Origin of the sequence: Thalassospira sp. (genome assembly GCF_048059015.1) — a bacterium.
GTDB lineage: Bacteria > Pseudomonadota > Alphaproteobacteria > Rhodospirillales > Thalassospiraceae > Thalassospira.
Map to the genome: position 1 here is coordinate 1 of NZ_JBLLNT010000007.1, position 57,671 is coordinate 57,671.

A 57,671-nucleotide genomic window follows, 5' to 3' on the forward strand; every position below is an offset into this window, starting at 1 on the left:
GGCAGAACCTTGTTCCAGCTGAGCGGTTCGCGATTTCGGCGCGATGAATGCCCGCTCTTTGCCTGGGCCTGCTCCTGTTTAAGCAGCATTGCCTTACGCTTGGCTTCAAGGTCATCCCGCGCGGCCCAATTGGCTGTATTTTCCGGAAGATCAATGCGTGACTGGCGGGCTTCTGTTTCCTTCAGATCATCCACACGGCCCTTAATATCATTGGCCGGTGCCGCATCACCATTATCGCGCATGCCGTCAAGCAGGGTCCGCCCGCCATTCAGGCTTTCGACATATTCTTCATAAGCAGTCTTTTCCTTGGCGATCGCGGCTGCCTGTGCTTCGGCGTGAACCTGCGGATATTGCGCGGCACCGGCATTTGCCGTGCCCTGCGTAACCGCATTGGCAGCCTGCCCTTGCCCGCCGGTCAACATATAGGAAAAGCCGCTTGCCTTGTTCTGCACATGGACATGACGGTTGGGCTTGCCTGTTGTGCCGCCTTCTTCGCGTTCCTTCTTGGCATCAGCAAGGTTGGAGCTGCTAAGCAACGGCGCAGGTTTTGGACCAATCATGACGGGGCTTCGGATATCGCGGCCTGCATCCGGATCGATGACGCGATCTTCTTCGTCGTCATCATCAGATATTTTCGGCTTGGGCATCAAGAATTGCGGGACATCAAAACCATTGCGCAACAGACGCGCGCGCGCTTCTGCGCGATACCGTTCAAGGTCACGCTCCATCACCTCTTTGCTGTCAAACCGTTTCAACGGCGTCTGACGCACAGGTTTTGTGATCGTAGCGGATTTCAGCACCTGCTTTGTCGTCATAAAACGACTGGGCGCACGCCCTGGTTTCCGTGATTGATTGTCACTCATTCGCAACCACTTGCCGAATACTGAAACAACTCAGTTTCGAGCACATGATAATTCGGCACATCTCTTAGGGTTTTCTAAAGCACCCTTTACGTGCAATTCTACTACGACGTTCTGTAGAAGAAAATCAAAAATGACGATTTTTCAGTCAATTGGGAGGAATAACATGACAATTCCAGCATCCACCACCGATCTGGTCACGCGTCAGGATCATGATGGCTACGTTACACTGACCATGGCAAATCCAAGCCGCAATAACGCGCTTTCAGCCGCAATGATGACTTCCCTTCAAAATGCCTTTGATCAGGTCGCTTCTGAAAAGGACGTTCGATGCGTCATCTTGGCGGCCGAAGGTCCGGTTTTCTGTGCAGGTCATGACCTTAAGGAAATGAACGGCATTTCCAACTGTGACCAGCATGCCAGCCTGTTTGCCCAATGTAGCAAATTGATGATGCGCATTGTATCCCTGCCCCAGCCGGTTATCGCACGTGTTCGCGGCATGGCAACGGCCGCCGGTTGCCAGTTGGTTGCCTCATGCGATTTGGCGGTTGCTGCGTCGACATCAAAATTTGCCACACCAGGTGTGAATATCGGCCTGTTTTGCTCCACCCCGATGGTAGCACTTAGCCGCAATATCGCGCGCAAACATGCGATGCGGATGCTTCTAACCGGTGACCCGATTAATGCGGAAGCCGCCTTTGCCATGGGGCTGGTATCGGACGTGGTTGGCGATGATGAACTTGAAAGCCACACCGATGCATTGGCCGCAGGAATTGCTGCGCGTTCGGGCATGACGGTGCAAATGGGCAAACAGGCATTTTATCGTCAGATCGAAATGCCGCTGGCGGATGCCTATGGATTTGCATCAGACGTCATGACGGCAAATATGCAAAAACATGACGCTCAGGAAGGCATTGGTGCCTTTGTCGAGAAACGGCATCCGACATGGCGTCATGAGTAATCATCAAACAGTTGCAATCAGATTTGATGTCTGCGTTTGATCGTTTGATATGATGATCTATTGCTGTTGGAGGATGTTCCATGTCGTTTGAAATCTGGCTTGCCTTTGCTTTTGCCTGTGCGGTTGTTCTGGCCATTCCAGGCCCGACCATCATGCTTGTCGTAAGCTATGCACTGGGCAAGGGACGTCAAACCGCGTGGGCCACGGTTCCGGGCGTTGCCTTGGGCGATCTGACAGCCATGACGATCTCGCTTGCCGGCGCAGGTGCGCTTTTAGCCGCCTCGGCCGAGGCTTTTACGGTGCTTAAGCTGTGTGGTGCCGGATATTTGATTTATCTGGGCATCAAGATGTGGCGTGAAAAACCCGAAGCCCTGACAGACAATCCGGATGCAAAGCGCAATCGCCCGTCACGCATGTTCTTGCAGGCTTATGTCGTAACCGCCCTTAATCCCAAAGGCATTGTGTTCTTCATCGCCTTTGTCCCGCAGTTCGTGACCGCCGGAAGCCCCGTGCTGCCGCAGTTCATCATCATGACCACGACCTTTGTGGTGCTGGCTGCGATCAATGTCGCCATCTGGGCGGTTATGGCCGGTGCGCTGCGTGAACGATTCCGTGACCCTGCCGCGATGAAGCGCCTGACCCGCGTTGGTGGCGGGGTTATGATCGGGGCCGGATTGCTGACCGCGTTGACCCGGCGTGCCAGTGCGGCGGCCTAAGTCCGTAAACTTGGCCGAACCATTGATCCCAGATTGGCAAGTGCTACGCGCGCAACACCATCACGGCCGAACGGATAAATGACAATCATCGCAAGTCCGGCAAGGAATACATTCCACGCCGGACGCAGCGGCCACATCCATTCAAGATTGGCTACTGCCACGCGATCTGCCGGAATGCCAGTTGCCAGCGCATACCATGCATATTCAATACCGGCTGTCGCAAGACCAGCAATCAACGCCACAACAAACAATGTCAGCACAGAACGCAACGCCCATCCGCGCCAATGCGCAAAGCGGTAAAGCATCAAGGCCACATAAAGCCCCGCCATCAAGGTTGCTTCGCTGACATCAATCTTGGACTGCAAAAAGAAATGCACAACACCCAGAACAGCAATCGGGTGAACAAGCTTGTGAAGCTTCGTCCATTTCGCACCAAGCTTACGCATAGCAGCCTTGGTCGAAGTTGCAGCGAGAACTGCAAGCCCCACAACCGCAACAAAGCCGATGGTCAGATAGATGCGCAGCACGATCTCGCTTGCGATCCGACCCAGATCAAGGTTCTGGCTGATCGCATAAAGCACCACATGAATCACAACATAGGAAAAGGCCGCAAGACCGACTTGTCGGCGAATTTGAACAAGCTTTGAAAAACGTGTGATACGGCGCAAAGGTGTCAGGAACAATGACACCAGCAAAATGCGGATGGTCCATTCGCCGCTTTCAAGAATGGCCTCCTTGACCGGGATCGTCGCCCCACCCTGTTCAATCACGGGCCATAGAAGCACGATGCCCGGAATGAGCAACGCGACAAAGACCGTCAATTTGAAAAGGGAAAAGCGACCGGATGGATCAAGCCAAGGATACATTCAAAACAAGCCTGTCAAACTTACATCGATCACCTAGTCAAACCGCATTCATATGCAAAGGTCACTTAAACTCGGCATCAACTTTCCGCGAGTGGTGCCGACCAGCTGCCTCTTGCAGCAAGCGTGCGAACATATAACTATCATATTCAGTACGCGCCCCATAAACGGATGGACCAGATGCCACAATTTGAAAATCCAAGCGACGAACAGCTTAAGCAGCTTTTTGAAACCACCAAGACTATCGCCCTTGTCGGTGCCAGCCCCAAGCCGGAACGCCCGTCAAACGGTGTGCTGAAGTTTCTGCTTAATCAGGGATACAAGGTCATCCCGGTTAATCCCGGTCAGGCTGGTAGCGAAATCCACGGACAAACCGTTGTCGCACAGCTTTCTGATATTTCCGAGCCAGTGGATATGGTCGACATTTTCCGCAATAGCGAGGATGCAGCTGGTGTGGTCGATGAGGCGATCAAGATCGGCGCAAAAACCGTCTGGATGCAGCTTGGCGTCATTAACCCAGATGCAGCAGCCAAGGCCATCGAACATGGCATGACAGCCGTTATGAACCGATGCCCGGCGATTGAAATCCCGCGCTTGACCGGTGTTTCAGCAGAACACTGATCGCGACCAATATCGCAACAAAAGGCACCGGTTATCGGTGCCTTTTTTTGACTATCTCAGAAACCTTAGCCGCGACCACATTGTGCGATCAGATCGGGCACCAGCCCCTGATTGCCCATAAAGACCGGCTGGACGGCACTGGTAACGCTGTAGGTGGTGGTTTGTTCATCGACCAGCGCGTCATAAAGACCCGACGTTTCCAGAACCAGCGACATCACACCATCGGTTTTAATGCGAAGGGCAGCAAAGCCGTTTGCATATTCTGTGCGGGCACATTCTTTGCCAAGGATTGCGTCGAAACGTTCAACCAGCGCGTAGCGCGGGTTTTCGGTCAGATGATCACGTTTGACCACACCACCAACCGTAATGCCGGTTTTGGGGATATATTTGCCAAAGCGCGCTTGGGATTGAACGATGTAACCGTCCGGGAAATATACAGCGACATCTTCGGAAAGAAGAATGCGATCACCGATCACCTGGCCGGAACGCAGAAGCGCCTTGATCCGTTTGCCCGGAATATCGCCAGAGAATGCATTGAACCGCAGGTATTTTCCGTCACCGCGCTGATCAGCGAAGTATTTTTCAAACGGAACGACCGGTGTGATATCCGCCGAGTGCGCAATCGGTATCATTGATGCAGTTGCAACAGCCAGTGCGATTGGAAGTGCAAGTGCAACGCTCCCCGAGCGCCGCGAAAAGACCGACTTGATGGCCTTTAGCATGTGTCCCCGCCTCTCTCTAAAAAGCATCGGAATATTTTGCAGAGATTATTCGCATTGTTGCGAATTTCAACACCAATTACTGCGAAAAACACCGACACAGACAAAAGCACATAAAAAAACAACGAGGTGGCATCATGCCACCTCGTTGCCGAAGATTTGGTAAATGTCGAAGCTTAGTCGACAGAAATCGTCACACGACGGTTACGCGGCTCGCGAACACCATCCGGAGTCGGGATGAGAAGTTCGCCTTCACCAACGGCGTCGGTGTCAATCATGTCACCCTTGAGACCACGGCCGGTCAGCTCGCCAAGGGCGGCAGCAGCACGACGCTCAGAGAGTTTCAGGTTGTAAGCGGCCGAACCCGATGCATCGGCGTGACCGACGATCGAAACGGTACCCATGCTGGTCGCCCACTGTTCAGCAGCAGCGTCAAGAACGCGCTCGGAAACCGGGGTGATCGCAACGCTGTCAAAATCGAAGAAGATGGTGAACAGACGTGCTTCTTTTGCTGCAACCGGCTCTGCCATCGGTGCCGGTTCAACGGCACGAAGTTCTGCCATTGCAGCTTCGAAATCTTTCCAGCACTGGCTGATCAGCTCGGTCTGCCAGCCTTCTTCGCTTTCCTCAACCCAGCAATCGAAGCGGGCCTGAGCAATCGCAGCGGTGTCCGGCTTTTCTTCACGCTTGCCACCGTCCAGAAGGGCGATCAGCTCGTCACGAACTGCACGCTTCTGTGCGATTTCTTCAGCCGAGAAACGCCAGTTTGCCGGATCTTCCGGAAGAATGTTTTCGTCAGCAGCGACTTTGCCTGCTTTCTTCGCGAAGAAGTCAGCGTCAAAGTAATCGTACCACTCGTCAGCTTCGCGCTGTGCATAGGCAATGTATTCTGCCTTAAGCGCTTTGCCAAAAGCAGTGGTCGGCTCTGCGCCAGAAATCGCAGAAGAAACCGAGCTGCTATAGGTAAACGGGTTACCACCATAAGGAACGGCAGTACCGGTGTTATCAACAGTGCTACATGCACTCAGCAGAGCAATCCCACCGAGAGCAGCAACAATAGACGGACGAATCTGCATGTCTTACCCCTGTCATTAAGGTTGTTATTCAGGCAATACTTTAACACCAAAGATGTTGGAATTATGACTTAAAACGGCCGAAAATTCGATTTGTTCCATACACCTACAAAGAATTGGTGAAAGTATCGCACTTTTCAAGTCTCTCCAAACCTGTAATGCTAATTCTTTCACATCGTCGCATGACGATCAAATAACACATCCATGACACGGAGCGGACGAGGTGGACATGATGGAAACCGATGTATCGACCATCGCACAGATGCTAAAGGAATTTGCCCTGGGCTTTGGCCTGGATCTGCTGGGCGCAATTCTTATTCTTATTGTCGGCTACTGGATCGCAGGCCGGGCGGCCGCACTGGTACGCCATTCTCTTAAGAATGCCAAATTCGTTGATGCGACCCTGAAACCGCTGGCTGCAAGCATTGTTCGCTATGCCATTCTGGTTTTCGTCATTATCGCGGTTCTCTCGAACTTCGGCGTTGAAACCACAAGCATTATTGCTGTTCTCGGTGCTGCCGGTCTTGCAATTGGCCTCGCTTTGCAGGGTACGCTGTCTAACATCGCGGCTGGCGTCATGATCCTGATCCTGCGCCCGCTTAAAATTGACGAGTTTGTCGAAGCGGGATCGATTTCCGGTACGGTCGTTGAAATCACCTTGTTCACCACCCTGCTTAAAACCCCGGATGGTGTCTTCATCTCTGCCCCGAACTCGCAGATCTGGAACAGCGCCATCAAAAACTATTCACGCAACCCGACCCGTCGTCTCGACATTAAGGTCGGCATTTCTTACAGCGATGATGTTGATGCGGCACTCGACTTCCTGAAAAATCTGGTCGAATCCGATCCGCGCGTTCTGAAAGACCCGGCACCGATGAGTTTTGTGGCCACTCTGGGTGAAAGCTCGGTTGATCTGACCGCACGTGGCTGGGTCGCAACCAGCGAATTCTGGCCGACCTTCTGGGAACTGAGCCGTCGCTCGAAAACCGAGCTTGAAGCTGCTGGCTTCTCGATCCCGTTCCCGCAGCGCGACCTTCACATTATCGAAAGCCCGGAAACCGCAACTGCGGCAAAACCTGCTGCCAAACCCGCGGCAAAGAAACCGGCAACCCGTTCGCGCGCAACCACAGCCAAAACCGCAACCAAGACCACGGCTGCGAAAAAGGCAACGGCTGCAAAAAGCTGATCGTCTCCATCAATCACCTTCGAAAAGAGGCCCAACCGGGCCTCTTTTTTTGTATCTAACACCAAGTGATATCTATCGAAATGTGCCACTTGACAGACGTAGTAGTCCGCTGTTACCCGCGATATCCCGCCAAGGCATATAGTTCCCTGCCCTTGCCAATTTGCGGCAAGCCATAACAAGCGGGAGGACGAAAGTGTCTGCAAAGAAAATTCTCATGATCACCGGCGACTATGCCGAAGACTACGAAACCATGGTTCCGTTCCAGACCCTTTTAGCAGTTGGTCACAAAGTCGATGCTGTTTGCCCCGATAAGAAGGCTGGCGATACGGTTGCAACCGCCATTCATGACTTCGAAGGCGATCAGACCTATAGCGAAAAGCGCGGGCATAACTTTGCACTGAATGCGGATTTCGCGTCGGCGCGCGCCGAAGATTATGACGCCCTTCTGATCCCCGGAGGCCGTGCACCGGAATATCTGCGCCTGAACGAGGATGTCATTCGACTTGTCCGCGACTTCAATGATGCGGGCAAGCCGATTGCAGCGGTATGTCATGGAGCACAACTGCTGGCTGCTGCCAATGTCATTTCCGAACGCAAGGTTTCGGCCTATCCAGCCTGTGCGCCTGAAGTCAAACTGGCCGGCGGCACCTATGCCGATATCGCGATTGATGATGCGTGCACGGACGGCAATCTGATTACTGCACCAGCATGGCCCGCACACCCGAAATGGATGGCAGCGTTCCTTGCTGCCCTTGGTACTGAAATCAATTTGTAATCGAATATCGCCCAATCACTGATTGCGGTTGGGCGATATTTCCCTGACCATGGAGCCATCCAATAAAAAAGCCATTGGACAATTTGAACCGATGGCATTCACAGGAAAGGCCGTTCAAATGTGTCAAATCTATTCCGGGACCGAGCCCGAACTTTACCAGTGTGTCAGCCGTTCAGTTCGCATCAATGGTGTTGTTACCAGCCTGCGGCTCGAACTGCGCTTCTGGCAAATCCTTGATGAAATCGCTTCCGGCGAAGGGTTCAGCACGCCGCAATTTCTGGGCAAAATTCACGATGAAGTTGTCGCCACGCGCGGTGACATTCCCAATTTCGCATCATTGCTGCGTGTGATTTGTACGGTGTATCTGGAAAAGCAGGCCGGACTTCATGTCCCGGCAAAGGCAACTGCAACCGAGCCCCGGTTTGTCAGCTAGGCCACTGCAGCAAAGTGCGATCTAGTTCAGCCAGGAAGAAAGCTCGCGCGAGCTAAAGCCACCGCTACTCATAATCGGCGGGTTTGCATTGCGCTTTAAGGTCGGCTCAGCTGGTTTGATGATACTGTTGCGGCGATGCATGCCTGCTGCCGCACCGAAATCAAGCTGAGAACGTCCAAGAATATCGGTCGTCGATGGCTGCGACGGCTTTGCATTGATCGCAGGCGCAGGCGCTTGCTGTTTTTGCTTGGTTTCGTAAATCCAGCGCAACTCTTGCTTCAACGTCTGATATTCCGGGGTATCAGGGGCAGAGTTAACTTCGTTAACAATCTGAAGTTTCACCATCTGCGGGAAGCGATCAAGTCGCTCAAGCAGCATGAATTTCACACTTGGGCGCACCGCATCTGAGCGCATCAGCTTCATGACCAAGCGGCGATAAATATCGATCCGAAGGTTCCCGTTCGAAGCAAGCTCGATAAACTCTTCTACAAATTCACGCGCCGCCATCTTGCCATCCAAAAGTGCCCGCAGGTTTTCGGCCATTGCACGGCGATAGGCCTCACGAATTTCGACAACGTGATTGGATGCTCGTGTACGGACAAGATGGAAGGCTTCCGGGCTAAAGGCATTCTTGCTTAGAAGCTTTGCGCAATCGGCAACCAGCTCGTGCTTGGTGGCATCAGACACCACTTCAAACACGCCAGTAATCAGTTCCTTGCACTTGGCATGCGGACCCATGCGAATGGCTGCTGCCAATGCCATCGGGCTTTCCGGGTCCTTGGTCGCAATCACTGCAAGTGCCAGCGGATCATCATATTGCATCAAGGCAAGATCGTTACTCAGCAGATGCTCAGGCATCAACAGACGTTGCTGCTTGGCGGCACCGGTAACTGTCAGCGGCTCGCCGCTCAGATAGCTTTCCTTGATGTTCAGGGCGTATTTCAACCCGTCATATGAGATGCCAAGATTGCTGCGCATGGCTCCTCAGTCCTCTTTACGACGACCTTTGGGTCGCTTGTCAGAGACCAAACCTTCAAGCCCGCCACTATTGCGGCCAGCGCGCGGACGCATATTCGGATTACGAACCGGCGGATTTACGCCTTCTTTTTCGACACGCGGGCGCGATGCAGCCGGCTTAATGTCGTTAAAGAAATCGATGTACCAATCCATATCAGTGGTTGCCATGGCATAGCGACCGCCCGCAGCAGGGCTTTCAAGCCCGGATTCCGGAATACCATTGCTGATCTGCAAAACAACGGCCGACGGTGCCGTCATTCCGGCACGCCATGCAAGGGCCGTAATCGCACGCGCACTACCAGAATCCAAAATCTTGGACACAGCATTGATCGGGATCTGCGCGTAATGGGCAAGCGCCTGAACGACCAGGGCATCATCATTACGCGAAAGCGCATCAAGCACATATTGATCAATTGTCATCTTGGCATTGGATGCCTCGACCACGTCATGATCAGCCAGAACATCATCGGTCACATCAACGCCCATTCCCGCCTCATGGGCCGGATACGGCATGCGATTTTCAAACCGGGCCTTTTCGATCCGCTGACGAACCGATTGGCGCAATGCGCGGGCAACTTCCGTACGCATACGGCCCTGCTCGACCAAGGTATCGAACAAGGATGCCATGATGAAATGGGCGACACGGCGTTGCGCCTGACGTGAAATTCTCGCCTGACCACCAAGGATATCGTTGGACGGCGTCTTGGGTTTTTCAACCTTACGCTCGCCAATATGCGGGGTTATGGCAACGACGTTGCGCGGCGCATCGTCGCTGGAAAGAAAACGGTTCAGAAGGCCTACTTTTTCTTTTTCGGCCTGCTGTTCGATCAAACGAGCCTTGGCAGCGGCTTCCTGTTCTTCACGCAGACGTTCAGCAGCGGTTTGAACAAACTCGCCGCGCCCGCGCATGATATCAAGGAAGTCGGAATCGCTTAAAAGTTCGATATATTCGCCAATCGATACGCGACCGATGGCCTGAATATCCTGACGCAGGCGATTGGCAGCCTGACGGGTCATATAAGGTGTGTGGCCAAGTTCCTGCTCGATCAGCGAGATCACCTGCGGGCGATAACAATCGCCCATATTGGCAATCGCGGTTACGAACTCATCGACCATATCAAGACGTTCAGACGGGCTGATTTCCGTCATGTGACGACGCAGGCGACGCGCAACATCCATGCGGACGTCGCTGTCAAAATCAGGTGCGTCATCATCATCGTCAAGTTCGGACATTTCCGTCGACAGGCGCGCTGCATGTTCAAGTGCGGCGGCGTCGCTTAATTCATCTGCTGGATGCTTGCGGGGAATCGGGCGGCCACGCGTATTGGCGCCATCAGCACCAAATGCGTCAGGTGCGACTGTACGGACAGTGTCAGCAAGATCACGAAGCTTGGCCGTGGCTTTATCATCAAGCCCCCCATCGCCCGTGTTTTTCTGCCGATTGAACATCCAACTCAGCATTATCGCAGCTATTCCCCTGGTCCCGTGCCTGGCGGCATATCGGCATCAAACAGCGTCGACACCTTAATTTTTATGTTTTGTCAGAACAGTTTAACCAGAACTGACAGTGATACACAACCAGACAGGCAATCTAAATTTGATACCCCAACATCATCGGCACATATCGCGAGATACAGCCTTGATCACAGATAGACTATCGGTCCAAAGACTCAAAAAAACATTAACAATACAGAGCGCTATACATACCGCTCATATGCACGTTCCCTGCACAGGTGCATTCATGGCAAATCGACAATAAAAAACGGGCGACCAACTGGCCGCCCGCTTCACATTCATCACCTGATATCGCATCAGGCTATGATTAGCTTACCCATGCGATGCGCAAGATGTTGGTCGCCCCCGGAGTTCCGAACGGAACGCCAGCAGTGATCACAAGCGAGTCACCAGGCTTCGCGAATTCTTCGCGCTGTGCAACTTCACAGGCAATGCCAACCATTTCGGCAAAGTTGGTTGCGTCCCGGGTGAAGACCGGATGTACTCCCCAGCAAAGTGCCAGACGGCGTGCCGTCTGGATACGCGGGGTCAGACCGAGGATCTGAACTTCCGGACGTTCACGTGCAGCACGGAATGCCGTCGAACCAGACGTGGTGTAGTTAACAACCGCTTTGGAGCCGATCGTGGTAGCCACCTGACGGGCAGCAGCACTGATCGCGTCCGGTGCGTTATGTTCCGGATCCGGGCGGTTTGCATCGCGCATACGATAGTAAAGTTCGTCCTGCTCAACACGCACCAGAATACGGTCCATGATCGAAACGGTTTCAAGCGGGTATTTACCAACCGCACTTTCGGCCGACAGCATCACCGCATCCGCACCATCATAGATCGCGGTCGCGACGTCAGATGCCTCTGCACGGGTCGGTGCCGGGTTGGACACCATCGAGTCAAGCATCTGGGTTGCAACGATCACCGGCTTGCCAGCTTCACGACAGGCTTTGATGATGCGCTTCTGCAAGATTGGAACATCTTCCGGCGGGCATTCAACGCCAAGGTCACCACGGGCAACCATGACCATATCCGAGAGTTCAACGATCTCGTCGAGATGTTCAATCGCCTGCGGCTTTTCAAGCTTGGAAACAATCGCCGCACGGCCCTGAATGATCTTGCGGGCTTCGGCGACGTCTTCCGGACGCTGAACAAATGACAGCGCGACAAAGTCGACACCCATTTCCAGACCATATACCAGATCGGCACGATCTTTTTCGGTCAGCGGTGACAGCGGCAACATCACATCCGGAAGGTTGACACCCTTGCGGTTTGACAGCGGACCACCGGTGATAACAGTACATTCAGCCGATTTGTCATCGCATTTTTCAACGCGCATGCGCAGCTTGCCATCATCGAGCAGAAGGTTCGCGCCCGGTTTCAGCGCGGCATAAACTTCAGGATGCGGCAGCGAAACACGTTTGTTGTCGCCCGGTTTTTTGTCCATGTCGAAGGTGAAGGCGTCACCAGCATTCAGTTCGACCTTCTCGTCGGCAAAGGTGCCTACGCGGATTTTTGGACCCTGAAGGTCCATCAGAATACCAATCGGACGGCCGATTTTGGCTTCGACAGCACGGATGGCTTCGAAGCGGGCCAGATGTTCTGAGTGTTCCCCATGCGAGAAGTTCAGGCGGAACACATCCACACCTGACTGCACGATTTTCTCGAGGATTTCTGGCTTTGAACTCGCCGGCCCCAGGGTCGCGATGATTTTCGCCTTACGTTGACGGCGCATCGGCTACTACCTCTTGTTATTTGGTTTACACATGAGCCTTCCCGCTTCTGCCTGCATCTGCGGCGAGACGATAAGGCGTCCTGATCTTTTCTGGGGGTATCCCCTTAATAATCAATCAGCCCCTATTTGAACAGGGGCTTTTCATTAAATGCCTTTACAAAAATGTGATTTTTCACTGGACAATTACAAGAAGCACCCTCTTTAAAGGAGACATGTCGGGTTTGATGACGCCATGACGCGATCAGGGCACCCGACTAAACCTTTGGCGCAAGCAGGACCAATCACATGAGCAAATGGCACCATCGTTTTCTGGGACTAGCAGCACATATTGCCGATTGGTCGAAGGATCGCAGCACGCAGGTCGGCGCAGTCGTGATTGGCCCGAAAAAAGAAATTCGCGCTGTTGGCTATAACGGCTTCCCGCGCGGTGTGGATGACGAAGTCGAAAGCCGTCATCAGCGTCCGGAAAAATACGCCTATACCGAACATGCCGAACGCAACGCCATTTATAACGCCAGCTATACCGGCACATCGCTTGATGGATGCGCACTTTATGTAACACATTTCCCGTGCTGCGATTGCGCGCGCGCCATCATCCAGGCTGGTATCGCCGAAGTCTATGTTGATAAGACCAAACTAACCGCAGACTTCCTTGAACGTTGGGAACAGGATATGAAGATATCCACCGAGATGTTTGAAGAGTCCGGTGTCGCCGTTCAGGTCATTGATGACGATGGCACCACCAAGCCTATGGATTAATTTCGCCTACCCTCTTTGACTAACGGTCCAACACCCCATATGGGTGAACTTGAACCGGGCACGAGCAACAATAAAAACAAGACTGAAACATCGATTGTTCATTACCATCAACTGGCTACCAGTCAGTATTTGTCAGATTTTCACCCCAAACTAAGTGCGGTTTGGTATTGCTGGAAAACGGACAAAGGTATAAGGGTTTATACGACGGCAATAGAGATGACTTGCCACTGTAATCCCCTGAACAGCGACGCATTCCGTAACGATGCTCAGGAAACGAGGCCGGATGAACGCGAAAATCGACTTTAGTAAAATCAGCTTTCTGATCGTTGACGGGGACAAGATTTCAGCTCAAGTGGTGTACGACACTCTGTCTTATCTGGGCGCGTCCCATATCCAGCGCGTAAAAACACCAAACGATGCCTTTGACGTTTTGCGCTCTGAAAAGATCGATATCGTTGTCTGTGAATGGCGCTTGCGCGGCATGGATGGTCTTGAGTTCCTTGATGTCATGCGCAACTCGACCAATTCGCCGAACCGGTTTATTCCTGTTATTATGCTGACCGCGCACTCCGAACACCGCTATGTGACGACGGCGCGCGACCTTGGTATTACAGAATTTCTTGCCAAACCATTCAATGCCAAGGCACTTTATAGTCGATTGGTATCGGTCATTGCGCGACCGCGTGTTTTTGTAAACACCGGAACCTATTTTGGCCCTGACCGTCGTCGCAGACAGGTCCAGTTCGATGGCCCTGATCGAAGGAGCCTTGACGAATGACCCACTATGACTGGGGAAGCGGAGCGATCGTGAAGCCTGAAGAACCACGAAAAAAGAAGAATGTGCAGATTATCCCGGCGCAGACTGATCTTAAGCGCCGTGCCGTAAACTTCGTCAAAGGGTTTGACATCAACCTGTCGCCGGAACAACTCGAAGAACTCGAGCAGGTCGTCCAGCGCAGCTCAGAAACCTTTGTCCGTGACATCGGCAAGGATCTGATGGATTGCCGCCGCATGATCATTGCATCGCTTAGCGACAAATCCAATCGCCCGGAAGCTGTGATTACCGCAACTGACCTTGCCTATTCGGTCAAGGCACTTGGCGGTACGTTCCAGTATCCGCTGATGACCCAGATTGCCAAATCAATGGAAAGCTTCGTTGCGGATCGTAAAACCGCGAATGAAAAGCAGCTGCTTGTGATGCAGCTTCATATTGATTCGCTCTATGTTATCCTAGCAAGTCGCGTAACCGGGTTCGGCTCCACCGTCGAACAAGCAACCGTTGCTGCACTTACAAAGCTTGCCGAGCGATACGAAAAGCCGCGCGAATAGCATTGAACACAAACGCAAGGTTCCTGACCTTGCGTTTTTTGTTTCTGGCCTGCCCTGATCACATTCACATAACCCCAACGACATGAAAACAGCACCGCATTCCACCCATGGAAGTAATGCGTCATAAAATTGGAATTTGGGTGGAAAATTCGCTTGCGCCCCCAAAGTTCGACTGCTAAAAACCGCGCCACACACCATGCGGGTGTAGCTCAGTTGGTTAGAGCGCCGGCCTGTCACGCCGGAGGCCGCGGGTTCAAGTCCCGTCACTCGCGCCATTCCCTCCCTATGGGAATGAAACAAAAAAGCACCTCGGTTCGCCGATGGTGCTTTTTTGTTTTTAACGTCTTCCATACCCAATCAATCATCCAAATCACGTGGCCGGATCGCAATCGAGAAGGCTGTCATAATGATCGATGGAAGACGATCTAAAACCCCATTGAATCGTCCGCTTACAAGTGCAAAAAACGCAGGCAATTCAGCCCACCAAGGCACTCATATAACCATCTGTTTTCACTTGCATTTTTCAAAACCCAACGTCAACAAAAGCACCCCCTTCCTTTTTTTGCAAAAAAGCCCTTGCCAGACCGAACCACCCCTTATATAAACCGCGCCACACACCATGCGGGTGTAGCTCAGTTGGTTAGAGCGCCGGCCTGTCACGCCGGAGGCCGCGGGTTCAAGTCCCGTCACTCGCGCCATTCTCTCCCTAAGAGAATGAAACAAAAAAGCACCACGGTTCGCCGATGGTGCTTTTTTGTTTTTCACGCCTGTTTCGGCGCCAAATCCCCGCCAATTTAAGGCACCATTCGGGCACTGGCTTTTTCTTTGAAAAAACTGTCAAAAAGCCCTTGCCAGACCGGACCACCCCTTATATAAACCGCGCCACACACCATGCGGGTGTAGCTCAGTTGGTTAGAGCGCCGGCCTGTCACGCCGGAGGCCGCGGGTTCAAGTCCCGTCACTCGCGCCATTCTCTCCCTAAGAGAATGAAACAAAAAAGCACCACGGTTCGCCGATGGTGCTTTTTTGTTTTTCACGCCTTATTCTGGCGCGAGGCCCGCACCAGCCTCTTTCAAAACACAATTCCGAACTACTGACATCGCGTGGGCTGTTCGCCTATAGCCCTGCTCAACCCCCTGTAACTGAAATCAGATAAATTCTGACGTTTGAGTATTTTTGCGGCAATCCTGACCGTCTGGTCATTGATTAATCGTATAAAATATGCTCAGCTTCATCCGCATTAAGCGAACTACTTGCAGGCCGCCCCACTTTTTTGGGCCTGAGGGCAGTAAGCGACAATCAGGATAGCTGAACTGTTTTTGCGGCTTCTCTGAATGGTTGTTGTTTATCGCCTATTGGTCCTCGCCTTGGCCTGCAGTCCCACAACAACAAAACGGGAGGCGCATCATGCGCAAGTTAATTGCAGGGCTGGTCATGGGGACCGCGCTCGCTACCATGCCATTGGCAGCACAGGCCGAAACGCCGAAAAACGCGCTTGTCATGGCATTCGCCATTGATGACATCATCACACTCGACCCCGCCCAGATTTTCGAATTCTCGGGCGCGGAATATGCCGGCAACACCTATGATCGCCTGATTGGCTTTGACAATGACGACGTGTCAAAGATTTACGGCGTGATTGCGGAAAGCTGGGATGTTTCCGAAGACGGCAAGACCTTTACCTTCAAAATCCGTGACGGCATCGAATTCGCATCGGGCAACGATCTTACCGCTGAAGATGCGGCCTTCTCGCTGCAGCGCGTGATCCTTCTTGATCAGTCACCGGCTTTCATCCTTGGCCAGTTCGGCCTCACCCCAGACAATGTCAAAGAAAAGATCCGTGCCGTTGACGAGTCCACGCTGGTCATGGAACTCGACAAACCATACGCGCCAAGCTTCGTGCTGTATTGCCTGACCGCCGGCGTTGGCTCGGTCGTGGATAAGGAAGAAGTGCTGGCTCATGAGGTCGATGGCGACCTTGGTCATGAGTGGCTTAAAACCAACTATGCCGGTTCTGGCCCGTTCAAACTGAACAAATGGACTGCAGGTGAAAGCCTGAGCCTGACGGCAAATGACGATTACTGGGATGGCGCGCCGGAAATGAAGCGCGTAATCATTCGTAACGTCAAGGAAGCAGCAGCGCAGCAGCTTCTTCTCCAGAAAGGCGATATCGACATCGCGCGTAACCTTGAAGCCGATCAGCTGGCATCAATCAAGGGCGACGAAAACATCAAGATTATGTCCAAAGGCAAAGGCGCACTTTGGTATCTTGGTCTGTCGCAGAAAAACGAATACCTGTCTAATCCAAAGGTTCGTGAAGCGCTGAAATACCTTGTGGATTACACCGGCATTTCCGAGACCATCCTTGCCGGTCGTTCGCAGATCCATCAGGGCTTCCTTCCAGAAGGCTTCCTTGGCGCCTATAACGAGAATCCATATGGCTTGGATGTTGAAAAGGCCAAAGCCCTTCTGGCCGAAGCCGGTCTTGCCGATGGCTTTAGTGTCACCATGGATACACGTAACACCACCGCCATCATGGCGATGGCACAGTCTATCCAGGCAACCTGGGCACAGGCTGGCATCAATCTGGAAATCATTCCGGGAGATGGCAAACAGACCCTGACCAAGTACCGTGCGCGTCAGCACGATATCTATATCGGTCGCTGGGGCCCGGATTATCAGGATCCGCACACCAACGCATCCACCTTTGCCTGGAACCCGGACAACTCCGACGATGCAATTGCCAAGCCGCTGGCATGGCGTAACTCGTGGGATGCCGGTGCACTGACGGCTGAAACCGATGCCGCAACGCTTGAGCGTGATGATGCCAAACGTGCAGCGATGTATGTCGACCTTCAAAAGAAGGTTCTGGCAGATGGTCCGTTCGTTGTGATGTTCCAGGAAACTGAAATCGCGTCCATGCGCGGTAACGTGAACAACTTCGTCCTCGGTCCGTCGTTCGATAACAACTACTATCGCTTTGTAACCAAGGACTAAGGAGACAACGGTCGTAATGTCCGCTGTTACACGCAAAAATCGGGACGGGCGCAAACGCGCCCGTCTTGCTTCGGGCAAGGCTGGCAGTTTCCTGCGTCTTGTTTTCTCACTCGCCATCACATTTTTCGGGTTGCTGCTTGTCACCTTCCTGATAGGTCGCGTCTTGCCGATTGATCCGGTTCTGGCTGCTGTTGGCGACCGTGCCCCACAAGAAGTCTATGACCGCGTTCGCGAGGAAATGGGCCTCAACCTGCCACTTTGGCATCAGTTCTTTATCTATATTTCCAATGTGCTTCAGGGCAATTTTGGTCAGTCGGTTCTAACAGCCAACCCGGTGATTGAGGACATCAAACGTGTCTTCCCGGCAACGCTGGAACTGGCAACCATTGCAACAATCATTGGCGTCGTCCTTGGCGTCCCTGCTGGCGTTTTCGCGGCCATCCACAAAGGAAAGTGGCCTGATCACGCAGTGCGCGTGATTGGCTTAGCTGGCTACTCCATGCCGATCTTCTGGCTGGGATTGATGGGGCTTCTGGTCTTTTACATGAAGCTTGATTGGGTTGCAGGCCCCGGGCGACTGGATGCGTTCTATGTCGATTTTATCGAACCCACCACGGGCCTGATGTTGATCGACACCCTGATCGAAGGTGACATGGATCTGTTCTGGAATGCGGTGTCGCACATCATTCTGCCCGCATCGATCCTTGCCTATTTCTCGCTGGCTTACATTGCCCGCATGACGCGGTCCTTCATGCTCGAACAGCTTAGTCAGGAATATATTCTGACCGCGCGCGTCAAAGGCATTTCCGAACATCGCATCATCTGGCGTCATGCGCTGGGCAATGTCATGGTCCCGTTGGTCACCGTAATTGCACTGTCTTACGCCAACCTGCTCGAAGGATCGGTTCTGACCGAGATCATTTTCGCATGGCCGGGACTTGGTCTTTACATCACCAACTCGTTGCTCAATGCCGACATGAACGCGGTTTTGGGCGGAACTGTTGTTGTTGGCGCAGTCTTTATTAGCGTGAATATGCTTTCAGACGTGCTTTACCGCCTGCTCGACCCCAGAGCGCGGAGATAATCATGAATACACAAACAAACATCTCCAAGCCGGGTCTGAAAAACTGGCTGACATCCGATACGCCGCAATCACGTTTTCAGGCACAATGCGGGCGCGCTTGGCTGGGCTGGATCAAGTTCACTGAAAACAAGCTTGCAATGGTTGGTCTTTCAATCGTCATTGGCCTGATCCTGGTGACGATCTTTGCTCCACTTCTTGCGCCACATGATCCGCTTGCAGCAGACCTTAGCAAACGCATCCTGCCCCCAGGTGCAGAACACTGGTTTGGTACGGACCAATTGGGGCGCGATATCCTGTCGCGCCTGATTTACGGTGCGCAATACACGCTCCTGATTGTCGGTCTTGTGGCGATTACGGCCGCCCCTGTCGGGCTTTTGGTCGGAACAGCTGCGGGGTTCTTTGGTGGATGGGTTGATGCGACACTGATGCGCATCACCGATATCTTCCTGGCCTTCCCCAAGCTCATTTTGGCACTGGCCTTTGTCGCGGCCCTTGGCCCGGGTATTGAAAACGCCATTCTGGCAATCGCCATTACCGCATGGCCCCCCTATGCCCGTATTGCGCGCGCAGAAACGATCACAGTGCGCAAATCCGACTTCATCGAGGCCGCCCGTTTGCAGGGCACATCAAACATGGGCCTGATCGTGGGTCACATCATGCCGATGTGCATGAGCTCGCTTGTTGTGCGCGTGACCCTTGATATGGCAGGCATGATCCTGATTGCTGCTGGCCTTGGCTTCCTTGGTCTGGGGGCACAGCCACCGATGCCGGAATGGGGTGCGATGGTTTCTGATGGCCGTCAGTTCCTTTTGGAACAATGGTGGGTCGCCACAGTGCCGGGCATTGCAATCTTCATCGTCAGTCTTGGCTTCAACCTTCTCGGTGATGGCCTGCGAGACGTTCTTGATCCGCGCGGAGGAGATTGATCATGAGCATCGATAATCTTCTAAGCGTAAAGAACCTGCGCGTCACCTTTAACACCCTGAAGGGGGATGTGAATGCTGTGCGTGGTGTTTCGTTTAAACTTGGACGTGAACGCCTTGGCATTGTGGGTGAATCAGGTTCCGGCAAATCACAAACCGGGCGCGCCATTCTTGGCCTGACGGCAGCAAACGGCAAAATCGCCGCCGATGAATTGCTGTTTCATGATGTCGATCTCGCAAACCTGACGCCAAAGCAATGGCGCAAGGTGCGTGGTGCGCGCATTTCCATGATCATGCAGGACCCGAAATATTCGCTAAACCCTGTCATGACCATCGGCGATCAGATCATTGAAGCATACCGCGAACATCACAAGGTCAGCTCCAAAGAAGCCCGCCACCGCGCGATTGATATGCTTGAGGCAGTTAAAATTCGCGACCCTGAACGCGTTTTCAATTCCTATCCGCACGAAGTTTCAGGCGGCATGGGCCAACGCGTGATGATCGCCATGATGCTGATCCCTGAACCGGAACTGATCATTGCAGATGAACCGACATCGGCCCTTGATGTCACGGTCCAGCTTCAGGTCATGGCTATTCTCGATGATCTTGTGCGGGATCGTGGCATGGCGCTGATTTTTATCAGCCATGACTTACATCTGGTTTCGAGCTTCTGCGACCGGGTTCTTGTGATGTATCAAGGCCTTGTCGTCGAAGAGCTTAAGGCATCTGCCCTGCACGAAGCCAAACACCCCTACACCAAGGGCCTTTTGAACTGCTTGCCAAAAATGGATGGCGATCACAGTGATCTGCCAATCCTTGAACGTGAAGCAAGCTGGGCGGAGGCACAATGAAATGATTGAGATTTCAAAACTCAATGCATGGTTTGACGATCATCACGTCTTGAAAGACTTCGATATCACCGTTCCGAAAAACGGCTCGTTCGGTCTGGTGGGCGAGTCCGGGTCTGGCAAGTCCACCGTTCTTCGCACCATTACCGGGTTGGTTGATGACTGGGAAGGCAAAATTGTCGTCAATGACAAGGAACTTGGCGCCAAACGCGACAAGGCGTTTTACCGCCTTGCCCAGATGGTATTTCAGGACCCGTTCGGATCACTGCATCCACGTCACACCATCGACCGCATTCTGACCGAGCCGGTCAATATCCATGGCCTTGGCAATTCTGATGCCCGCGTGGTTGAGGCCCTTAAGCAGGTTGGTCTGGATAACTCGTTCCGGTTCCGCTACCCGCATCAGCTTTCGGGTGGACAGCGCCAACGTGTTGCCATTGCCCGTGCCCTGATTTTGGAACCGAAGATCTTGCTGCTTGATGAACCGACATCTGCCCTTGATGTCTCGATCCAGGCAGAAGTTCTCAACCTTTTGGGTCGGTTGCGCCGTGAACTTGGCCTGACCTATATCATGGTCAGTCACGACCTCGCGGTTGTGGCTCATATGTGTGACGATATTGCCATCATGAACCATGGCCGCATTGTTGAACGGGCCACCGCAAGCCAGCTTGCAGAAGGCACGCTTGAGCATCCATACTCCCAACAGCTTTATAAGGCTGCTGCGGGGTATGACCGGGCAGTCGTTGACAGCTTTGTCGATTGGGACTGACCAACGCCCCACGAAAACAGGATAGGTTTGAATGACGATTGCCACCAACCCGACGCGCCCGCCCCTTTATCGCCCAAGCTTCACCTGGGATGCGCATGCCTGTCTGCCGCTTGATGAAAAAACACCGGCTAACCTTCTGGACGAGTATGTGAAGGGCAATGTCGATTATGTCTGTGTCAATGTCGGCATGGACATGAACAGCATCGCGCATATCATGCGCGTCATCGCCGCGTTCCGCGCCAAGATCGCCGCCCACCCCGACAAATACATGCAGATCGAAAGCTTTGATGATCTGGCAATCGCCAAGCAAAAAGGACTGCTTGGCGTTGGCTTTGATCTTGAAGGGTCGGTGATGCTCCAAGACATGCCGGAAATGGTCCCGGTCTTTGCCAAGCTTGGCGTGAAGCAAATCCACTTTGCCTATAACCGCAACAATTCAGTCTCGGGCGGGTGTCATGATGTTGATATCCCGCTGACCGATCTGGGTGTTGAAATGGTCAAGGCGGTCAATGCCAGCGGCATGATCATGGATTGCTCCCATACGGGTCGGCAAAGTTCGCTTGATATCATGCGGGTATCTTCAAAACCTATCGTGTTTAGTCACGCCAATCCGAAGGTTCTTGGCGGTCATGAACGCTGCGTTGATGATGAACAGATCAAGGCCTGTGCCGATACCGACGGTGTGATCGGCATTTGCGGCTTCCAGCGTTTCATCAAGTCACCCAACGCACCGGAAGTGCCCGATATGGTGCGCCATATCAAATATGCGGTCGATCTGGTCGGTGTTGATCATGTCGGCATCGGCTTGGATACCATGCCGTCTGTGGCCGGTTGTGATGACTTCCCTGATGGGGTGGACAAGGACTATTACTGGCCCGCAAGCAGTGGCTATGGCCCGGCGGCTGGCGGTGCGGCGGTGTTTGATCCCCGTAAGCTCCCTGCCCTTGCCGATGCGCTGATTGCAACCGGCTATTCGACCGATGATGTCGATAAAATCATGGGTGAGAACTTCATCCGCGTTGCCAAAGCAAGCTGGTAAAGATCATTGCAGGGATCGTCGTTTGACGGTCCCTGCCGCCAGCAAAACCTAGTTCTTGGTCGATGTCGACTGACCTGCATCGGTGGGCAGATCAAGCATTAACTCAATCCCCCCAAACTCATGCACAAGATCACCGGCACGAATGGTAACAGCGTGAACATCCGATGGAATCCTCACGCCCGAGAGGGATCGGGTAAAGGGTTGTTCTTCGACATGTGGATGTAGAAGTTCGCGTTCGCCAAGCACAGCACCATCCGGACCGACCACCTGCCAGACATTGGCATAGTGATCCCAACCGTTATCATCATGCGCTACCGTAACGTTGAACTGATAAGTCCCGTCTGCTGATTTGGTGGCGGATGCGGCAACAACATCCGCCTCACCCGCCACAATCGGGGCCGAAAACAACAGAGCCCCGCCTGCAACCACCAGACTGATCACATAACGTGTTCCAAACCGGTTCTGCATGGCGGGGCTCCTGTATCTTTACTCGTTTGCTTACGCGTCTGCTTCGTCCTTGCGGACCGGGCGCGGACGGCCTTCGGCGTCGATCGCAACAAAGGTAAAGGTTGCCTCGGTCACCTTGATGCGCGGCGGCTGGTTACGGCGCAGCACCCATGCTTCAAGATGCAGGATAATCGACGTATTACCGATCTTTTCTATATCGCCATAAACGCAAACCGTATCGCCGACATAGACCGGACGCAGGAACGTCATGCCATCAACGGCAACCGTGGCAATACGGCCTTCTGCAATCTGGCTTGCCAGAACGCCACCGGCGATATCCATCTGTGACATCAGCCAGCCACCAAAGATATCCCCGCTTGGGTTGGTGTCTGCGGGCATTGCCAGGGTTCGGGTGCAAAGATCACCGCGCGGCATGGTATTTTCCGCGTATTGGGATTGCTCATTCTCTGTCGCCATCAGGCTCACTCCTGTTTCGGGCATGGGAATTATGACATGCCAATTTTTTTATTGGACCTCCCGGTCTCGGTTTTCTGCGCCACTGCACGGAAAATGTGACCTCGGCCTAAGACCACCACTTGCATTGGACTTAAAAACACATTTTTATGGGCTTTGCTAACCGACATATGGCGCCCACCAGCAAACATATGGTACTCGTTTAGCGCCGAGGCATCCAACGCTCAATATCGATCAACAGGTATGCGTTGTTGGACCTTGTTTTAACACAATTAAAAGAAGTTGCGTTCCGGGGCATGACCGACCTTTTTGAAGATTCAAACCAATCTACAGACAAAGCTTATTCCGCCAAGGATATTGAAGTTCTCGAAGGCCTTGAGCCTGTCCGTCGACGCCCTGGTATGTATATCGGTGGCACGGATGATGCCGCCTTGCATCACCTGGTCGCGGAAATTCTCGATAACTCGATGGACGAAGCGGTCGCAGGCCATGCTGACTGGATCGAACTGGAACTAAAACCGGACAACACTGTTCTTGTCCGCGATAACGGCCGTGGTATCCCGACCGATCCGCATCCGAAGTTCCCCGACAAGTCGGCCCTTGAGGTCATTCTTACCACCCTGCACTCGGGTGGTAAGTTCTCGGGCAAGGCATATGAAACGTCGGGCGGTCTGCACGGTGTGGGTATGTCGGTGGTGAACGCGCTGACCGAAAAGTTCCGCGTTGAAGTTTGCCGTGACCGCAAAATGGTGTTTCAGGAATATTCGCGCGGTGTACCGCAGTCGCCCTTGCAGGATGGCGGCGCGATCAATAATCGCCGCGGCACCACGGTTATTTTCAAACCCGATCCCGAGATTTTTGGTGCGCGCGCCAAGCTGAAGGCGGCCACGATCTTCCGCATGGCACGCTCCAAAGCGTATCTTTACAAGGGTGTGGAAATCCGTTGGTCTGTTGACCCGAGCCTTCTGACCAGTGACGACCCGACCCCGCAGCAAGAAGTCCTGAAATTCCCAAACGGTATTCTCGATTACCTTGAGATGACCCTTGAGGGACGTGACCTTGTGACCGAACGCCCGTTTGCTGGCGAAGCAAAGTTTTCTGAGAGCGCGGGTCGCGTCGAATGGGCAATTGGCTGGCCGGAAAGCGGCGAAGGCTATTTCCATTCATACTGTAACACCGTCCCGACCCCGCTTGGCGGTACGCACGAAGCTGGTTTCCGTTATGCCCTGACCAAGGCGATCAAGTCCTATGGCGACATGACCGGTCAGAAAAAGGCAGCAGCGATCACCGCCGAGGACGTGTTTGGCGGCGGTTGCATCATGCTTTCGGTCTTTATCCCGGACCCGCAGTTCCAGGGCCAAACCAAGGAAAAACTGGGCACCCAAGGTGCAACCAAACTGGTTGAAACCGCGGTTCGTGACCATTTTGACCATTGGCTGACCGGTGATACCGAAAATGCCAAGAAGCTTCTGGAACGCATTATCCTGCGCGCTGAGGAACGTCAGCGCCGCAAGGAGAAAAAGGAAACCAAACGTCAGTCGGCAACCCGCCGTCTGCGTCTTCCGGGTAAGCTTGCCGACTGTTCGCGTTCAATTGCCGCTGGCACTGAAATCTTCCTGGTTGAGGGTGACTCGGCAGGTGGTTCTGCCAAACAGGCACGTGATCGTGAAACCCAGGCTGTATTGCCACTGCGTGGTAAGATCCTGAACGTTGCGTCAGCCACCTATGAAAAGATGATGGCCAACCAGGAAATCAAGGACATGATCGAAGCCTTTGGCTGCGGTTCCGGTTCCGATTTCCGTCTGACCGATCTGCGGTATGAACGCATCATCATCATGACCGATGCTGACGTCGATGGTGCCCATATTGCGTCGCTTCTGATGACTTTCTTCTATCAGGAGATGCCGGGTCTGATCGAAAGCGGTCATCTCTATCTTGCGATGCCGCCGCTTTATCGTCTGACCCAGGGTGGCAAATCGATCTATGCGATGGATGATGCCGAGAAGGAAGTCATTCTCGAACGTGAATTCAAGAACCCGAACAAGGTCGAGATTTCCCGATTTAAGGGTCTGGGTGAAATGCCCCCGCAGCAGCTGCGTGAAACGACAATGGCGCACAAGAAGCGCACATTGCTGCGTGTTACGCTTCCTGATGCGGCCGAACCCGATGAACGCGGTCAAACCAAGGATCTGGTCAATCGCCTGATGGGCAAAAAGCCGGAGCTGCGTTTCCAGTTCATTCAGGAACATGCCCGTTTCGTCGAGGATATCGACGTCTGATCGGCATTTTGATTATTGTAAAAACCCGGCCATGCGTGCCGGGTTTTTTGTCCGCTTTCCCCAGCTAGCAACCACAGGATCGCATAATGTCCCACAATTATGCCGCCATCCTCGAACAGATCGCCGAACATGTCGCGACTGCTGATTTCGGCACCGCGCGCAAGGCCGATTATATTCCGGCCCTTTCGGATGTGCCTGATGACCATTTTGCGATGGTGATCTGCGGCACGGACGGCGAGGAACATGCGATCGGCATGGCCGACCTGCCCTTTTCCATTCAAAGCATGTCCAAGGTCTTTGCCCTTGCATTAGCACAACGGGCCTATGGCGATGAGCTTTGGCAGTTTGTTCGCCGTGAGCCATCAGGATCGGCGTTTAATTCGCTGATCCAGCTTGAACAAGAAAACGGTATTCCGCGAAACCCGTTCATCAATGCCGGTGCAATCCGTGTGGCCGATTTGATCACGTCGCGATACGCCAATCCGGACAGATCAGCTGCCGAATTTCTGGCGCAACTTTGCGGAAACCCGAACATCCGTGTTGATAACGATGTCTATCTTTCTGAGCATCTGCACGGGGATCGCAACCGTGCAATTGCCTATTTGATGAAAAGCTTTGGCAAGCTAGATAACCCGGTCGAAGACGTTGTGCGCGCCTACTTCAAGCAATGCTCGATCGCCATGACCGCCCGCGAAATGGCGCGTGCTTGCCGCTTCCTTGCCTGCAAGGGTATTGGGCTTGATGGCAAGCAAGTCATCCCGGCCGATGAAACCAGCCGCATCAACGCACTTATGCTGACATGTGGCATGTATGACGGGGTTGGTGATTTTGCCTTTACGGTTGGAATCCCTGCCAAAAGTGGTGTGGGCGGCGGTATCATTGGCGTGATTCCCGGTGAATTTTCCGTTTGCGTCTGGTCACCCCGCCTTGATCAACGGGGCAATTCCGCCGCAGGCATCCGGGCATTGGAAATGTTGATCCGCGCAATCGGGCGGTCCGTATTCTAATCAGGTCCACCTGAAAACGTTGGCGTGACGTCCCCATTTTCTGATCACATTCGGGCGCGATGATCTTATGATCAATTAAAGCATCAAAGGAGAAATCCAATGAGCATGCCCAGAAGACCGAAACCAAGTCTGGTAGCTGCGATTGGTGGAATAGCGCTATTGGCAGGCTGTAACGTCGCTCTTGTCGAAAAACCCTATTACAACGTTACGGAAACCGAAAGTTTCAAGACTGCTGGCGCGCCAAGCCGCATAATGCTGATCGAGGTTGTTGATCAGGAAAACACCTTCCTGGCGGAGTTTTGGGCAGAGTCCCTATCCAATCACGGCTATCCGCCACGTCTGCGCTATGTGACTGATCCCACGGACGTTGCGGACAATGAAACCATCAAACCGGAAAACCGGGTTGTTGTGGTAGTCAGCCCCGCCCAAACAACGATGCGCGATACGCTTTGCACAGATCCTCAGTCAGTGGGCAATGATCCCACCAGTGATCGGGTGATTGTCCGGTTTGGTTTCTGCAATGGCGACAGCATCATTTCTGAAACGCGTGCACGCTATAACCGCGATCAGTTTGAAGCACAGATCCAAAGCAACGCCGACACGATCAATTATCAGCTGTTCCCGCGTCACCTGCGCAACAACGATGACCGCTATTGCAGCCCGTTCCTTGTGTCCTGCTAGGATAAAGACGGACGCTTAACGCGCCAAAAGATCGGCCAATGATTGGGCGAATAATCCGGGCTGTTCCAGTGGCACATAGTGCGCAGCCCCCGCGACCTCAGTGTAACTGGCACCGGTAATTTCGGCAGCCATTTCATGATGGCTTTCGGGGGATATCACCTTATCGGCCTCCCCGACCATCACGGCTGTTGGCATATTGATATGGGGTAGCAACGCCATGCTATCTGGTCGATTGGCAACGGCGATGCTTTGGCGCATGAAAGTATCTGCACCAGCCTGTTCGGCCATATCGCCAAGCAGTGTGATCATTTCCTGATCGCTGCGGTTTGCAGGATGAACCATGTCATCAAGCACCGCATCATTAATCCCCTGAAACGGGGTTGCCCGACCGGCGATCTTTGCCAACAGGATGCGGCGGCGTTTTACGGTTTCACTGTCTGATGTTGCACGGGTATTGACCAACATCAGATGCGTCACACGATCCGGTGCACGTCGAAGAATTTCAAAGGCAACATATCCACCCATCGACATGCCAACCAATGCAAATTGGTCTGGCGCGCTTACCAGAGCCTTTATTGCCATATCGGCGACGGTTTCCTGATCAAACAGCTCGCAGAAAACCGGCTTGATTGCCACTCCGTCAGATGTAGACAGCCGACCATAAGCATCAAGCGCACGGTCCCACATACGTTGATCGGCCAGCATGCCCGATAAAAACACAACGGGCACGCCATCAGCTTGTGCGTGCCCGGCATTGTCGTGATTGTTCGCGGTCATTTAATCAGCGCGCTCAATTCCTTGAACTCTGGTGTGCCTGCTACACGCAGCCATTCAAACATCACGCTTTCACGCGTAACGATCTTTGCCCCGGCATCGCGCATGCGTTCAATGCCGAAGATCTTGTCAGACATGCTGCGCGACGTCACGGCATCGGCAACAACATAAACTTCACGTCCGCGCTCCAGCAGCTCCATCACGGTTTGCAATACACAGACATGGGTCTCCATGCCTGCCACCACGACCTGATCACGGCCCGGGGTTTCTTCCATTTTTTCAATGAAACCATCAGCCGGAACCGCAGAAAACGCGACTTTGGATACAACATTTCCGCCTGCGGCCGCATCACCCGGCTTTTCAACCAGATCAAGAATGTCCTTTGCCGTATGACCAAGGCCTTTGGGATATTGTTCGGTCAAAATTACCGGAACACCAAGTCGATTGGCGCATTTCACCAGAAAACAGCAGTTAGCGACGATCTGTTCTGGTTCCTGGCAGGCCGGGTAAAGTTTTTCCTGAACGTCGATAATCAGTAAACTTGCGCGTGTTGCATCCATCAGCACGGCTTTTCTCCCCTGTGCATTATCTGTTTTGGCAGGTTACGCTGCCAAATTGTTGCAAACAAGCCTCTCAAACAGGTCCGAATGGGTTTTCCATGGTAATTTTGCGGCGTTTTTCTTGACTTAATTAAGGGTTGGCTTTACGACGCAAACAGATTTTTGACTGTCAGCTTTACATCAACGCATTCTATTGCGGGAAAACGAACCATATGAATTTCGCCGATCTCGGTCTGAGCGAAGATATCCTCAAAGCCGTCGCAGACGCCGGCTACGACACCCCAACCCCGATCCAGGCCCAAGCTATTCCGTCGGTGCTGATGGCACGTGACATTCTGGGCTGTGCGCAAACGGGTACGGGTAAAACTGCCAGCTTCACCCTGCCGATGCTTGATATCCTGCATCATGGTCGCGCCCGCATGCGCATGCCGCGTTCCATCATTCTGGAACCGACCCGTGAACTGGCAACCCAGGTTGCAGCAAACTTCGACACCTATGGCAAATACATGTCGCTGTCGAAGGCGCTGATCATTGGTGGCGAATCTGCTGTCGAACAGGGCAAGATCCTGGAAAAGGGTGCGGATGTTATCATCGCAACGCCGGGTCGCCTGATTGACACATTTGAGCGTGGCAAGCTTCTGCTGTCTGATTGCAAACTGCTTGTGATCGATGAAGCTGACCGCATGCTCGACATGGGCTTCATTCCCGACATCGAAAAGATCGTCAATATGCTGCCCAAACAGCGCCAGACGCTTTTCTTCTCGGCAACCATGCCCAAGGAAATTCGTCGCCTTGCTGACAAATTCCTGTCCAATCCAAAAGAAATCACCGTTGCGCCGCCCTCAAGCATGGCAGCAACTGTTGAACACAAGCTTCTGGTTCTGGACGATTTCGACAAACGTGAAGCGCTGCGTCGTCTGATCCGTTCGGAAAGTGTTAAGAACGCCTTTGTGTTCTGTAACCGCAAAAAAGACGTCGATATTCTCTACAAGTCCCTGACCAAGCACGGCTTTAACGCTGGTCGCATGCATGGTGACATGGCGCAAAGCGAACGTACCGAAACGCTTGCGAAGTTCAAATCGGGTGAGATTACCTTGCTGGTTTGCTCTGACGTTGCGGCACGCGGTATCGACATTGCTGATGTTTCCCACGTCTTTAACTTCGACGTTCCGTTCAACGCCGAAGATTACGTACACCGTACCGGTCGTACCGGTCGCGCAGGCCGCGACGGCAAGGCTTTCACCCTTGCTGTGCCAGAAGACGGCAAGCTGGTTGCTGCGATCAACAAGACGATCAACAAAGACATTCCGCTGACCGAAATTGACGGTATCGAGACACTTGAACTCGACTTCACCGGCAAGAAGCGTCGCAACAAGAAAAGCCGCAAATCGAACAATCGCGATGACAAACCTGCACGTCAGGCAAAGTCAAACGACCGTCCGGCAGCAGAGGCCGCAGCACCGGCACAGGCAGAAGCCCCCGCAAAGGCCAAGGAAGCAGAGCCGAAAAAGGCGCCTGCACCTGAAGCCAAGGGCAACTATGAACGCCACGATCGCAATGATCGTCCGAACCGTAACAATCGCCGCGACCGTGATGACCGCGACGATAAAACGATCATCGGCTTTGGCGATCATGTTCCGAACTTCCTTCTGACCCAGGTCCCGGCATCAAGCCTTGGCAAGAAGCCGGAGGCAGAAGTCGAGGAAGAACCAAAAGCCAAAACGCGCAAGTCCGCTGCGAAATCGGCCAAGCCGAAAACCACACGGGCAAAGTCTCCACGTCGCGCCCCCAAGAAAGACGTCGAAGAAGCCCCGGCTACCGAAGCAGCAGCAGCTTCAACGACCGAAGTAGCTTCCGAGGCCGAATCTGCACCGGCAGCAAAGCCTGAAGAAAAGAAACGCGCTCCGCGTCGTCCGCGCAAGAAAGCAGCCCCGAAGGCCGCAGCCGCAGAGACGCCGGAAGTAGCAGCCGAATCAGCACCGGCAACCAGCGAAAACTGATCGAAGCGCATCAAGCAAATCAAAAAGGCCGTCAGATTGCTCTGACGGCCTTTTTTGTATCTTGGTATCAGCGAAACGGGCTAAACCGCGCGGAACAATCCGGTCGAACTTGGCTTTTCCGGGCGCCGTTTGCGCATAAGCTTCAGCATGGTTTCAATCGTAATCGACAGCAGCGTCGCGTGTGTGATTTCTTCGATCTCGTCCATCACAAGCGACAATGCCGCACCCGCATTGGTTTCCTGAACGATGCTGTTGGATGGGCCTGTGCCGACCTCTTCAAACAACTGCACAACATCGAGAAGTGTCGTGCGCTTGGCATTGCCGCAGAAACGATAACCACCACCGGCACCACGAACGGACTCAACAAGCCCCGCACGACCCAAATCACGCAAGACCTTTGCCAAATGGTTGGTCGAAATATTGTAGCGTTCGGCGATTTCCGATGCGGAAAGCTGGCGATCTGTATCTTCGGCCAGTTCCAGAACAGCATAGAGGGCAAACAGAGTTGCCTTTTGCAAGGACATCATGGCTTAAGCCCCCTCTTCCATATCGGTTTCAAGCTGGATAAAGGGACCGGCCATCATGCCCTGGGACCTGAAGAATGACATCAGATCAGTTGCATCACGCGGGATCATGGTGCGGACCTTGGTCACACCGGCATTGCGGAAGCAACGGCAAATTTCGTTATAAAGGATCGTACCGATGCCGCCCATGCGAAGGTCCGGTTCGACACTTACGGTGCCAACCCAGCCACATGGGACAGAGTTAAACTCCCAAGAACGCACTTCACCGAAAATGCAGCCAAGCAGCGTGTCATTTTCTTCGGCGATCAGGAAAAAGCGGGAATCCTTGCGGTTACCGTAGCGGGTAAACAGATCGTCCCAATATTCTGGCTTGCGCAGACCCGTGGTCCGATCATCAAGACCAACAACATTTGGCAGGTCTTCAAGAACCGCCGGACGAATATTGATTTTATGCTCGCCAATTGTAACCAGGTTATATCCCGGCGTATTTTGCGCAGCGTCCACCATATGTGCCTTTCAGTAACGCGGTCGGCCTTGCCAACCTCTCCCAGCTCCCGACAGGAGAATAACCACAATCGAAATAAGTAAATTGGTACGATTATACTACACTGACCAGGTGGCACGCGGCAATGATAAGTTCCGCTGCAGATGCTCACAAACCCAAGCATTCCAAGGAATTGAAGGACATACTGGGATTGCTTATTTCTTGCAAGCTTAAAGCGGCTCTAAACATTGGGCAAAAGAGGCCTGCCAAATACAGTGATAAGCCGTAAAAAATGCTCCGTACGACTACGCAAAGATTGACAGAAACGCCAAGTCATGGCTTATCGCGCAGCAGAAAATACTTACGGGTGCGACCGATTTTAGCAAAATCCGCCCGTTGAACTCAAAGTCTCACAAACCGGCTTTTGGCCGGGCACGGTATCGTCCAAAGGAGTGTGGCACGCCATGGCGCGCAACGGATTCGACGCAATTGATCGCAAAATTCTTTGTGAAATTCAGGAAGATGGGCGAATCTCCATGGTCGAATTGGCTGACAAGGTCGGCCTGTCTGTTTCGCCTTGCCTGCGTCGCCTTCGCAAGCTCGAAGAAAGCGGTGTGATCCGCAAATATGTCGCCCTGCTTGACCCGGCACATCTTCAGCTTGGCGTGAATGTCTTTGTCACCGTTTCCCTGACCCAGCATGACGAACCGTCGCTGCGTCGCTTTGAAACTGCGGTTCAGGAACATCCGGAAATCGTTGATTGCTACGCCATGGTGGGCAATCAGGATTACATGATGCGCATTGTTGTGCCGGACCCGGCATCCTATCAGCGCTTCCTGTCTGAAGTGATGATGAAGCTTCCGGGCGTTGCCAACATGAAATCAAGCTTCACCCTGCACGAAGTCAAAAACAGCACCACCCTGCCCGTTTCTGACGCAGACTAATCGTTTCTTCAGCGCACAAAATCAGGCCGCTTGCGCCCGACGATCCGGAATGATGGTCGGGAACAGGATTGATAGCGTGACGCCGCGCAGCAGGAAGAACGCGTTAAATGCCGCCCAAAGCATGTGGTTGCTTTCCATCGCCACGGCCCACCAGGCAAACACGGCATAGATCGCAACAGATAACAGCATCATGTTGCGCCAGTGTTTGGTCTGCATTGCGCCCAAAAACACCCCATCAAACTGAAAACCTAGCACGCCCGTAATCGGCAGGATTACGGCCCACAGCAGGTATTCATATGACGCGTCGCGTACTTCCGGGATGCTGGTCAGCGCATCAATGATCCACGGTCCGGCAATGGCAAAGACAATCGCCATGGCAAACGCCGATACAATTCCCCAGATCGTTGTCTTGCGCACCGCCCACAGGAACTGTTTGCGCCGCTCCGCGCCATAAGCCTGACCAACCAGCGTTTCGGCCGCATGGGCAAATCCATCAAGCGCAAATGAACCAAACATCAGGAAATTCTGCAGAACCGCGTTTGCGGCAAGGGTGACTTCGCCAAATCGGGCAGAGAAACTGGTAAACAGTGCGAAGGCCGATGTCAGCGCCATGGTGCGGATAAAAATATCGCCATTGATTTTCATCAGTTTGGCAAGCTGTGCTCGATCCAGGATGCCAATCCCGCGCCAGGTACCGCCAAGTCGTTTGAGATGCGGACGCATCAGGAACCAGCCAAGTAATACACCGGAATAATCGGCAATCACCGTTGCACCGGCAACGCCGCGGACTTCCCATCCGAAACCCTGCACGAACAGGATATCGAGAATGATATTCAGCGAGTTCAGGACAATCTGGAAGATGAAAACAGCCTTGCTGTCCCGCATGGCAAGCAGCCAACCCAACATGCAATATTGCATCAAGGTCGCGGGTGCAGCCCAAATGCGTACATGGAAGTAATCGCGTGCTGCGGCCTCGACCGCAGGTGTCGGCGCAATCAACGACATCGCCAATTCAATGATTGGCCACTGCAACAGCATCACTGCCAGACCGGCAACAACGGCAATCACCGCTGCACGCGCAAAGACGGCACGAACCCCGTTGGCATCTCGACGACCATAGGCCTGTGCTGCAAGCCCGGTTGTCGCCATGCGCAAGAAGCCAAAGCTCCAAAACACATAGGAAAAAATCAGCGCGCCAATCGCAACGGCGCCAATATAATGCGGACTATCAAGATGCCCGACTACCGCCGTATCTACCGCGCCAAGCAATGGGACGGTCGCATTGGACAGAATAATCGGCAGGGTCAACGACAATACACGTCGATCTCCCTTACCGAACCAGCGGCGCGTGCGGTTCATTTGGGCCTCAGTTCATTGGGTGTTCGTGTGGGGCATCCGGCAAGCCGGAAGAATTCTTGTGGCATAGAATGAAGCACGGCAAAAGACGGGTTTTAATGACCGGTCGTCTCAAAAAATCCACATCGTTGAATTTCATAACCACATCGCCCTACCTTTTCGCGATGTTTCATTTTCATTTCAACCAGCCGTCCTTGATTTTTTGGAATACCAAAACTGACCAAATGCTCAATATCATCCGCAATCCTTTGATTTAACTTATTTTATTTCCAGGCTCATATTCCACACCTCACCAAATGGGGAATTCGGAAAAACTATACCAAGGCATATAAATCTAATCACAAGGCCTGAAAATCCTGAATGCAAATTCGAAATCTGCCGAATAGCTAATTTTCAATCCACAAAGTTATCCACAGGGCGCGAACATTTCGGCACATTACTATCGCAATGCGGTAGTTCATCTGATTGCACAGCAGAAAAATAACTGGTGGTCAGCGCGCCGCGTTGCTAAGCAGAGAGAAAGGAATAAACAGGAAAGTCATAATGAGTAGCGATACTTTATTGTCCGGGCCGATGTTGGCAGCAGCATCAGGCACAACCAAAAGCGTTGTCATCTTACTGCATGGTTATGGCGCAGATGGAAACGATTTGATTGGACTGGCTCCGCATCTGGCACGTGCCCTGCCCGATACGACCTTCTATTCGCCGAATGCACCGCTCCCGTGCGAGATGTCGCCGTTTGGCCGCCAGTGGTTCAGCCTGGCCGAATATGATCCGGAATTCCTGCGCCGTGCGCCTGAAACGATGTCAGGGGCACTTGCAGCCATGGCCGAAGGGGCAAACAAGAATGCATCCTTCATCCATGACTTTATCGATCATGTGATGGAAAGCCATGGCATTAGCGAAGACAAGATCGCGCTGGTCGGCTTTTCACAAGGAACGATGATGTCACTTCAGACCGCCCCCCGCCGTTCGAAACAGCTTGCCGGCGTTGTCGGCTTCTCAGGTGCACTTCTTGGCGAAGCTGCCTTTGCGGCAGAACTTAAATCCCGTCCGCCTGTGGCACTGGTTCACGGTACTGCGGACCCGGTTGTGCCGATCGAAGCATCACGCCTGGCCAAAGGCACACTTGAAGCCAATGGCATTGACGTATCCCTGACGGAACGGCCAAACCTTCAGCACGGGATTGATGAAGAAGGCCTTGGCATTGCCATCACATTCCTTGGCAAACATCTGGCCTGATTAACAGCCAAGATCGCAGCGCTAAAATAAAAACACCTGTCCTTAAAGGCAGGTGTTTTTTTTGTGCCCACGCATCCCAACATATGCTCAGCACCGGAAACACGGCAGCTAACTTCCGGCATAATCAAAGTACAAAACACTGATATTCCAAGAAGATATAGTGATCTCACCTTGAAAATAGTTGGTGAAATCACACAAGGAACGTGCCTATACTTTTTGACAGGCCAACCTACGAAAAACCAAGAATAAAAGTGCTTTGGTATAAATCTCCGAACCTTGGCTCGGACGGAAACGGCAAGAAAATGGGTACAGATCATGCTTCAAAACATCAGGATTGGTAAAAAGGTCGCAAGCCTCTCATTGCTGTCGCTGATTGCCCTTTTGGCGATCTCGGCATTTGAACTGTTTGCGTTGCGCGATGCACTCCTTGAGGACCGCAAGGACAAAATTCAGGCAACGGTTTCCATGGTGCTGACCTCAGCCCAGTCCTATCAGGACCGCGTCAAGGCCGGGGAGTTAAGCCTTGAAGACGCGCAGAAAGAGTTTTATCGCGCTGCTGCTGCATCGAAGTTCGACAATGGCACAGGCTATTTCTTTGCCTATGACGCCAAGGGCGTCAACATGATGCATGGTGCGAACGCAGCCCTGGTCGGCACCAACATGAGCCAGATCAAGGACCCGACCGGCAACTTTATCATTCAGGATATGCTCAAGGCCGGCAAGAACCCGCAAGGCGGATTTTTCTCCTATTGGTGGCCAAAGCCCAACCAGCCCAAAGAGCAACTTTTTGAAAAGCTGTCCTTTGCCGCCACCCTGCCGTGGGGGCATGTGATCGGAACAGGCATCTATATCGATGATGTTGACGCCGCCTTTTGGGAACAGGCTGTGATCACACTGGTTATCATTGCGATTGTCATCGTGATTTTGACCGTGACGTCGCTTGCGATTGGTCGCAACATTACGGTCGGCCTTGGCAAGCTTTCAGCCCGCATGGCAGAAATCGCCGATGGTCATCTTGAAGGTTCAATCGAAGGTCAGAACCGTGGTGATGAAGTTGGCGATATGGCCCGAACCGTTGTTTCCTTCCGTGCCCAAGCACAAGAAAACAAGAAACTTCAGGAGCGCCAACACGAACTGGAAACCAAGGCCGACAAACAACGCCGTCAGGACATCACCAACATGGCTGACAGTCTTGAGCAGCGCGTTAAGGGCCTGATCCAGTCGATCGGCGGGTCCATCACGGAAATGAAAAAAGCCACCACCAGCATGGAAGAGGCCAGCAACACCAACAGCCAGCTTTCTGCTGCCGTGGCAACGGCGACGACCCAAACATCATCGAATGTTCAAACCGTTTCTGCTGCGACCGAGGAACTCACGGCATCCAGTGATGAGATCGCCCATCAGATTTCCCAATCGGCAAACATCGCCAACCAGGCCAACGAACAGGCCGCCCGCACCAACCAGACTGTTACCGGCCTTGCCGATGCAGCCCAGAAAATCGGCGATGTTGCCAAACTGATTGGTGACATTGCCGAACAGACCAACCTTCTGGCCCTTAACGCCACGATCGAAGCCGCGCGTGCCGGTGATGCCGGCAAAGGGTTTGCCGTGGTCGCAAGCGAGGTTAAAAACCTTGCAAACCAGACCGCCAAGGCGACCGAGGAAATCAACCAGCAGATCCTGTCCGTTCAAAACGAGACCGGCGAAGCCGTTGAGGCCATCCGCCTGATTTCAGAAACCATCGCGCAAGTCGCTGACAGCTCGACCGCGATTGCGGCCGCCATCGAAGAACAGCATGCGGCAATCGGTGAAATTTCGCGCAACGTTCAGCAGGCAGCAAACGGCACCAGCGAAGTGTCCCAGCGTATCGAAACCGTAAACAAGAACGCTGGTCGCGTTTCGTCTGGCACCAGCCAACTGGCTCATTCAGCCGAAAAACTGGTGCAAGAAGCCCGGTCACTCGATGAAGCAGTTGAAACCTTCCTCGATGATCTGCGCAAACGCGCAAGTGATTGACAAAGCAACAACCTAAATGGATGCGACCAAGGAGCCACCCTATTGAAGGGTGGCTCTTTCTTTTTGGTTGAGGACCTAGAACGTATCAAGCGTTTCGCCCTGTCGGCCCGAACAAGTGTCCGATCAAACCTCAGCACAAATTCCACATCGTGAAATAACTTTCCGTAAAACGGATGAAGAATTGCACTCTCGAACTTTATATTATAACTACATAATAAATTAATTAACTTTGACACTGCCAGTCATTTGGCGGGAGGAAAACATGCTTGGTAATCTGAAGATCGGTTACAAAATCATCGCCCTTTCAATGCTGGCATTGATCGCGGTTATCGCAATTGCCGTAGTCCAACTGATTGAACTACGCGGTACTTTGCTTGAAGACCGTAAAGAAAAAATACGTGCTGCGACGGAATATGTCGTGACGATCGCGCGTCATTATCAAAACAAGGCCACCTCGGGTGTGCTGACCCAGCAAGAGGCAATCGACCAGTTTCATGAAGTGGTGGGCGCTGGAAAATATGATGGCGACATCGGCTATTTCTTTGTTTTCGCCAAGGACGGCATGACCGAAATGCACGGGGCAAATCCGGCTCTGGTCGGCAAGAACCTTGGTGAACTTCAGGATTCTGCAGGTAATTACTTCATCCGCGATCTCATCACGGCAGGCAGCGCGGAAAACGGCGGATTTTCGTCCTATTACTGGCCCAAACCGGGTCAGGACAAAGAACTGACATTTGAAAAGCTGTCTTTTGCCCACCCCTTGCCCTGGGGCACGATCGTTGGCACCGGCATCTATATTGATGATGTCGAGGCCGCCTTTGTTGAGCAAGCCACCTATGTCGTGCTGATCGGTTTTGGCATTCTTGCCATCATGGCAACGACCGGCCTTATGATTGGTCGCGATATCACGGGTGGCCTTCAGAAGCTTGCATCGCGTATGCAGGTGATCTCGTCAGGTGATCTTGACGGCCATATCGAAGGCCAGAAACGCAAAGACGAAGTTGGCGACATGGCGCGAACAGTGGTTTCCTTCCGCGAACAGGCACGTGAAAACGTCAAACTGCAAGAAAACCAGCGCACTCTGGAACAAAAGGCCGAAGCCGACCGTCAACAGGCCCTGTTTGATATGGCAGACTCCCTTGAAGGACAGGTTAAAGGCCTGATCGGCTCGATTGCCGGTTCGATCAAGGAAATGCAATCGGCAACCGATGAAATGCGCGATGCCACCAACATGAACAGCGAGCTGTCCAATGCAGTGGCTGCGGCAACCAACGAGACATCCACCAATGTCCAGACCGTCTCTGCCGCAACAGAACAACTGAGCGCCTCATCTGATGAAATCGCACAACAGATTGCAAGTTCGGCAGACATTGCAAATCGTGCCAACGCAGAAGCCGCGCGCACAAACGAGACAGTTACTGGCCTTGCAGACTCTGCTCAGCGGATTGGCGATGTTGCCAAACTGATCGGTGACATTGCTGAACAAACCAACTTGCTTGCACTCAATGCGACCATAGAGGCCGCCCGCGCAGGCGATGCCGGCAAAGGGTTCGCTGTTGTCGCAAGCGAGGTTAAAAACCTTGCAAACCAAACGGCCAAAGCGACAGAGGAAATCAACCAGCAGATCTTGTCTGTTCAAAATGAAACGTCTGAAGCCGTTGACGCCATTCGTCGCATTTCCCAAACCATTGCATCGGTCGCCGATAGCTCAAGCGCGATTGCAGCTGCTGTTGAACAACAACATGCGGCCATCGGCGAAATATCCCGCAACGTACAACAAGCTTCTGATGGCACGAGCGAGGTATCCCAGCGGATTGAGACGGTTAATCAAAACGCCGTCAAAGTATCTACGGGCACAAACCACCTAGCGGGATCTGCTGAAAAGCTGGTGGCGGAAGCCGTATCTCTTGATAACGCTGTTGAAAGTTTCCTATCGAACCTTCGTGAGCGTGCACGCGCCTAGCCCTGTCGCACAGTAAACACGCACTAACACTAAGATTGCCAAGCCTGACGGCATAAACCCTGTCCGGCTTGGCAAAAATTACCGGCGCGCTATGATATCTGGCAGCACATATCAATTTCGTTGAATGCGGGCAGATAATTGAGCATGCCAAAATTGCGTATCACACAATTTCTCCGCCACTCCACCCTTGCATTCATGATGGCAAGTCACTTTGGGCTATTAAATTCTCCTGCTGCATTTGCAGCGGATACTGTGCCCAAAGACGGCAAACTGCATGGCATTGATACATCCCATCACAACGGCGATATCGATTGGCATCGCGTGCATAATAGCGGCTTTGTGTTTGCCTTTGTGAAGGCGACTGATGGGCTGGATTATCTTGATCCGACCTTTGTCGATCATTTTGCCAAGGCGCAAAAGGCGGGCATCCTCCGCGGGGCGTATCATTTTTATGAAACCAATGATGATGGTGCGCGACAGGCAGACTGGTTCATCAAGAACGTCACGTTAGAACCCGGTGATTTACCACCGGTCGTCGATATCGAACGGATCAAGCCGCCCGTTGCCGGAAACCTGCATGAACAGTTCGGTATTTTCCTGACAAAGCTTGAACAGCATTACGGCCGTCATCCAATCATTTATACCGGTCGGAAGTTCTGGGAACATGCAATGCGTGAACATTTTCCACGCAACCAGCTTTGGATTGCTGAATATGGTGTGGATGAACCGACAATTCCGGTGGAATGGGCTGATTGGAGCTTCTGGCAATATACCGAAGAACTAACTGTTCCGGGCGTCCCCACAGCCGTTGATGGCACCTATTTCAACGGCGATCGCAAAAGCCTGCGCGCGATCCTGATCCCCGCGAAATAAGCAAAGTTCGCGACATAAATAAAGGGCGGGAACTTCTCCCCGCCCTTTGGCACTTCAAGCAACTGATGGCTTATTTGGTCGCGTTGATCGTGACCTTGATGGTGACGTCATCGCCAACCTGACTGGTGTCGGTCCATTGACCCTGCCCCACACCAAAGTCGGTGCGCTTGATCGTCACAACGCCAACGGCGTCAGCAGCATTATCCGCGATCACAAGATCAAATGGCAGCACCACTTCGCGGGTCACATCACGAATGGTCAGTTCAGCGACCGCTTCGTATTTGCCTTCGGAAATTTCAGTGAACGACTTCGTTACAAACTTTGCCGTTGGCCATTGCGCGGCATCAAACCAATCCGGTGCAACGATCTGCGAATCACGGTCCGCGCTCTGGGTATTGGCAGAAGCGATATCGATCAAAACCTCAACCGAGGAACCGGCAAGATCATCTGGCGAAAAGGTGATGTTTGCGGTGAATGCTTCGAACGCACCGGTGAATTCCGCCCCCAACTGGGTTCCGGTAAATTCAACCGAACTTTCATCAGCAACAACGTTCCACTGTTCGGCCGCCTGCGCGGACAACCCCGTTGTCATCACGGTCGCAAAAACACCAGCTGCAACAGCCTGGCGTTTGAGTGATTGAAGGTTAAAACGCATTATGAACTCTCCTTGACGGTGCGTGCGGTTGAAACCGGCACCTGATCACCCGCCTGATCCAAATCACTGCCCGGCAACATGCGGCGCAGCGTTGCATCACGATCAATGAAATGATGTTTAAGAGCGGCCGCAACATGGCCCACGACCAGTGCAACAATCACCCATGAAATGGCCCAATGCGCAGTCTTGAGGGCCTCAAAAAGCCCCTGATCCGGCGCCACCAGATTTGGCAGCGTAAACAGACCAAACACACTGACCGGATAGTTGGCCGCTGATGACATCATCCAGCCGGTCATCGGCATGGCGATCATCACCCCATAGAACGCGAGATGGCCAAGTTTGGCTGCAAGGCGCTCGATCTTGTGCTTGCCAAGTGCATCCGGGGTCGGCTCACACAGACGCCAGACGATGCGCAAGGAAACCAGCATCAAAACGGTTACGCCAAGCGACTTGTGACGCGACATCCATTCAAGTTTGGCCATGCCAAGTGGCAAGAAATCCATATACCAGCCGATGGAAAAGACACCGATGATCAATGCCGCCATCAGCCAATGCAGGCTTTTGGTGACACTGCCGAATTCTGTTTTGTGACTTTTGATCGCCATGATGAATTTCCTTACCGGATCGATTGGCGCAATACGCAAAAAGGCGTTGGCGGATGGGTACTTCCCCATCCGCCAAGCCCGTCATCAGTCGATTACTTCTGAAGCAGGAACTCAGAGGAAATCTGAAGCGTTACTTCGTCGCTAACAGCAGGAACAAGGAAGTTCATGCCGTATTCAGAACGGATGACAACACCGTCAGCGGAGAAACCAAGAACATGATCACCAGTCATCGGATGATCACCTTCGCCGGTCAGCGACACTTCAAGAACAAGCGGTTTGGACTGACCAAGAAGGGTCAGATCACCGGTGATTTTGGCAGATCTTCACCAACCAGCTCAACCGAGGTGCTTTTGAAAGTTGCGGTCGGGTGATTTTCGACATCAAGGAAATCAGCGGTTTTCATGTGGTTATCAAGCGCTTCGACGCCGCTATCAACCTGGGTCAGGTCGATATTGATGATTGCCGACGAACCTGCCGGGTTTTCGCGATCAAGGGTCAGCTCGCCCGATACGCCGCCAAAACGGCCCTGGTAATTGGAGAAGCCAAGGTGGTTCACAATGAAAATGACGCTGGTGTGGGTCGGATCAAGCTTGTAGCTTTCGGCAGCCTGTACCGAGAAAGCAGCACCAGAAAGACCAGCAGCGACAACAAGTGCAACGCCTGCTTTTTTAAGTGAGTTCAACATTGTCTATTCCCTCATGTTCGACAGGCGCAGATCACTGCTGCGCCGCAATAAATGTGAACTGAGGATGACAGGCAGACCCGGTGCTCTCAAGCCAGTGCTATGGCAACACATATTTTCGAATGAGGAAACAATCGCCGCATTATTTGCCATATTTTAGACAACATACGAACAATTAAATATAGTGGATCACAACATTTCCAAGCCGCCAAATTCGATCAAAGTGACTTGAAATCCTTTGTTTTCCAATGGCTTTCCATGTCATTTCATCCGAATCAAAAAAGCTGACCGCGAAACGATCAGCTTTGAAATTGGCTTATGGCTCTTCCGGTGCAGGTTGGCCTTGTTGCGCCGGTGTATCCGATCCGGAAACAGCATCTTCCGGATTAAGACATTCCTTCAGCCACACGTCATAGACCGGGTGCTCCAACGCCGAAAGGCCGGGGCTTGATGCAAACATCCAACCCGAAAACAGCTGTTCACGGGTCGAACGACCATCATCGCGAATATCAGCGATATCAAGGAAAGTAGCACTTTCCGGACGTTCTTCAGGTGGCGTGCGATAGCAGGCATCAACCCGAATTTCGAGCGTCCCGAAACTTGCCACCTGCCCGACCAGCACCTCGAAGGTTGAAATGCGTGCAGTGATTTTATCAAGCCCCTGCAACTGGGCGACGGGTGCCGGACGATAATCGAGGGCCGCCACAGCCGTTCCGATCATTGCACATGTCGAACAAATCGCGGCAATCGCAAAAGATCGTTTCATCTGGTTATTCAGTCCTGTTTGTCGCTTTTGTCATAGGGATTGTGCAGCTCGGCGACGACATAGCGCATCACATTGCGAAACTGTTCTTCGTCACAACCCATAAGCAAGGCGTCTTCGAGCGCATCCTGCATCATTTCGCGCAATTCATCGAAATTGTCATTCAGGACTTTGATCTTTTCCACACATGACAGCGGCGAACCATCGGTCGCCTGCCAGGTTGGAAAGTGCTGCACATTATCGGTCTTTTTCATAAACCGCTCCGACATTATCGCGTTGGTAAGCGTCACTTCACGCTACCTGCCTGCATGAGGGCCGACAATCGCGGTCAAAACAGGCGAAATCATGGCTGATACCACAAAGCGCGCTCGATCTTACTGATCGCCGCTGCTGCTCGTGGAGGAATAGATAACCTGACCGATCAAATCTTCAAGGTTCACCGATCCTTGGGTGTATTCGATCTCACCACCTTCTTCGATCATCTCGATATCGCCACCCGGCTCAAGGGCAACAAACTTGCCGCCCAGCAATCCGTCAGAGGCAATCTTGGCCGAGCTATCAAGTGGCAGCTCAAGATCAGAGCGCACAGACATTTTGATCACGGCCATATAGGTCTTCGGATCAAGATCCTGTCCCGTCACACTTCCGACTTTTACGCCGGAAACGCGCACATCATTGCCAACAGACAGACCATCAATGCTATTGAAGCTGGCCTTGATTTCATAGCCATCAACGGTGTCGATGCCTGCCCGGGAATATGAATAGGCAGCAAAGCCAACCGCGACTGCGATGACGGCAGCACCAGCAAGGGTTTCAATCAGTCTGTTGCTCATGGACCTTATCCGTTTTGTATCTCTTTGATACGTATATTGTATTGCAGCGGCTCAAAACACAACCGCGCAAAACACGTCCGCGTAAATCACTTCTTCGCGACGCCATCCTGAAACGCAAACGGGCGCGAGTTACCCCGCGCCCACCGCAAAATCGGATATGTCGGAAATCAGCCTTCCGGTGACCAAGCCTGATAGTCGCCAGTCGCCTTGGCGCGCTGACCACCACTATATTCATGGCCCTTCGGGCGATAGGCATGTTTGGTGCCCGTCAGGTTCGGCTGGTGTTCTTTCTGCCAGTCATATCGGTCTTCGGCCTTTTCAGACAGCGGCGCATCAAGGGTGTAATGCAGCCATGCATGCCATTCAGCCGGAACCTTGAACCTTCGACAACGCCTTTGTAGATTACCCAACGCTTGGTGCGGCGCCCTTTAGCCGGAGTCTTTTCGGTGTAATAGGTATTGCCGAAACGGTCTTCGCCAACGCGCTTGCCAAACAGCGCAGTAAAGATACGGGTGCCGACGGTGGCCATGTTGGGTCTCTCTCCAGATTTGGTTTGTCCGCCCTTCCCCATAGAGACAAATCAGCACGGGTCAGAGGACGGCACAGGGCGCACGCGGAATACACCCTGTCGAACAAGAGACTTATATGTCGTGATGTTACCCGAAAGTCAATGTTTCAAGGAAGTCGCCAAAGACAAACCTGAGATGGCGCAACCCACACAGGAAACAGCCATCCCTACTGATGGTATTTATGGGTTCAAAACAACCCACAACTGCTTGTAGTGCGACAACTCATTGATCCACATATATCTGGGGCTTCTGTCCACCCGGTTATCCACAATGAACACCATATATGTAGTAGTCAGCGCAGCGAGACCCGACTGATTTTTCGATCACGCCAGAACAGATGTTTTAACATAAATATCAAACTGTTATCACCGTTATACATGCTAACTATCCCGGTGAATTAAGAAGTTTTGTCCTTGGCACTGGTAATCAATGCCAAACAGCGTTAGCTTGTGTCCAGGTTGTGGGGCGCCAAGCACCCCGACACAACATCTAGTCCGAGTCTTATGACCGGCATACAATCTTGCGGGACTCAAAACCGCAGTTTTCCGGGTCTCCTGGCCTGATTCAGAGATTGTTAACGAGAATCCCACCAGCATCGAATCATCAAGACAGCGACCGACCCACTACATGTTGTGGTAAAAATCACTGTCAACCACAAAGATTAGTGGACTATGGCAAAATTTTGCCATTATATTCTTCCCCACGGACCGGATGGTTCCAAGGGGGGACCACACCACCGACTACCGAATACTGATAGCTGCGAAGCGCCAAAAAGACCGGAAAATAACGGTAATTGGGGCAGCGCATGACCGTTGAGCAAACTATATAAAGTCAGGCGATGTTGGCGCATCACCAGATAGCGCCCTGTTACGTCTGATCAGAACCGGAGCAGACCATGCGGATTACCAGAAAATTCACTCAGGAAGGTGTCAGCCCTTACGCCGACATCGAGTTTCGTAAGTCCTCTTCTGTCATCAAAAACCCGGATGGTTCCGTTGTTTTTGAGATGAATGACATCGACATGCCGTCCTCCTGGTCACAGGTGGCGAGTGACGTTCTGGCTCAGAAATACTTCCGCAAGGCCGGTGTTCCGGTTGCGCTTAAACCGGTCAAGGAAAAGGACGTTCCGTCCTGGTTGTGGCGTCAGACCGCGGATACCGCGAAACTGACCAAAATGCCCGCCGAAAAGCGCTACACCAGCGAAACCAGCTCCACTCAGGTTTTTGACCGTCTTGCGGGCACCTGGACCTATTGGGGTTGGAAAGGCGGTTACTTTGACGCCGAAGCTGATGCGCACGCATTCTTTGATGAAATGCGTTACCAGCTTTCGCACCAGATGGGTGCACCGAACTCCCCTCAGTGGTTCAACACTGGTCTGCATTGGGCATATGGCATTGATGGCCCGGCACAGGGTCACTCCTATGTTGATTACAAAACCGGCGAACTGACCAAATCGGCAAGCGCGTATGAACATCCGCAGCCGCATGCCTGCTTCATTCAGTCTGTTGCCGATGACTTGGTCAACGAAGGCGGCATCATGGATCTCTGGACCCGTGAAGCACGTCTGTTCAAATTCGGCTCCGGTACCGGTTCGAACTTCTCCAACGTTCGTGGCGAAGGCGAAACCCTTTCGGGTGGCGGTCGTTCTTCGGGCCTGATGAGCTTCCTGAAAATTGGTGACCGTGCAGCTGGCGCAATCAAATCGGGTGGCACCACCCGTCGTGCTGCCAAGATGGTCGTGGTTGACATCAACCACCCGGACATCGAGGAATACATTAACTGGAAAGTCGTCGAAGAGCAGAAAGTTGCTGCCCTTGTCGCGGGTTCCAAGCTTGCTGAAAAACACCTCACCGCAGTTCTTGCAGCCTGCACCAACTGGGACGGTGCCGCAAATTCCGAAGATCGTTTCCTGCCGCGCGCCAACCCGCAGCTTAAAGAAGCTGTTCTGGCCGCACGCGCTGTGATGATCCCTGATAGCTATATCAACAAGATCATCGAATTCGCACGCCAGGGCTTCACCGAGATCAGCTTCAAAACCTATGACACTGACTGGGACTCTGAAGCATATCTGACCGTTTCGGGTCAGAACTCGAACAACTCTGTTCGTGTATCGAACGACTTCCTGCAGGCTGTTCTTGATAACGGCGACTGGGACCTGATCCGTCGTACCGATGGCAAAGTTGCCAAAACCGTTTCTGCCCGCGAACTGTGGGAGAAAGTCGGTGAAGCAGCTTGGGCCTGTGCTGATCCGGGCATCCAGTACGACACCACGATCAACGAATGGCATACCTGCCCGAATTCGGGTCGCATCAATGCGTCCAACCCGTGCTCGGAATACATGTTCCTTGATGACACAGCATGTAACCTCGCATCGCTGAACCTGATGAACTTCCGTTCTGACGATGGCGGCGTGGACATCGAAGCCTACGAACATGCTGTTCGTCTGTGGACTGTGGTTCTGGAAATCTCGGTTCTGATGGCGCAGTTCCCGTCTGACCGTATTGCTGAACTTTCCTATCGTTACCGTACCCTTGGCCTTGGCTATGCCAACATTGGCGGCCTTTTGATGAGCATGGGCATTTCCTATGACAGCGACGAAGGCCGTGCGATTGGTGCGTCCCTCACCGCGATCATGTGTGGTGTTTCCTACGCAACGTCGGCTGAAATGGCTGGCGAACAGGGTGCATTCCCGGGTTATGCCGACAACGCAGAAGAAATGCTGCGTGTCATGCGCAACCACCGCCGTGCCGCTTATGGCGAACAGGACGGTTACGAAGGTCTTTCGATCAACCCGGTTCCGCTTGTTGCTGCTGACAGCCCGTATGCCGATCTTCCGGTTGCAGCACGTGCTGCCTGGGACAAGGCGGTCGAGCTTGGCGAAAAGCATGGTTACCGCAACGCTCAGACCACCGTCATTGCGCCGACCGGCACGATTGGTCTGGTCATGGATTGCGACACCACCGGTATCGAGCCTGACTTCGCACTCGTGAAGTTCAAAAAGCTTGCTGGCGGCGGTTACTTCAAGATCATCAACCGCACCGTTCCGGTTGCGCTTGCAACGCTTGGCTATACCGAAAACCAGATCCGCGACATCGAGAAATACGCGGTTGGTCACGGTACGCTCAAAGGTTCGCCGACGGTTACCCATGACGAGCTGAAAGCCAAAGGCTTTGACGATGACGCGCTTGCCAAAGTTGAAGGTGCCCTGAAGAACGCGTTTGACATCAAATTCGTCTTCAACAAATACACCTTCGGTGATGACTTCTGCGTCAACACGCTGGGTCTTGATGCCAAAGAAATCAACAGCATGGACTTCAACATGCTGGCAGCTCTTGGTTTCGACAAAAAGCAGATCGAAGCAGCAAACACCTATGTTTGTGGTTCGATGACGCTCGAACAGGCACCGCATCTGCGTGAGGAAGACCTGTCGGTCTTTGATTGTGCAAACCCGTGCGGCCGTATCGGCAAGCGTTACCTGTCAGCTGAAAGCCACATCCGCATGATGGCAGCGGCTCAGCCGTTCATCTCGGGTGCGATTTCGAAAACCATCAACATGCCGAGCAGCGCAAACATTCAGGATTGCAAAGACGCTTACATGCTGTCCTGGCGCCTCGCTCTTAAGGCGAATGCTCTGTACCGCGATGGTTCGAAACTCAGCCAGCCGCTGAACTCTGCCCTTGTTGAAGAAGACGATTACGCAGATCAGCCGACTGCTGCCAAGGCAGCACAGGCGTCCGAGCAGATCGTTGAGAAAATCATCGAACGCGTTATCCGTGGCGACCGTCGTTCGCTTCCGGGTCGCCGCAAAGGTTACACCCAGAAGGCTACCGTTGGCGGTCACAAGGTTTACCTGCGCACCGGTGAATATGAAGACGGCAAACTTGGTGAAATCTTCATCGACATGCACAAGGAAGGCGCTGCTTTCCGCTCGCTGATGAACAACTTCGCAATCGCTGTTTCCATCGGCTTGCAATATGGCGTTCCGCTGGAAGAATATGTCGAAGCCTTCACCTTTACCCGCTTCGAGCCGTCGGGCATGGTTTCCGGGAACGACGCCATTAAAATGGCAACCTCGATCCTTGATTACATGTTCCGTGAACTGGCGATCTCCTACCTCGGTCGTAACGACCTCGCCCACGTTCAGCCGTCCGACATCCTTCCAGATGCCGTTGGCGAAGGTGTCAGCGAAGGTGACCTTGGTGAAGAAGCCAAGAAAACCGGCGACCAGGCGATCGAAACCATCCGCAAAGTTGCCTCTTCGGGCTTCGTACGTCGCAACCTTTATGTTGTAGACGGCGGCGCACAGACCGAAGAACGCGTTGTCGAAGTGAAGTCCACTGGTACCGATGGTCACAGCCACACGCATGAAACTGCAAGTGCTGCAACCACCGCAACCCCGTCAGCACCGCAGAACAATGCGATCCTGACCACCAGCGAAGAAGTCATCGCCAAAACCGATGACAAGATGGACAAAATTCGCGAAGCACGCATGAAAGGCTATGAAGGCGATGGTTGCCCGGATTGCGGTAACTTTACCCTGGTCCGCAACGGCACCTGCCTTAAATGCGACTCTTGTGGCGCGACCACCGGTTGCTCCTAAGGGTTTCGACCCGAACGAACTTCTGATCTGATCAGCAAAACGGCCGGGATATTTCCCGGCCGTTTTTTGTTTCCAACACAGTTTTCAGAGAAAGAACACCAAATGTCCCTGCCCGCTCTTGGTACCGATACCGCGCTGATCGTATTGGATGTGCAAAAGGCGATCGATGATCCGCGTTGGAACAGCAAAAACAATCCGGGCTACGCCGATGTGATTGCCAAGCTGTTGGCTGCATTTCGCGCGGCCAAACTTCCGATCATTCATATCCGCCACGAAGAAGCCAATCCGGCTTCAAGCTTTTACGTCAATGGTCCGGGTCAACCGTTCAAGGACGAAGCACAGCCAATTGATGGTGAGACCGTGATTGCCAAACAGCAAAACTGCGCCTTTGTCGGAACAGCGCTTGAGGCTCATTTACGCGAAGGCAGGATCAACCGTCTGATCTTTACCGGGGTCGTCATTCACAATTCAATGGATATCACCATCCGCATGGCGCATTGCCTAGGGTTAGAGAATTGGTTGCCGCTGGATGCCACCACGGCAATTGATGTGACAGATGCCAATGGCAAACGCTTTAACGCACAGACGGTGTTTGATCTTTATGCTGCGGTTCTGGCATCGGAATATTGTCGTCTGACGCAAAGTGAAGACGTTTTATCTGCACTGCCATCCTCAGAAAGTGGCGCGATGTAACTAATCAAGCATCCGAAGCCAGCTTTCATAGCGTCGGTCCAGTTGTCCGTGCGCAGTATCATCCGTGCGTTTTGCACCACCGGCCCGGACATCGCCCGGTGTCACGCCGAATTTGGTTCGAAATGCGCGGAGGAAAACGGTGTCGGACGAATAACCGCACTCCAGTGCAATATCATAAAGCGAACGCGATCGTGCTGTCGGATTACTTAGGATGCAATAGGCATGGTTAAGCCGCATGTCGCGCACATACTGCATAACCCCGCCCTGATCTTGAAACAGGTTGTAGAGATTGGAACGCGAGACACCAAGATCACGTGTCGCCTTCTCCACACTTAAATCCGACGACAACAGATTATCGCGGAAGTAACGACGCATTCTGACAAGCTTGCTAATATCCTGCCGCAACGCTTGGGTTGCCTCGATACCGTGCGAAGCCGTGTTCAAACAGGCCGTCAGCAACAACGCGATAGTTTCGCGCAAAACAGCGATCTGCGCATCGTCGAGCTGATCAATGTATCTGTTCAGCGACACAATCTGATGATGAAGCATCCTAACAAGCGGATCGCGCTCTGACATAAAACGCAGATTGTGATCATCGGGATGGGTGAGATTGTCCTTGATCAGGCGTCGTGGCAGGAAAAGATGTAATAAGTCAAACCCGTCACTTGATTGCGCTTCGGTGTCCTGAGACAGATCAAGCAACAACAACCCGCCCGGCTTTAAGACATCACCACCTTGTCCGGTGTCGGATTTCACCATGCCGTGGGTATACAGCTGGATGTTATAGTGATCCAGCCCATCGGCGGCGATCATCTTGGAATTACGCGTGAAAGTTTGCGAACTACTTTCCACTTGGCTCATCAATAAATCGCCGTGACGCCATGTGCTGATATCTGCTGAAAAGTCGTCTTTGCGCTCATGCCGTTTGAGATCAACGTCATAGATGCAACTAACGCTTTCTTTCCAGACGTCGAAACGCTCGCCTTTTGGCAACACGCCGAGCGAAAAGCGCGATTTCTCCAATAAGTTGCTTCTGTGATTGCCCCCGTCCGACACCTTTGCCCCCGCACACGGCATTACAACATCGAAAACTAATGTTGATACCTGTTCTTGCGAATAGCAAGTTCCATTATCAATCACACCTCTGCACTAACCTCATTTGCAGGGCCCAAAACGGCCCCCATTCGCACCACAAAGCGACTGCCTAAATGTTTCCCAATGATGAACAAAAATACCCGATGGCAACACACTGTTGCCAAACAGAGACTAGTTAATCTCCAGCTGCAGGCGCATATTCAAATCAATTGATGTAATGACCGAGGTGTCCAGATGACCGCCACATCGAAAAATTCCGGCAGCAGTTCAACCAACCTTGCGCCGATGTTTATTTCTCACGGCTCGCCCATGCTGGTTGCGCGTCAAAGTACACCTGCCTTTGATTTCTTTGTTGGTGACCTTGGCCGTCAGACCGATGGCGTGCGTGCGATCCTGATCGTTTCGGCCCACTGGCAAACAGCGGCCCCGACAATCTCGACGGCGGCCACACAGGAAACCATCCATGATTTTTATGGGTTCCCCAAGCCACTTTATGATCTGCATTACGACGTGGCGGGTGATCCCGAACTTGCCAGTGAAATCGCAGCACAGCTTGATATCGCAACGGATTCCAGTCGCGGCCTTGATCACGGCGCATGGATGCCAATGATCCTGGCGCGCCCAAACGCAGACATTCCGGTGTTTCAGCTATCCATGCTGGGTCATGGCAGTCCGAAAGATCATTATGAATTGGGCAAGAAACTACGCGGTTTGCGTGATCTGGGCGTGCTGGTTGTTGCCAGCGGAGCAATGACCCATAACCTGCGCGCACTTGATCACCGTGAAGGTCCGATCGATCCGTGGGCCAAGGAATTCACCAACTGGATGCTTGAGAAGGTCAAAGCACACGATATTGATGCGCTTCTAGATTACAGAAGCCTTGCCCCGCATGCGGTGATGGCCCATCCGGAAGACGATCATTTGATGCCGTTTTATGTGGCCCTTGGTGCTGCTGGTGATGACTTCGAAGCCGACCTTATTCATGACAGCTACGAATTTGGCAATCTGGCCATGACGGCCCTTCGCTTTTACGCGCCAAACGAAGCCAAGGCAGCAGCCTGAAACCAAGAATATTGAACGCAATGAAGAACGGCCGGGAGGGTATACTCCCGGCCGTTTGCATCAGAACATCAAACGAAGTCCCGCAACCACAAAGGTTGCTTCGTAATCCTCGCCTTCATCCTTTGCGAAGTCGGCGGTGTTGCCAAGCTTGCGCTCATAGGCAACACCAATATACGGCGCGACCGCACGGTCGATCAGATCGTAGCTCAGACGCAGTCCGAACTCGGCACTCGAGAAACCTGAACCAACCTCGATCTCACGATCCTCGGAAAACGCGGCATTAAGTTCAAAGGATGGTGTCAGGATCAGGTAATTGGTCAGAAGCGCTTCATATTCGACATCAAGTCTGGCACTGGCGTCCCCGACTTCACTAACGAACAGATCGGCATCGACTTCAAACCATTGCGGTGCAAGGCCCATGACGCCGACCACGCCATACCAGCGATCGGTTCCCTTTGGCGTATCAAGACGGACACCCGCCTTGGCGTCAAAGAAGTCGGAAATCGGCGTTTGCAGAACAAACCGGTTTTCCAGACCTTCGTTGTAATCAGCATCAAGATTGCGTTCGCCGCCCCCTTGCCAGCGCAGTTTCACTTCATCGGTTCCGATGAAGGCATCAGCATCCCATACGAAACGCTTTTCGCTTTCATCACCGACCCGATATTCAAACTGTTCGGCCTGAAAGCCGTAATAGACTTTGCCTTGCGCCGATGCTGCAGTCGAAAACGCACTGATCGCGGCGATTATGCCTGTACCGGCAAAAACAAGTTTGGACATATTCATCGCTGATCAATTCCCGTTTTCAAGTTGTGCAACAGACGGACCGCCTTCGACGATGACCTTGCGGAACATGCCGGTCGCCATGTGGTAGCTGAGATGGCAATGGAATGCCCATTCGCCCGGTTCATCGACTTCGGTTTCGGAATAAACCGTCATGCCCGGATTGATATTGATGGTGTGTTTAACCGGGTCCCATTTGCCCTTGCCGGTATCAAGGATCGACCACATGCCATGCAAATGCATCGGATGCGACATCATGGTTTCATTGACGAACTTGAACCGCACCCGTTCGCCGTATTTCAGGCGGATCGGATCTGCGTCTTCGTATTTCACGCCATTGATCGACCAGGTGTAACGTTCCATGTTTCCGGTCAGGCGCAGCTCGATCTCGCGCGTTGCCGGACGATCTTCGTAAAGGGGCTTTTGCGCCTTAAGGTCGGCATAAGACAGGAACTTCCCGCCATTTGCCGCCTCTGGCACAAGACCACTGCCCGCAGCATAGAACGGATCAGCATTTTCTGATGCCGTCATTCCGCCCATGTCACCATGACCCATGGCAGCGTGATCAACAGCATCAGCATCAGCACTGTCTGTCTCTGACATTCCTGACATATCCGCCATATCGGACATCCCGGCCATATTGCTGTGATCCATGCCCATATCGGCCATGGTCAACAGCGGGGATTCGGTGCGAAGATCGGGCATTTGTGCACGCATGCCTTCGCGCGGGGCAAGGGTTGCGAATGCATAACCCGAACGGCCCATGGATTCCGCCATGATCGGATAGGCTTTGTCTTCCTTGGGCTGAACAATCACATCATAGGTTTCGGCAACCGAGATACGGAATTCATCGACTTTGACCGGTTGCACATTGTTGCCATCGGCCTGCACCACCGTCATCTCAAGACCCGGAATGCGAACATCGAAATAGGTCATGGCCGATGCATTGATAAAGCGCAGACGAACACGTTCTTCGGGGTTAAACAAACCGGTCCAGTTTTGATCCGGTGACATGCCATTGATCAGGCCGGTAAAGCCCTGCACATCCTCGATGTCCGTACGCATCATGCGCATGCTGCCCCAATCGGCACTTTCAGAAAGTGCTGAGCCAAGGCCGTTTTCCGACGCCTGATCCAGGAAATCACCAACTGTGCGCTGTTTGCGGTTGTAGTAGTCAGGCATCATTTTCAGGTTGCGCAAAATGCGTTCGCCCGAATGCGGATGCTTGTCTTTCAGCACCACGACATATTCACGATCGAAGCGGAATGGTTCGCGTTTTTCAGGTTCGATAATGATCGATCCATAGGCGCCATCCGGTTCCTGAAAACCGGAATGGCTATGGAACCAATAGGTCCCGCTTTGTTTAACCGGGAAGCGATAGGTAAAGGATTCACCGGGCTCGATACCCGGGAAGCTGATACCCGGCACCCCATCCATCTGATAAGGCAGGATCAAGCCGTGCCAGTGGATCGATGTCGACTCATCCAAATTATTGGTGACATTAATCACCGCTTCTTCGCCTTCTTTCAGACGAAGGGTCGGTCCGGGTGACGAGCCGTTATAGCCAATGCCCTTGGTTTTCGTGTTACCGGTGTCAATCGTGACGTAATCCACCGAAAGATCGTAGGTTGCAGCCGTTGCAGTGGTTGATACACCCACAGCAGCCAATGCGGCGAACAACGCGCGCGCAAAGAATTTCTGTTTCATTTTGGAATCTCGTAATGATTGGACGCGTCAGAGACGCAGGAACGCTGCGCTCTGACGGTTCCCAGTTCAGGAATGACTACTGAAGGTGCACCTTGCCCATCATGCCGCTTTCATAGTGGCCGGGGACGTTGCAGGCGAACTCCAGTTCGGCATCCTTGGGGAATGTCCAAATCACTTCGGCAGATTTGCCAGGTTCAATCAGAACAGAGTTGGAATCGTCATGCTTCATGGTCATGCCGTTCCCCATATCCATTTCCATCATGGACATGTTGATCTTGTCGTTCTCAAGGGCACCGTGCTCCATCATCATGAACATCTCTTTTTGATGTTCGGCATGCATGGCAGCAGTTCCGATGTTGAATTCGTGAACGAACTCACCCTTGTTTTCGATCATAAAGCGGACGGTTTCACCACCACGCACAATGATCTTTTCCTGATCGAAAAAGTTGTCTTCCATCACAACATTGACCGTGCGGCGCACGTCAGAAAGCTTACCGGGTTCACCGATATCCATGTTCATGCCGCTGCCATGACCGGGGCTTGAAAATGCCGCCGGGGCAAAGGCAATGATGGTTCCAAGAAGTGCTGCGGAGGCAGCGAAACGACGAATGATGGAGGTTTTGGTATAGGGCATAATATGCTCCTGAAAAATAAATCATCTGCAGGAGTACCCTCGCCAATCGCGCAACAGGCGCAAATCGGGCGCAGTTTCACCAACGAAACATCGCAAGACGAGGATACGTTAAACGGATTGGATTTATTTTCAGGAACGCGGGGGTCTGATGCTGACGTCCTGATCTGCAGAGACCATCGGACGGTGCTTAACCCAGTATTTCATCGAGGAAACGACAGGCATAAACATCAAAACGCTGTCTTTGTCTTCAACGAACGGACCACAAACGGTCATACCGCAGATATCAGCATGCGAGCTGTGCGGATCGTGTGAGACCGGGGCAGAAACATCAATCATCATGCCTTGGTGGGGCATGTTTGCATCGGATGCATGCGCCTGCACACGATCACCACCCGACAGCAGAACTGTCAGGCTAATCGCGAGAACGAGTATGCAGGAAAGAAAGCGCACGTAGGTTTCCGATCAATGTTGAACGCGCAGATCGTTATGCCCGCGGCACAATATCGTCAAGTGGCAATATTGTGGCACGTGACGACACAGCTTGATGAACATCATGCTATCGGCTTGATGTTTCTTGGATATTGCCATCAGAATTTTGACTTTATACGATGATGCTTGAAAGTCCATCGCAGATGATTGGAAACTCATGCTGTCACAAGATCAAACCACCCTTGAGATTTCGACAAATGGTCAGGGTCTCTTTGAAATTACCGATCAGATACAGTCATGGATTGGCCAAACTGGGCTGATGCGCGGGCAATTGACTGTCTTTGTCCAGCACACATCGGCAAGCCTGACCATTCAGGAAAATGCCGATCCTGATGTCCGTCTTGATCTTGAGATTTTCTTTGGGCGGTTGGTGCAGGAGAACCCGAGTCTTTATCGCCATACCTGCGAAGGCCCCGATGACATGCCGGCTCATATCAAGTCGGCACTCACCGATGTGTCACTGACCATTCCGGTGGGCAATGGCCAAGCGATGCTGGGGACTTGGCAAGGTGTTTATCTATTTGAACACCGCCATGCGCCCCATCGTCGCAAAGTCGTTCTGCATTTGATTGGCGAGTAACGAAACCCGATTTCTCAGGCAGCAAGTTCGGGTTTTGATGCCCAGATGCCTTTGGTCTGCGCCATCACCAGTTCACGCAAGGTTGCGCACATATCTTCACTGTCAAAATTTTGCGTGCTCATATGCTCGTGGATGGTGAACAGGAAAAGCGCCATGACGTTCTTGCGGATCAATTCCGGTGAAAGTTCCGGGTTCAGTTCACCAGAAAGCTGCGCATCTTCAATCAAATCCTGAATGGCTTTAAGCAACCCGCTGCTTTTCATGATGTCCTGAACCACGCCTTTGCGCGGGGTAAAGACAACCTGCTGCATAATCACTTTCCAAAGGCCCGGATGCAGGCTGATTTGCGTAAAGCGATAGGACGCAACATGCATCAGCTTGTCCACAAAGCACCATTCCGGCTCCATGGTATAGATGCCCTTTTCAATCGCCTCGGCCATTTGGGCACCGATGCAAACCATCACAAGGTCTTCCTTGGTCGGGAAATGATTGAAAATCGTGCCTTCGGCGACGCCTGCACGTTTGGCAATTTCGCGCGTTGAAACGGATTCAAACTCGCCCCCGTCAAAGCATGCGCGCGCAGCTTCAAGGATCTTTTGGCGGGTTTCTTCACGCTTGGTTACCCGGACATTCATCGGGCGCCTCCGGAAAAATGAGCACACTCACTGAGTACACTCATTTATCGTAAGGTCGCCTGCTTCGTCAAGCAATCCTGCGCGCCATTTTGCTGGCCCGCATGCCAAGCAGACTGTGAATGATCAGCGTTGCGATCACGATCGTTCCGCTGACAAAGGTCGTCTGGCTGGGAACTTCATTGATCACAAGCCACACCAGAAGCGATCCAAAGATTGCCTCATTAAGCATGATCAAGCCGACCTCGGCCGCCGGGATCTTCCGCGCGCCAGCGGAGATCAAAAGGAAGGAAGCCGGCAACACCCAGAAGCCCAGCATCAGCAGCCAGACCCAATCCATTCCCTGTGCTGACATTGGATGCGCGGCAGGCACCATCACCATGGTTGCCAGAAACGCGCCAAACCACATTGCACGCACTTCATTGATTGCCGGTCTCGCGCCAATCATGTTGAAAAAGCCGGCCATACAGAATGCGGTGCCAAGGGCCAGGATATCACCCAGCGCGTTTTCCCCGCCAAAACCGGCACTGATCAGGCTCATCAATGCCAGCACAACCACAAGCGACGCGATCCATGTGCGCATTGGCTGCCGACGTTTGAAGATGAAGACCCCCATTAGCCCTGCCAAAAGCGGCGTTGCAGCAATGATGACAAGGGTATTGGCCGCATCCGTATTGCGGATCGACAGGATAAAGAACGTACAGGTGCCGCCATAAAACAGGCCGGTCAGAACCTCATAGCGGCTTGGCAAGATTGCTTGAATTGGGCCTTGTCCACGTTTGACACCCTGCCACATGGCAAAGCTCAGAAGTGCAATGGTCAGGAAACCCAGACGCCAAAAGGCCGTTGTGAAATCATCGGCCTGGATCAGGCGCACCAAAAGCGCATCGGGTGACAGAATGATCACACCGACAAGTGCCAACACACCGCCATGCAGATTGCTTATTCGATCCCGAAACGCCATGCCTTCTACCTTCATAAACCTGATAAACGCACTGATTGCGCGCGACAACCCGTAACTTGTTACTTTTGGTGTATCGCGGCATTCTTGCGGTGTGAACCCGTCATGGCAATTCGATTTTTCTCAGCAATCCGGAACTTCGCCTCATCTGAGGTCCTATGACAAACCGCAACAGGATTGCAGCGATACAAAGAAACTGTTTTGTTCTTTACCTAACGTCGCTAAGTTTGGCGCAAACGACACGCCACCAAAGTTAAAAGGATGGATTATCATGGCTGGAAAAATCGACGCACGTCTTGCTGAGCTAGGCATCACCCTGCCCCAGGCCACCGCACCGGTTGCCAATTACGTTCCTTATGTTGTTTCTGGTTCGCTTGTTCACATTTCAGGTCAGATCACCATGGAAAATGGCGAACTGAAATTTGTCGGCAAGCTTGGCAAGGACTATGACGTCGAAACCGGTCAGAAGGCGGCACGCCTGTGCGCGCTGAACCTGA

General features: G+C 52.8%; 57 protein-coding genes, 3 tRNA genes and 1 pseudogene (1 of these 61 running past the window's edge). 32 read left to right on the forward strand and 29 right to left on the reverse strand.

The features are described from left to right. A partial coding sequence (locus ACMZ66_RS10790; protein ID WP_416937212.1) for a hypothetical protein occupies positions 1-800 on the reverse strand: 800 nt, incomplete at its 3' end. A 226-nt stretch (positions 801-1,026) separates the two neighbouring features. Here ACMZ66_RS10790 and ACMZ66_RS10795 point away from each other — a divergent pair. Further along, on the forward strand, positions 1,027-1,821 hold the full coding sequence (locus tag ACMZ66_RS10795) for an enoyl-CoA hydratase (RefSeq protein ID WP_416937213.1): 795 nt from the start codon (positions 1,027-1,029) through the stop codon (positions 1,819-1,821). 80 nt (positions 1,822-1,901) lie between these two features. Further along, on the forward strand, positions 1,902-2,537 hold the full coding sequence (locus ACMZ66_RS10800) for a LysE family translocator (protein WP_416937214.1): 636 nt from the start codon (positions 1,902-1,904) through the stop codon (positions 2,535-2,537). On the opposite strand, the gene ACMZ66_RS10805 is transcribed toward ACMZ66_RS10800, so the two are convergent. Then, entirely contained in the window at positions 2,534-3,403 is an 870-nt protein-coding gene (locus ACMZ66_RS10805) for a sulfite oxidase heme-binding subunit YedZ (RefSeq protein WP_416937215.1), read from the reverse strand. The genes ACMZ66_RS10800 and ACMZ66_RS10805 overlap by 4 nt on opposite strands. Positions 3,404-3,580: 177 nt before the next feature. On the opposite strand from ACMZ66_RS10805, the gene ACMZ66_RS10810 reads away from it, so the two are divergent. Next, the gene (locus ACMZ66_RS10810) at positions 3,581-4,021 is read left to right on the forward strand and encodes a CoA-binding protein (RefSeq protein WP_416937216.1); all 441 of its coding nucleotides are present in this window, start codon (positions 3,581-3,583) and stop codon (positions 4,019-4,021) included. Positions 4,022-4,086: 65 nt separating this feature from the next. Here the strand turns inward: ACMZ66_RS10810 and ACMZ66_RS10815 are convergent, their stop codons facing one another. Then, positions 4,087-4,743, reverse strand: a complete 657-nt coding sequence (locus tag ACMZ66_RS10815) for a hypothetical protein (protein WP_416937217.1) — start codon at positions 4,741-4,743, stop codon at positions 4,087-4,089. A 173-nt stretch (positions 4,744-4,916) separates the two neighbouring features. After that, positions 4,917-5,816: an OmpA family protein gene (locus ACMZ66_RS10820; protein ID WP_416937218.1), complete on the reverse strand. Its 900-nt coding sequence runs from the start codon at positions 5,814-5,816 to the stop codon at positions 4,917-4,919. Between the two features lie 226 nt (positions 5,817-6,042). On the opposite strand from ACMZ66_RS10820, the gene ACMZ66_RS10825 reads away from it, so the two are divergent. The 3 genes from ACMZ66_RS10825 to ACMZ66_RS10835 all read left to right on the forward strand — a co-directional run bounded on the left by ACMZ66_RS10825 (position 6,043) and on the right by ACMZ66_RS10835 (position 8,207). Continuing rightward, positions 6,043-6,999: a mechanosensitive ion channel family protein gene (locus ACMZ66_RS10825; RefSeq protein WP_416937219.1), complete on the forward strand. Its 957-nt coding sequence runs from the start codon at positions 6,043-6,045 to the stop codon at positions 6,997-6,999. Positions 7,000-7,192: 193 nt separating this feature from the next. After that, positions 7,193-7,774, forward strand: coding sequence for a DJ-1/PfpI family protein (locus ACMZ66_RS10830; protein WP_416937220.1), 582 nt, complete (start codon positions 7,193-7,195; stop codon positions 7,772-7,774). Positions 7,775-7,892: 118 nt separating this feature from the next. Further along, complete coding sequence (locus ACMZ66_RS10835; RefSeq protein ID WP_416937221.1) at positions 7,893-8,207, forward strand: ribbon-helix-helix domain-containing protein; 315 nt, start codon at positions 7,893-7,895, stop codon at positions 8,205-8,207. A gap of 21 nt (positions 8,208-8,228) precedes the next feature. On the opposite strand, the gene ACMZ66_RS10840 is transcribed toward ACMZ66_RS10835, so the two are convergent. From ACMZ66_RS10840 to pyk, 3 genes are all read right to left on the reverse strand, one after another. Then, positions 8,229-9,185, reverse strand: a complete 957-nt coding sequence (locus ACMZ66_RS10840; RefSeq protein ID WP_416937222.1) for a hypothetical protein — start codon at positions 9,183-9,185, stop codon at positions 8,229-8,231. A gap of 6 nt (positions 9,186-9,191) precedes the next feature. Next, entirely contained in the window at positions 9,192-10,685 is a 1,494-nt protein-coding gene (locus tag ACMZ66_RS10845) for a DUF2336 domain-containing protein (protein ID WP_416937223.1), read from the reverse strand. A 361-nt stretch (positions 10,686-11,046) separates the two neighbouring features. Next, on the reverse strand, positions 11,047-12,462 hold the full coding sequence (pyk, locus tag ACMZ66_RS10850) for a pyruvate kinase (protein ID WP_416937224.1): 1,416 nt from the start codon (positions 12,460-12,462) through the stop codon (positions 11,047-11,049). Positions 12,463-12,747: 285 nt separating this feature from the next. Between pyk and ACMZ66_RS10855 the strand changes: the two genes are divergently transcribed. From ACMZ66_RS10855 to ACMZ66_RS10910, 12 genes are all read left to right on the forward strand, one after another. Further along, complete coding sequence (locus ACMZ66_RS10855) at positions 12,748-13,221, forward strand: deoxycytidylate deaminase (protein WP_416937225.1); 474 nt, start codon at positions 12,748-12,750, stop codon at positions 13,219-13,221. Between the two features lie 283 nt (positions 13,222-13,504). Further along, entirely contained in the window at positions 13,505-13,999 is a 495-nt protein-coding gene (locus tag ACMZ66_RS10860; RefSeq protein WP_416937226.1) for a response regulator, read from the forward strand. Next, positions 13,996-14,550, forward strand: coding sequence for a transcriptional regulator (locus ACMZ66_RS10865; protein ID WP_416937227.1), 555 nt, complete (start codon positions 13,996-13,998; stop codon positions 14,548-14,550). The genes ACMZ66_RS10860 and ACMZ66_RS10865 overlap by 4 nt, the downstream gene beginning before the upstream one ends. Before the next feature lie 198 nt (positions 14,551-14,748). Further along, positions 14,749-14,825 (forward strand) — tRNA-Asp (locus tag ACMZ66_RS10870). A 346-nt stretch (positions 14,826-15,171) separates the two neighbouring features. Continuing rightward, positions 15,172-15,248, forward strand: a tRNA-Asp gene (locus ACMZ66_RS10875). Positions 15,249-15,443: 195 nt separating this feature from the next. After that, positions 15,444-15,520, forward strand: a tRNA-Asp gene (locus ACMZ66_RS10880). Between the two features lie 437 nt (positions 15,521-15,957). Beyond that, the gene (locus ACMZ66_RS10885) at positions 15,958-17,547 is read left to right on the forward strand and encodes an ABC transporter substrate-binding protein (RefSeq protein ID WP_416937228.1); all 1,590 of its coding nucleotides are present in this window, start codon (positions 15,958-15,960) and stop codon (positions 17,545-17,547) included. Positions 17,548-17,563: 16 nt separating this feature from the next. Further along, complete coding sequence (locus ACMZ66_RS10890) at positions 17,564-18,631, forward strand: ABC transporter permease (protein ID WP_416937229.1); 1,068 nt, start codon at positions 17,564-17,566, stop codon at positions 18,629-18,631. Positions 18,632-18,633: 2 nt separating this feature from the next. Beyond that, positions 18,634-19,557 carry a nickel transporter permease gene (gene nikC / locus ACMZ66_RS10895; protein ID WP_416937230.1) on the forward strand — a complete coding sequence of 308 codons (924 nt, stop codon included), beginning with the start codon at positions 18,634-18,636 and terminating at the stop codon, positions 19,555-19,557. A gap of 2 nt (positions 19,558-19,559) precedes the next feature. Further along, a complete protein-coding gene (locus ACMZ66_RS10900) occupies positions 19,560-20,405 on the forward strand; it encodes an ABC transporter ATP-binding protein (protein WP_416937231.1) in 846 nt (281 codons plus the stop codon). A gap of 1 nt (position 20,406) precedes the next feature. After that, entirely contained in the window at positions 20,407-21,171 is a 765-nt protein-coding gene (locus ACMZ66_RS10905; RefSeq protein ID WP_416937232.1) for an ABC transporter ATP-binding protein, read from the forward strand. Positions 21,172-21,202: 31 nt separating this feature from the next. Then, positions 21,203-22,210: a dipeptidase gene (locus ACMZ66_RS10910; protein ID WP_416937233.1), complete on the forward strand. Its 1,008-nt coding sequence runs from the start codon at positions 21,203-21,205 to the stop codon at positions 22,208-22,210. Positions 22,211-22,258: 48 nt separating this feature from the next. On the opposite strand, the gene ACMZ66_RS10915 is transcribed toward ACMZ66_RS10910, so the two are convergent. Then, positions 22,259-22,678: a hypothetical protein gene (locus ACMZ66_RS10915; protein WP_416937234.1), complete on the reverse strand. Its 420-nt coding sequence runs from the start codon at positions 22,676-22,678 to the stop codon at positions 22,259-22,261. A gap of 30 nt (positions 22,679-22,708) precedes the next feature. Next, entirely contained in the window at positions 22,709-23,134 is a 426-nt protein-coding gene (locus ACMZ66_RS10920) for an acyl-CoA thioesterase (RefSeq protein WP_416937235.1), read from the reverse strand. A 293-nt stretch (positions 23,135-23,427) separates the two neighbouring features. Between ACMZ66_RS10920 and parE the strand changes: the two genes are divergently transcribed. The 3 genes from parE to ACMZ66_RS10935 all read left to right on the forward strand — a co-directional run bounded on the left by parE (position 23,428) and on the right by ACMZ66_RS10935 (position 27,098). Further along, positions 23,428-25,410: a DNA topoisomerase IV subunit B gene (parE, locus tag ACMZ66_RS10925; protein WP_416937236.1), complete on the forward strand. Its 1,983-nt coding sequence runs from the start codon at positions 23,428-23,430 to the stop codon at positions 25,408-25,410. An 86-nt stretch (positions 25,411-25,496) separates the two neighbouring features. After that, the gene (locus ACMZ66_RS10930; RefSeq protein ID WP_416937237.1) at positions 25,497-26,417 is read left to right on the forward strand and encodes a glutaminase; all 921 of its coding nucleotides are present in this window, start codon (positions 25,497-25,499) and stop codon (positions 26,415-26,417) included. 99 nt (positions 26,418-26,516) lie between these two features. Next, on the forward strand, positions 26,517-27,098 hold the full coding sequence (locus ACMZ66_RS10935; RefSeq protein ID WP_416937238.1) for a hypothetical protein: 582 nt from the start codon (positions 26,517-26,519) through the stop codon (positions 27,096-27,098). Between the two features lie 15 nt (positions 27,099-27,113). Here the strand turns inward: ACMZ66_RS10935 and ACMZ66_RS10940 are convergent, their stop codons facing one another. Next, positions 27,114-27,875: an alpha/beta fold hydrolase gene (locus ACMZ66_RS10940; protein ID WP_416937239.1), complete on the reverse strand. Its 762-nt coding sequence runs from the start codon at positions 27,873-27,875 to the stop codon at positions 27,114-27,116. Next, entirely contained in the window at positions 27,872-28,432 is a 561-nt protein-coding gene (locus tag ACMZ66_RS10945; RefSeq protein ID WP_416937444.1) for a hydrolase, read from the reverse strand. Before ACMZ66_RS10945 ends, ACMZ66_RS10940 begins: the two co-directional genes overlap by 4 nt. A gap of 212 nt (positions 28,433-28,644) precedes the next feature. Here ACMZ66_RS10945 and ACMZ66_RS10950 point away from each other — a divergent pair, with 212 nt between their 5' ends. After that, positions 28,645-30,432 (forward strand): DEAD/DEAH box helicase, encoded by a 1,788-nt coding sequence (locus ACMZ66_RS10950; RefSeq protein WP_416937240.1) that lies wholly within the window; start codon positions 28,645-28,647, stop codon positions 30,430-30,432. A gap of 80 nt (positions 30,433-30,512) precedes the next feature. Here ACMZ66_RS10950 and ACMZ66_RS10955 read toward each other — a convergent pair whose 3' ends face one another. Together ACMZ66_RS10955 and ACMZ66_RS10960 are read right to left on the reverse strand one after the other, a co-directional pair. After that, complete coding sequence (locus ACMZ66_RS10955) at positions 30,513-30,959, reverse strand: Rrf2 family transcriptional regulator (RefSeq protein ID WP_416937241.1); 447 nt, start codon at positions 30,957-30,959, stop codon at positions 30,513-30,515. 3 nt (positions 30,960-30,962) lie between these two features. Then, positions 30,963-31,463, reverse strand: a complete 501-nt coding sequence (locus ACMZ66_RS10960) for a GNAT family N-acetyltransferase (RefSeq protein WP_416937242.1) — start codon at positions 31,461-31,463, stop codon at positions 30,963-30,965. Between the two features lie 441 nt (positions 31,464-31,904). Here ACMZ66_RS10960 and ACMZ66_RS10965 point away from each other — a divergent pair, with 441 nt between their 5' ends. After that, positions 31,905-32,384, forward strand: coding sequence for an Lrp/AsnC family transcriptional regulator (locus ACMZ66_RS10965; RefSeq protein ID WP_416937243.1), 480 nt, complete (start codon positions 31,905-31,907; stop codon positions 32,382-32,384). Positions 32,385-32,405: 21 nt separating this feature from the next. On the opposite strand, the gene ACMZ66_RS10970 is transcribed toward ACMZ66_RS10965, so the two are convergent. Then, positions 32,406-33,743 (reverse strand): MATE family efflux transporter, encoded by a 1,338-nt coding sequence (locus ACMZ66_RS10970; protein ID WP_416937244.1) that lies wholly within the window; start codon positions 33,741-33,743, stop codon positions 32,406-32,408. A gap of 540 nt (positions 33,744-34,283) precedes the next feature. On the opposite strand from ACMZ66_RS10970, the gene ACMZ66_RS10975 reads away from it, so the two are divergent. From ACMZ66_RS10975 to ACMZ66_RS10990, 4 genes are all read left to right on the forward strand, one after another. Continuing rightward, positions 34,284-34,982 (forward strand): alpha/beta hydrolase, encoded by a 699-nt coding sequence (locus tag ACMZ66_RS10975; RefSeq protein ID WP_416937245.1) that lies wholly within the window; start codon positions 34,284-34,286, stop codon positions 34,980-34,982. 315 nt (positions 34,983-35,297) lie between these two features. Continuing rightward, positions 35,298-36,998: a methyl-accepting chemotaxis protein gene (locus ACMZ66_RS10980; protein WP_416937246.1), complete on the forward strand. Its 1,701-nt coding sequence runs from the start codon at positions 35,298-35,300 to the stop codon at positions 36,996-36,998. Between the two features lie 262 nt (positions 36,999-37,260). Next, entirely contained in the window at positions 37,261-38,961 is a 1,701-nt protein-coding gene (locus ACMZ66_RS10985; RefSeq protein WP_416937247.1) for a methyl-accepting chemotaxis protein, read from the forward strand. Positions 38,962-39,213: 252 nt separating this feature from the next. After that, positions 39,214-39,834 carry a glycoside hydrolase family 25 protein gene (locus ACMZ66_RS10990; protein WP_416937248.1) on the forward strand — a complete coding sequence of 207 codons (621 nt, stop codon included), beginning with the start codon at positions 39,214-39,216 and terminating at the stop codon, positions 39,832-39,834. A 70-nt stretch (positions 39,835-39,904) separates the two neighbouring features. Here ACMZ66_RS10990 and ACMZ66_RS10995 read toward each other — a convergent pair whose 3' ends face one another. The 8 genes and pseudogenes from ACMZ66_RS10995 to ACMZ66_RS11030 form a co-directional block, all read right to left on the reverse strand. Further along, complete coding sequence (locus tag ACMZ66_RS10995) at positions 39,905-40,489, reverse strand: YceI family protein (protein WP_416937249.1); 585 nt, start codon at positions 40,487-40,489, stop codon at positions 39,905-39,907. Continuing rightward, positions 40,489-41,094 carry a cytochrome b gene (locus tag ACMZ66_RS11000; RefSeq protein ID WP_416937250.1) on the reverse strand — a complete coding sequence of 202 codons (606 nt, stop codon included), beginning with the start codon at positions 41,092-41,094 and terminating at the stop codon, positions 40,489-40,491. Before ACMZ66_RS11000 ends, ACMZ66_RS10995 begins: the two co-directional genes overlap by 1 nt. Before the next feature lie 92 nt (positions 41,095-41,186). Next, positions 41,187-41,354, reverse strand: a complete 168-nt coding sequence (locus tag ACMZ66_RS11005; RefSeq protein ID WP_416937251.1) for a YceI family protein — start codon at positions 41,352-41,354, stop codon at positions 41,187-41,189. Positions 41,355-41,389: 35 nt separating this feature from the next. After that, entirely contained in the window at positions 41,390-41,779 is a 390-nt protein-coding gene (locus tag ACMZ66_RS11010) for a YceI family protein (RefSeq protein ID WP_416937252.1), read from the reverse strand. A gap of 313 nt (positions 41,780-42,092) precedes the next feature. Beyond that, positions 42,093-42,542, reverse strand: coding sequence for a DUF2155 domain-containing protein (locus tag ACMZ66_RS11015; protein ID WP_416937253.1), 450 nt, complete (start codon positions 42,540-42,542; stop codon positions 42,093-42,095). A gap of 8 nt (positions 42,543-42,550) precedes the next feature. Beyond that, a complete protein-coding gene (locus ACMZ66_RS11020) occupies positions 42,551-42,793 on the reverse strand; it encodes a hypothetical protein (protein WP_416937254.1) in 243 nt (80 codons plus the stop codon). Positions 42,794-42,913: 120 nt separating this feature from the next. Next, the gene (gene mlaD / locus ACMZ66_RS11025; RefSeq protein WP_416937255.1) at positions 42,914-43,372 is read right to left on the reverse strand and encodes an outer membrane lipid asymmetry maintenance protein MlaD; all 459 of its coding nucleotides are present in this window, start codon (positions 43,370-43,372) and stop codon (positions 42,914-42,916) included. A gap of 167 nt (positions 43,373-43,539) precedes the next feature. Further along, positions 43,540-43,901, reverse strand: a pseudogene (locus tag ACMZ66_RS11030) (NADH:ubiquinone oxidoreductase subunit NDUFA12). A 935-nt stretch (positions 43,902-44,836) separates the two neighbouring features. Between ACMZ66_RS11030 and ACMZ66_RS11035 the strand changes: the two are divergent. Together ACMZ66_RS11035 and ACMZ66_RS11040 are read left to right on the forward strand one after the other, a co-directional pair. Then, the gene (locus ACMZ66_RS11035; RefSeq protein WP_416937256.1) at positions 44,837-48,541 is read left to right on the forward strand and encodes a vitamin B12-dependent ribonucleotide reductase; all 3,705 of its coding nucleotides are present in this window, start codon (positions 44,837-44,839) and stop codon (positions 48,539-48,541) included. 102 nt (positions 48,542-48,643) lie between these two features. Further along, entirely contained in the window at positions 48,644-49,234 is a 591-nt protein-coding gene (locus tag ACMZ66_RS11040) for an isochorismatase family protein (RefSeq protein WP_416937257.1), read from the forward strand. Here ACMZ66_RS11040 and ACMZ66_RS11045 read toward each other — a convergent pair whose 3' ends face one another. Then, a complete protein-coding gene (locus tag ACMZ66_RS11045; RefSeq protein ID WP_416937258.1) occupies positions 49,235-50,374 on the reverse strand; it encodes a helix-turn-helix domain-containing protein in 1,140 nt (379 codons plus the stop codon). A gap of 189 nt (positions 50,375-50,563) precedes the next feature. On the opposite strand from ACMZ66_RS11045, the gene ACMZ66_RS11050 reads away from it, so the two are divergent. Further along, positions 50,564-51,391 (forward strand): DODA-type extradiol aromatic ring-opening family dioxygenase, encoded by an 828-nt coding sequence (locus ACMZ66_RS11050; protein WP_416937259.1) that lies wholly within the window; start codon positions 50,564-50,566, stop codon positions 51,389-51,391. Between the two features lie 60 nt (positions 51,392-51,451). Here the strand turns inward: ACMZ66_RS11050 and ACMZ66_RS11055 are convergent, their stop codons facing one another. The 4 genes from ACMZ66_RS11055 to ACMZ66_RS11070 form a co-directional block, all read right to left on the reverse strand. Next, on the reverse strand, positions 51,452-52,174 hold the full coding sequence (locus tag ACMZ66_RS11055; protein WP_416937260.1) for a copper resistance protein B: 723 nt from the start codon (positions 52,172-52,174) through the stop codon (positions 51,452-51,454). Between the two features lie 6 nt (positions 52,175-52,180). Next, complete coding sequence (locus ACMZ66_RS11060; protein WP_416937261.1) at positions 52,181-53,878, reverse strand: copper resistance system multicopper oxidase; 1,698 nt, start codon at positions 53,876-53,878, stop codon at positions 52,181-52,183. Positions 53,879-53,954: 76 nt separating this feature from the next. After that, a complete protein-coding gene (locus tag ACMZ66_RS11065; protein WP_416937262.1) occupies positions 53,955-54,512 on the reverse strand; it encodes a cupredoxin domain-containing protein in 558 nt (185 codons plus the stop codon). Positions 54,513-54,641: 129 nt separating this feature from the next. Then, positions 54,642-54,962, reverse strand: coding sequence for a hypothetical protein (locus tag ACMZ66_RS11070; protein WP_416937263.1), 321 nt, complete (start codon positions 54,960-54,962; stop codon positions 54,642-54,644). 196 nt (positions 54,963-55,158) lie between these two features. On the opposite strand from ACMZ66_RS11070, the gene ACMZ66_RS11075 reads away from it, so the two are divergent. After that, positions 55,159-55,581 (forward strand): secondary thiamine-phosphate synthase enzyme YjbQ, encoded by a 423-nt coding sequence (locus ACMZ66_RS11075; RefSeq protein ID WP_416937264.1) that lies wholly within the window; start codon positions 55,159-55,161, stop codon positions 55,579-55,581. A gap of 14 nt (positions 55,582-55,595) precedes the next feature. On the opposite strand, the gene ACMZ66_RS11080 is transcribed toward ACMZ66_RS11075, so the two are convergent. Further along, positions 55,596-56,216: a TetR/AcrR family transcriptional regulator gene (locus tag ACMZ66_RS11080; RefSeq protein WP_416937265.1), complete on the reverse strand. Its 621-nt coding sequence runs from the start codon at positions 56,214-56,216 to the stop codon at positions 55,596-55,598. Positions 56,217-56,283: 67 nt separating this feature from the next. Further along, on the reverse strand, positions 56,284-57,177 hold the full coding sequence (locus ACMZ66_RS11085; RefSeq protein WP_416937266.1) for a DMT family transporter: 894 nt from the start codon (positions 57,175-57,177) through the stop codon (positions 56,284-56,286). Positions 57,178-57,445: 268 nt separating this feature from the next. Here ACMZ66_RS11085 and ACMZ66_RS11090 point away from each other — a divergent pair, with 268 nt between their 5' ends. After that, a protein-coding gene (locus ACMZ66_RS11090; protein WP_416937267.1) for a RidA family protein crosses the window boundary here: on the forward strand, positions 57,446-57,671 show its start. The gene runs 239 nt beyond the window's last position; only the first 226 of its 465 coding nucleotides appear in the window; the start codon lies at positions 57,446-57,448; the stop codon falls past the right edge of the window.

Coding starts and splice junctions, on each gene's coding strand:
- ACMZ66_RS10795 (WP_416937213.1), top strand. CDS start 1,027: ATGACAATTCCAGCATCCACCACCGATCTGGTCACGCGTCAGGATCAT.
- ACMZ66_RS10800 (WP_416937214.1), top strand. CDS start 1,902: ATGTCGTTTGAAATCTGGCTTGCCTTTGCTTTTGCCTGTGCGGTTGTT.
- ACMZ66_RS10805 (WP_416937215.1), bottom strand. CDS start 3,403: ATGTATCCTTGGCTTGATCCATCCGGTCGCTTTTCCCTTTTCAAATTG.
- ACMZ66_RS10810 (WP_416937216.1), top strand. CDS start 3,581: ATGCCACAATTTGAAAATCCAAGCGACGAACAGCTTAAGCAGCTTTTT.
- ACMZ66_RS10815 (WP_416937217.1), bottom strand. CDS start 4,743: ATGCTAAAGGCCATCAAGTCGGTCTTTTCGCGGCGCTCGGGGAGCGTT.
- ACMZ66_RS10820 (WP_416937218.1), bottom strand. CDS start 5,816: ATGCAGATTCGTCCGTCTATTGTTGCTGCTCTCGGTGGGATTGCTCTG.
- ACMZ66_RS10825 (WP_416937219.1), top strand. CDS start 6,043: ATGATGGAAACCGATGTATCGACCATCGCACAGATGCTAAAGGAATTT.
- ACMZ66_RS10835 (WP_416937221.1), top strand. CDS start 7,893: ATGTGTCAAATCTATTCCGGGACCGAGCCCGAACTTTACCAGTGTGTC.
- ACMZ66_RS10840 (WP_416937222.1), bottom strand. CDS start 9,185: ATGCGCAGCAATCTTGGCATCTCATATGACGGGTTGAAATACGCCCTG.
- ACMZ66_RS10845 (WP_416937223.1), bottom strand. CDS start 10,685: ATGCTGAGTTGGATGTTCAATCGGCAGAAAAACACGGGCGATGGGGGG.
- pyk (WP_416937224.1), bottom strand. CDS start 12,462: ATGCGCCGTCAACGTAAGGCGAAAATCATCGCGACCCTGGGGCCGGCG.
- ACMZ66_RS10855 (WP_416937225.1), top strand. CDS start 12,748: ATGAGCAAATGGCACCATCGTTTTCTGGGACTAGCAGCACATATTGCC.
- ACMZ66_RS10860 (WP_416937226.1), top strand. CDS start 13,505: ATGAACGCGAAAATCGACTTTAGTAAAATCAGCTTTCTGATCGTTGAC.
- ACMZ66_RS10865 (WP_416937227.1), top strand. CDS start 13,996: ATGACCCACTATGACTGGGGAAGCGGAGCGATCGTGAAGCCTGAAGAA.
- ACMZ66_RS10885 (WP_416937228.1), top strand. CDS start 15,958: ATGCGCAAGTTAATTGCAGGGCTGGTCATGGGGACCGCGCTCGCTACC.
- ACMZ66_RS10890 (WP_416937229.1), top strand. CDS start 17,564: ATGTCCGCTGTTACACGCAAAAATCGGGACGGGCGCAAACGCGCCCGT.
- nikC (WP_416937230.1), top strand. CDS start 18,634: ATGAATACACAAACAAACATCTCCAAGCCGGGTCTGAAAAACTGGCTG.
- ACMZ66_RS10900 (WP_416937231.1), top strand. CDS start 19,560: ATGAGCATCGATAATCTTCTAAGCGTAAAGAACCTGCGCGTCACCTTT.
- ACMZ66_RS10905 (WP_416937232.1), top strand. CDS start 20,407: ATGATTGAGATTTCAAAACTCAATGCATGGTTTGACGATCATCACGTC.
- ACMZ66_RS10910 (WP_416937233.1), top strand. CDS start 21,203: ATGACGATTGCCACCAACCCGACGCGCCCGCCCCTTTATCGCCCAAGC.
- ACMZ66_RS10915 (WP_416937234.1), bottom strand. CDS start 22,678: ATGCAGAACCGGTTTGGAACACGTTATGTGATCAGTCTGGTGGTTGCA.
- ACMZ66_RS10920 (WP_416937235.1), bottom strand. CDS start 23,134: ATGGCGACAGAGAATGAGCAATCCCAATACGCGGAAAATACCATGCCG.
- parE (WP_416937236.1), top strand. CDS start 23,428: ATGACCGACCTTTTTGAAGATTCAAACCAATCTACAGACAAAGCTTAT.
- ACMZ66_RS10930 (WP_416937237.1), top strand. CDS start 25,497: ATGTCCCACAATTATGCCGCCATCCTCGAACAGATCGCCGAACATGTC.
- ACMZ66_RS10935 (WP_416937238.1), top strand. CDS start 26,517: ATGAGCATGCCCAGAAGACCGAAACCAAGTCTGGTAGCTGCGATTGGT.
- ACMZ66_RS10940 (WP_416937239.1), bottom strand. CDS start 27,875: ATGACCGCGAACAATCACGACAATGCCGGGCACGCACAAGCTGATGGC.
- ACMZ66_RS10945 (WP_416937444.1), bottom strand. CDS start 28,432: ATGGATGCAACACGCGCAAGTTTACTGATTATCGACGTTCAGGAAAAA.
- ACMZ66_RS10950 (WP_416937240.1), top strand. CDS start 28,645: ATGAATTTCGCCGATCTCGGTCTGAGCGAAGATATCCTCAAAGCCGTC.
- ACMZ66_RS10955 (WP_416937241.1), bottom strand. CDS start 30,959: ATGATGTCCTTGCAAAAGGCAACTCTGTTTGCCCTCTATGCTGTTCTG.
- ACMZ66_RS10960 (WP_416937242.1), bottom strand. CDS start 31,463: ATGGTGGACGCTGCGCAAAATACGCCGGGATATAACCTGGTTACAATT.
- ACMZ66_RS10965 (WP_416937243.1), top strand. CDS start 31,905: ATGGCGCGCAACGGATTCGACGCAATTGATCGCAAAATTCTTTGTGAA.
- ACMZ66_RS10970 (WP_416937244.1), bottom strand. CDS start 33,743: ATGAACCGCACGCGCCGCTGGTTCGGTAAGGGAGATCGACGTGTATTG.
- ACMZ66_RS10975 (WP_416937245.1), top strand. CDS start 34,284: ATGAGTAGCGATACTTTATTGTCCGGGCCGATGTTGGCAGCAGCATCA.
- ACMZ66_RS10980 (WP_416937246.1), top strand. CDS start 35,298: ATGCTTCAAAACATCAGGATTGGTAAAAAGGTCGCAAGCCTCTCATTG.
- ACMZ66_RS10985 (WP_416937247.1), top strand. CDS start 37,261: ATGCTTGGTAATCTGAAGATCGGTTACAAAATCATCGCCCTTTCAATG.
- ACMZ66_RS10995 (WP_416937249.1), bottom strand. CDS start 40,489: ATGCGTTTTAACCTTCAATCACTCAAACGCCAGGCTGTTGCAGCTGGT.
- ACMZ66_RS11000 (WP_416937250.1), bottom strand. CDS start 41,094: ATGGCGATCAAAAGTCACAAAACAGAATTCGGCAGTGTCACCAAAAGC.
- ACMZ66_RS11010 (WP_416937252.1), bottom strand. CDS start 41,779: ATGTTGAACTCACTTAAAAAAGCAGGCGTTGCACTTGTTGTCGCTGCT.
- ACMZ66_RS11015 (WP_416937253.1), bottom strand. CDS start 42,542: ATGAAACGATCTTTTGCGATTGCCGCGATTTGTTCGACATGTGCAATG.
- ACMZ66_RS11020 (WP_416937254.1), bottom strand. CDS start 42,793: ATGAAAAAGACCGATAATGTGCAGCACTTTCCAACCTGGCAGGCGACC.
- mlaD (WP_416937255.1), bottom strand. CDS start 43,372: ATGAGCAACAGACTGATTGAAACCCTTGCTGGTGCTGCCGTCATCGCA.
- ACMZ66_RS11035 (WP_416937256.1), top strand. CDS start 44,837: ATGCGGATTACCAGAAAATTCACTCAGGAAGGTGTCAGCCCTTACGCC.
- ACMZ66_RS11040 (WP_416937257.1), top strand. CDS start 48,644: ATGTCCCTGCCCGCTCTTGGTACCGATACCGCGCTGATCGTATTGGAT.
- ACMZ66_RS11050 (WP_416937259.1), top strand. CDS start 50,564: ATGACCGCCACATCGAAAAATTCCGGCAGCAGTTCAACCAACCTTGCG.
- ACMZ66_RS11055 (WP_416937260.1), bottom strand. CDS start 52,174: ATGAATATGTCCAAACTTGTTTTTGCCGGTACAGGCATAATCGCCGCG.
- ACMZ66_RS11060 (WP_416937261.1), bottom strand. CDS start 53,878: ATGAAACAGAAATTCTTTGCGCGCGCGTTGTTCGCCGCATTGGCTGCT.
- ACMZ66_RS11065 (WP_416937262.1), bottom strand. CDS start 54,512: ATGCCCTATACCAAAACCTCCATCATTCGTCGTTTCGCTGCCTCCGCA.
- ACMZ66_RS11075 (WP_416937264.1), top strand. CDS start 55,159: ATGCTGTCACAAGATCAAACCACCCTTGAGATTTCGACAAATGGTCAG.
- ACMZ66_RS11080 (WP_416937265.1), bottom strand. CDS start 56,216: ATGAATGTCCGGGTAACCAAGCGTGAAGAAACCCGCCAAAAGATCCTT.
- ACMZ66_RS11085 (WP_416937266.1), bottom strand. CDS start 57,177: ATGGCGTTTCGGGATCGAATAAGCAATCTGCATGGCGGTGTGTTGGCA.